This window comes from Pseudomonas sp. HLT2-19-2, from assembly GCF_054898005.1.
The window spans coordinates 3834544-3892214 of sequence record NZ_CM142712.1 but is presented as its reverse complement, the minus strand read 5'-3'; the positions used below and the strand labels follow the sequence as shown (position 1 = coordinate 3892214).

Below are 57671 nucleotides of genomic sequence, written 5' to 3'. Positions count from 1 at the left end.
CAGTTTCTCAACGGGGACGAACCCTGCTGGATTGGTGTGATTGATTTCGCCGTCCGGCAGGTTACAGCTTTTGGCAAACACACAGCCTAGGGGGTGGGCTTTGCGTCTGGCTTGGGTGGGAGGTCTTTGTATTGCGCCCACTGCTGAGCGCTAATATCAACGGGTTCGACGCCGCTGTTGCGATAGCCCTTGGACGGGTTGGGTACGTAGCCACTCAATCCTTGATTCCTTGTTCCGATCCTTGATGAACGGTCGCAGGGTGACAGTCGAGGATCGGCGAAGCAATGGATAGCGCTTTGACTCTATGCGGGCGAACATCCATTCTTTAGCCAGTATCGATGACTCCCACTATCTGACGTGCACGCCCACTTTTAAACATCGCTGGATGTGGTTTGTTTAAACGCCCGCAAGGTTACTTCCTGAAAGCTACAAGACCTTGCGCCGTTGCCTACGGCTACGCCAGAATTCGCCGGCTTGTGCGCCTTGGCCCTGGCCTCTATCGTTTCCCTGCCACTGCCCTTCAGTGGTCGGGTTTAGTAGCCCGTGGTGTTTTCAGTAAGGTGCATGAGTTCTGTCAGGCAGGTAGTTTCCTACCTCTCCTTGATGGTGGCTGTGCGCAGGGCGCTTCGGCGCGCCGGTAATTGCTGATACTCCCCGGTCTACTAACCTGTGCATAGCCGCCACCCTTCTTTTAGTAGAGAAGCATTGGCGGCTCCATTCAGGAGTGTCAGCAAATGATCAAACCTTCACCAAACCCGCCGGACACCGATCCGGTCTCCCCGTACGAATCCGATTCAAACAAACTCAACGAAGCCGCCGAGCGAGCTCTCGATTACCACTTCCCGTCGATTGCCGACATCAAAGCCACCCCGCGAACACGCAGCACCCTGTTTTCCGTGGACGCAGAGGCGACGGCCGAAACCCTGGCGGTGTATCTGGTCGAAATCCTGGCCTCGGTTGATGTGATGGTCCACGAGTTGGTGGACCGCTTGGATGGTGGCTCGCGCTATTCCCTGTTGGGCATTTCCAATAGCGTCATGCTGGCTGAAATCACGGCAAACCGATTGCTGGACCTGATCGAGCCACCTGAATAGGTGCGGTCTGCTGTCGTGATCTGCTCACCGCATCTTTGGGCTTGCCTTTGAAGGGGACGGCTTGGAGTATCGCGTTTTCGTTCGCGTTGGGGTTTATCTCAGCCCTAAACACTAAATAGCGGAGCGTATACTCGACAGCCCCTTTACCCCTCAAGCAAGAGATCCCCATGTCAAACCACGACATCACTTTCCTCCCCGACCCCGATCCGGAATCCATCTCCTCCGACGTCGCCGGTTTTGGCGGCCTGCTGGTCTCCACTCAGATCCCCACCCGCGCCGACGGCAGTCTGGAGTTGGGCGGTATCGTCGAACAGAGCGAATGCACCCTGCAGGCGCTCAAGGTTGCGCTGGAGCACGCCGGCAGTTCCATGGACCGGGTTCTGCATCTGACCATCTACCTCACCGACATGGCTGACCGCGCCGCCTTCAACGAAGTCTACCAGCGCTTCTTCGCCAAGCCCTGGCCGGTTCGCGCCGCCGTTGGCGTGGCCGCCCTGGCGGTCGAAGGCATGCGCGTGGAAGTCACCGCGATGGCGGCCAAGGGCTGAATCTGCGGACTTATCCGGCGGTCCCGCTCGCGTACCAGGCGAATACGTCCGGGTGCACGAAACGCTGGACCGGCAAGTGGCGGCGCAACGGTTGCAGGTACTGGCCGAGGGTGAGCATGTCGACACGGTTTTGTACAGGCGCGGAACAGTCTCCAGGTTATGGTTGAACACATCGGGTGGCTGAGTGGCGGTGATCGCCAGGGCGACGTCCATGCGGCCGCGGTAATCCGGCACAAAGGTTTCCAGCTGCACCCCCGGCGACAGCTTGCGGTTTTCGCGCCCACAGCGAGGTTCATCGGCTCGTCGACATCCAGCGGTTCTGGACGGCCATGGCCCACAACGGGCGCCTCAGGGCGCCCGTTTTTTACTTCGCAGCACGTACAGTCGCTAGCTCATTTCAACACCAGCAAGCGATAAACCCCGCCCTCGCTTTCGATCCCATGGGTGTCATGGGTGAACCCCGGGAAGGATTTGTCGAAGGCTTCCAGCGCCTTGAGATACGCCAGCAAAGGCCCGCCCGCAGGCCCGGCGTTTTCACCCGGCATCAGCAATGGAATGCCCGGTGGATACGGCACGATCCCGGTCGCAACGATCCGCCCGGCGGCTTCTTCCAGTGTGACCCGTTCGATTTCGTTCTTGACCAGTTTTTCGTAGGCTTCCACCGGGCTGAATTCGGCTTGCGGGAGCATGCCGAACGCCTGGGCCATGGTGGCGGTGGTTTTGTGTTTCTTCATGGCGGCGAAGATATCGTCGGCCAGGTCCTTGAGGCCCATGCCGGCGTAGCGCTGCTGGTTGGCGCTTAGAAGGTCGGGCAGGCACAGCTCAAGGTCGACGTTGTCGTCATAGTCACGTTTGAAGTCGAGCAGCGCGTTGACCAGGGTGCCCCATTTGCCTTTGGTGATGCCGATCGAGAACAGGAACAGAATGGTGAAGTCGGTGGTTTTCTCGACGACGATGCCCTGTCGTCCGAGGTACGCCGTAAGCACGCAGGCGGGGATGCCCGAGTCGAGCAGGTTGCCGTCGTCGCCCATGCCGGGGCTCAGCACCGAGACCTTGATCGGGTCGAGCATGCAGTAGCCTTCTTCGATGTCACCGAAACCGTGCCACACCTCGTTGGGGTGAAGCACCCAGCAGTTCGGCTCGGTCTTCAACAGCACCGGATCTACTTCATGGAACGGCACTGACACCGCGCCAACCTGTACCGACGGTGGCTGCCAGCACGTGAAGAACCACTCGTCCTTGCTCAGCATCTCGTTGTGCATGCGCGAGATGACCTGGCGGAAGCTGATGGCTTCTTCGATGGATTCGGTGGTCAGAATCTGGCCGCTGGGCGCTTCCATCATCGCTGAGCTGACGTCGCAGGAGGCCATGATCGCGTAGTTGGGCGAGGTCGAGGCGTGCATCATGAACGACTCGTTGAAACGCCCGTGATGGATCGGGTTACGGCCGTTGCGCACATGAATCATCGATGCCTGGGACAGGGCTGCCAGCAACTTGTGCGTCGATTGCGTGGCGAACACGGTCGGCTTCGAGTCATCGTGATCGTCTGGACTGCCGTGCATGGCGAAGCGCTCGCGATACAACGGGTTGAAACGCGCATAACCGTACCAGGCTTCATCGAAATGCAGACGGTCTACGCTCTGGCCCAGCAGCTCTTCAACGCGGGTGACGTTGTAGGTCAGGCCGTCGTAGGTGGAGTTGGTGATGATGGCGTGGATCGGTGTCGGGTCGATCCCTTCCTTGACCAAGGGGTTGTTGGCGATGGCGGCTTTGACGCCGTCGCTGTTCAGGGTTTGCGGCAGGATCGGGCCGATGATGCCGTAGCGATTGCGGGTCGGCACCAGGTACGTCGGAATGGCCCCGGACAGAGTCATCGCGTGCTCGGCGGATTTGTGGCAATTGCGGTCGCACAGGGCAATCTGATTGCGTGTGACGCTGGCCATGAGGATGACACGGTTGGAGGTTGACGATCCGTTGGTGACGTAATAGGTACGGTGCGCGCCGAAGACCTTGGCGGCGTAGCGCTCGCCCTGGCCGATGGGGCCGCTGTGATCTAGCAGCGAACCGAGTTCGCCGACCGAAATCGACAGGTCGGAACGTAGCAGGTTTTCCCCGAAGAACTCGTAGAACGCCCGGCCCGCTGTGCTCTTGAGAAACGCCGTGCCGCCAGCATGACCGGGGGTGTGCCACGAATATTCATAGGTCCGGGAAAACTTCACCAGCGCCCCGAACATCGGAGGTAGCGCGGCTTGGCGATAGCGTTCGATGGCTGCCAGGATGCGCCCGCTGAGGAAGCGACTGGTGTCCTCGGGCAGCCAGATGAAGTCATCGGCGTGTTGCATGACCACCAGCGGAATGCTCGACGCGGTGCTGCGGTCGCTGATCAAAAAGACCGGCACCCGAGTGTTGCGCTCGCGCAGGCTGACCAGCAGTTTGATGCATTCCTCGTGGCCTTCGCTTTTGTCCATTTCCCAGCTGAGCAGCACGCATTGAATGGCCGGGTCCGAACGCAGGATCGACGTGGCGTCGCTCAAGGTTTCCGACGCCAGTACCCGGACGGCCCGTTCTTCCACATCGTTGACCAACTGATTCAGCGCGCGACCAAAGACGGTGCGTTTGTCCGGCGGGCTGCTGACCAATAGCGTGAGCATCCCGAGCGTATGTCTATGTTCCGTCATGATTGAGCCTCCACTGTGACTGCTTGCAAGTTGTTGACCGGCACCGGTTTGCCCGTGATGTGCTGAGCGCTGACGGTCTGCGTCGGTACGCTGTTATTGAGCGCTTCGAGGCGGATCAGGCGGTTGTTGACGAAGCCGAACAGCGTGTAACCGAAGATGGTCGCCACGCCGCCGAGCATCAGCGCTTGCTCGCCCGAACTGTAGAGCGCCAGGTAGCTATAAAACGCCGCCACCCACGCAATGATGTTGGTGACCAGCGCCTTGCCTGCCGGTACGTTGGACACCTTCTGCATGGTCATCAAGGCGGCCATGGACAGGATGTACGGCACCAGATTGGTCACCACCGCGAGGTTGACGAGGATATCGAACTGTTTGCTCAGGTCCGGGCTGATGGTGAGAAAGCCCAGCGCCGTTTGCGCGGCCAGCAGCACCAACATGCCGACAATCGGCGTTCCGGCCTTGTTTGACTTGGCAAAGATCGACAGGAAGTAACCGGTGTCCGCCGAACTTTTGAACACCTGAGCAATGGTGAACTGCCAACCAAGCAACGAACCGATGCAGGCGAGTACCATCGCGGCCATCACAATGTCGCCGACCAACGGGGTGAACATCTTGGCGAAGACCAGGCCGAAGGGGGCGGTGGAGGCGGCCAGTGCAGGGTTATCGACAATACCGGCGATGACGTTAGTGGAGACGATGTAGATCACCGCCGCGCCGAGGGTGCCGCCAAGTACCGCAATGGGTACGTTTTTCTCCGGATTTTCCACAGCATCGGTGTTGGCGCACGCCGACTCCAGACCCAGGAATGCCCACAAGGTGATCGCCACCGAAGCGCCTGCGGCTTCGAACCAGCCCATGTTGTGCGGGTTCCAGCCGGCGGCGTAGACACTGCTGTCGAACCAGTACCAGCCAATGGTGGACACCAGCACCACTGGGGCAATTACACCCCAAACCGTGATCGCACCGATCCGGCCGGTAACCCGTGCGCCGCCGAAGTTGGCGAACGTGGTGATCCACAACAGAGCGATGGTCGCCAGACCCACTTGCAGTGAATCAAGCTTGATGTGGAACAGTTCCTGGATATAGCCGACCGCCGTAATACTGATCGCCACATTGGCAATCAACAGCGAGAGCCCATAGGTGTAGTTCGTGATGTAGTTGCCCGCCTTGCCGAAGGTGTACTCGGCATAGCCGCCCATGCCTCCGGTCTTTCGGCTAAGCATCCCGCAGCGCGCAAAGGCATAGGCCAGCGCCAGGGACCCAGTGGCTGTGATCAGCCAGGAAAGAATGGAAATACCGCCGACTTCGGCGAGTTTTGTGGGTAGCAGCACAATGCCTGAGCCCAACATGTTAACGGCTGTCAACATCGTCAGCTGGCCCACCGTCATTTTCTTTGCGACTGACATTCCGTTGCCTCACTGAATGCATTGAGAAGAGTTAGCTATAGCAAAGGATTGAAGTGCCGCAAGAAATGTCCGCAAGGCACTGAGAAAAAATGGCTATAGCTCACTTAAGGCATTTTGCTGGCCCCGAAGTTTAAAACTTTTGACCAAAATCAATTTATTTTCAGTTGGTTGGGATCGAATGCAAATGCGGAATGTGATGGTTGCGCTGATTTCGTTAGGCCTGGCGAGCGTTGCCGCCTCTGTCCAGGCCAAAGAACTGGCATCGAATGATCGTTACCACTGCAGCTGGGGCGCAGGTACCGCGGCGAGAGCCCAGGAACTCAAACTGTCCGGGGTTTCACTATATGCAGCACGGCAGAAGTTACATACCTACAAGTTCAGCAAGCCGTGGATGCACATGATGGCGATGGGCATTACCGAACAGACCTATGACAGTCATTCGCGGATGAAGCCCGCAGCCCTGCGCGAGAGTTTTTATGAGGAATGCGTCCGGTATAAGTTGGCGCGCAAATGATGAGGTGCGGCCCGCTACCATCACCCGGACACGGCTCCTGCGCTGTGCCGGGCTGGGTAAATACATCAGACCTTCCCTAAGGGGAAAGAAGTAACCGAAAACTATCGAGTTCTTCTCAGGTTTTTTGCCTTTAACCTCCTAAACATATCCATTACCGGCCGCAGGAGAGGCGTCCTGTCAAAGATGGAGAGTTCGTGCAGGTCCGTCCGTGAGGGCCTTTGATAGCCAAAATTCCAGGTGAAATAGTAAGCCACAATCTCTTTATTTTTGTGAATAAGCGTATTGAGAGCAGCGTCATAATGCATCGGACCTCCGTCAGGATGTCCCGGCGGCCGCTCCAGAATCTGTAATAAAAAATCCCTCAATTTCCCAATGCTTTTCCCGTTTACAGCATAGAAATGGGACAAATGTATGGGGCGGTCGACTACTTTCCAATCGGGCAAATTTGAATTTCCTTCAAACGGATGCCCAAAATAGACGATGTCCCACTCCATACCTTCCAGAGACTCGATGGCCTGTCTCCCATATTCAGAAATGCGTCTGGAAAACTGTATGTCGTCCTCCATGATCAAGATATTTTTCAACTTCAGGCGCATTGCCTCTTCCAGCACCCCCAGATGACTCAAAAAGCAGCCCCTGGCCCCGACGCTCGGGAAGCCATTTCCCTCACTGGGCGTAACAGCCTCAAAAAAGCCTATTTTTTCATCATCAATGTGAAAGCCGTAGCGAGCGAATTCTTCTACTGTTTCTATACGGCGATCCTTTCTTGACGAGATATTGATGATTCTTGCTCCATCAAAATAGTCGATCACATTCATCTGTCAGGTCCTCAGAGCAGACAATCAGGGCGGTTGGATTGGGGCGCTCGCAGAATTTGGAAAAAATCGTACGGTAAGCACTGCCGACAGGCGGCAATCCCTTACGTCTTCTGGGTGTGTCCGATTGAAGTACATCTCATCAACCAGGCGTCAGGTGCTTCACTCGCGCAGCGTCAGAGCAGGGCCACTTTCTGCATTTCCTGGCGGCTCGGCGTCAATTTCCATGACCTCAACCTGACAGGCTGAATGCTTAGCGATTTCGTCCGATTTCTCTATAGACCCCGGATCGCAGTATAGGCAGCATTTGCGGATGAAGTTTTGGTCGCGTAAATCGGCCTGCGACCCTACGGCGGGGTGCAGAGCGAAGTTTTCAAGGTCTCCTATACTGGTTCGTTCCGAGAGTTTCCTACCCTTCACAACGAGGAGAACGCACATGACCATTCGTATTGGCGACGAAGCACCGGATTTTACCGCCGAAACCACCGAAGGCACGCTCCATTTCCACGAATGGATCGGCGACAAGTGGGCCATCCTGTTCTCGCATCCGAAGGACTTCACCCCTGTCTGCACCACTGAACTCGGTTACATGGCCGGGCTCAAGCCGGAGTTCGACAAACGCAACACCAAGATTGTCGGCCTCAGCGTCGACCCCGTCGGTAACCATCAGACCTGGGCCAAAGACATCGAAGAGACACAGGGTCATGCGGTCAACTACCCCATGATTGGTGACGAGAACCTGGTGGTGGCCAAGCTCTACGACATGATTCACCCGAATGCCAGTGGGGGCGCTCGTACTGCCGTGGACAACGCCACGGTGCGGTCGGTGTTTATTGTCGGCCCGGACAAGAAGATCAAGGCGATGCTGGTCTACCCGATGAGTGCCGGGCGCAACTTCGATGAAGTGTTACGGCTGCTCGACGCTATTCAGCTAAACGCCAAGCACACTGTCGCTACCCCGGTGAACTGGCGTCCGGGTCAGGACGTGATCATCCCTACGTCGGTCTCCGACGAGGACGCAACGAAGAAGTACCCGGACGGCTTCAAGACGGTGAAACCTTATTTGCGCACGGTGGCGCAACCGAAGTAACGGCCCGGACTGCGACATGCCGGGAACTCGCACCAAAAACGCTCACCCTCCGGGTACTTTTCAGAACGTTGCCGACAGTGCTTCGTCGCCCGGTAAAGGGCGCTGCGCCGGGTCGGAGGCGAGCGTCCTGTTGCGGGCTAATGCCCAAGCGAGATGCTATTTCGTACTAATAGATTCTCATGACTGACGCGCTTGTCGTGTCGTTATTCTGACGCCATCCTCCGTAAAATTAAATTTCGATTTATTATGGTGACGAGCTGTTGACGTAATGGCGATGTGCACATACGCTCATTTTAGCCGATAAAGATTCCTTCATCCGACAGAAGAATAACCCCCTACGCAAGGAGGCGGTGTTATGCGCCCAACACTTGTCATTAAATTCGTGTTGTTTTCTGTGATCCTCAATGGTGCGGCCGTTGCTAGTGTTCAGGCGACCAGTTTGCCCAATGAAATTAGTCGCATAAGTACCGCTTGCGAAGGGGTAGGCTCTCAACTTGGCAAGGCTCTCGAAGAGCACCCGAGTGGCGCGCCGTTAACGGTTGGAAGTGGCCTGCGGTTGGCTTCTTCGATCGCCGCTATCTTGGATGAGGTCCAGCCCAACAGCATGATGGATGCTGGCTCGGGGGCAGGTAACACTGTCAATACTTTTTCGGGCGACGGTTTAATGGCAGCGGTTACCAGTGATCCGTTAGTGGGGCTGGATGTTCAAGATAAAGAGTTGGTTGGGGGAGCTGATTCTTACATCAATCAACCGAATGCCGTACCGCTTCAGGCAGCAGCATGGTTATTTTCTTCCGCGTTGTTTGGTTTTATTGTGGTCGCCAACCGGCGGAAGATATAGGGGGGGTGCGGATGTTTGCCTTTCTTGTAATGATGCTTAGTTGGTAATTATTGAGGCCGGTTAGTTGTGCTGGCATCGGCAGCGATAATAGGTTCGCAGCTGTTTCAGCTGAGTCAGCTCTAACTGGCATAATGCAGTTAATTTTGGCGCGGTAAGCATAGGGGGCGATTTGTTTTATCCAGGCTATTGTTAAATAACGCTTTTCTGCTGTAAGGGGTGCCCTGCTGGTCGCGGGTGAGTTGCGTTGGCGGAATTGGCCGCCCAGACGCTCCAGGTGATTGTTGTTTAGTCGTTTCTTTGGGGTGAAATTAGGATAGAGTGATTTGGCTCGGTTTTTTGTTCTAAACTCCTTGCATGGCTACTTAGGCGGAGGGATTCCGATGTTCCGTTCATTGATACCTGTGCTCTGCACACTGGCCGTTTGGCCCAGCCTTTCCAGTGCCGTCGAAAACGACGCGGTTTACCGGCTGAGTCCGGGTGATAATCTTTCTGTTTCCGTTTGGGGCGAAGACAAGCTCAAACAGGATGTGCGCGTACTTCCCGATGGCAGCATTACCTTCCCGCTGGCAGGGCAAGTCGATGTTAAAGGGCTTGATACCACCGCTGTCGCGGAGAAAATCGCTGCCAAGCTTGAGAAATTTATACCTGATCCGCAAGTGAGCGTTGTCGTTACAGGCACCGAAGGTAATCTCGTCTACGTTCAGGGTAAAGTGGCGAAACCCGGCACCGTACATATGCCAGGTCAAACGTCAGTGCTGCAGGTATTAAGCATGGCGGGCGGGCTCGACAAATTCGCCGACACGGATGACATCAAGGTCGTGCGACTCAATGGGACTAAACAGGAGATCCTGCACGTCAACTACAGCAAGTTGATGTCAGGGGATGACATGTCCACCAATTTTCTACTTAAGGCCGGCGATACGCTGGTCGTGCCGTAGCCTTGCGCGAGGCACTAGGGATTATCTTGCTTGGATTTCGAACGACCGGGGTTGCTACGGCAATCCTGGCTTTGTCGTATTCGCACATGGCCTATGCTGCCACCTGGAAATCAGCAATAGCGGTACCTTCGACGGTCGAGTACGACAGCAACCCGACGCTTCTTACCAATGGCGAGAAGGGCGTGACGCGTACCATCATCGCTCCCGATTACAGCCTCGTGGGTACTTCCGGCCAGGATGAATTCCAGTTCGGTCTCGGCGTGAATGTCGTGCGTTCGTCCGATACCTCCATCGTTTCGGACCGGGAAGACCCCAGGTTGAAGTTAGGGTGGCAGCGCGAGACGGAAACGGGTGCTTTTGGACTCACAGCGAGATATGAAGAAAGCTCTACGCTTTCATCTACGGTTCAGGAAACCGGCGTCGTTGCCCCCGATGGCACGCAAAAGCGGACTTCCCTGGCCGGCAACTGGCGTACTGCTCTCAGTGAACGCAGCACTCTGCTTAACGAGATTGAATACAGTCATGTCACTTACGACATTGACTCGCTGACCAACTATGACGAGCTGTCGAACCGCTTGAGCTATACCTATGCATGGAGTGAACGTGTGGAACTATTCACGCGTTTTGGAGCGAGGCGTTATGAGCCCGATGAAGGATCCGGGGTGGCTTCCTCAAACAGCTACACCCCCGATATTGGCATGAACTACCAAATCTCCGAGCGGCTCAGGGGCTCGGTATACGTGGGCGCCAATCAAGTCTCCGGCACGGACAGCGGTCCCAGTGGCCAGGGCGGTTTTACCTTGTACTATACCGGTGATCGTGTTGATACCAGCATCGACGCCGGTCGTACCACTCTCGCCAGCGGGGACGGTGGTTTCGTCGAGGTTGATAGCCTGAGGGGAACATGGAGCTATTCCATCGACGAGACCCGACGCACCGGTTTCGATGCCTCCTGGCAAGACGCCAAAGGCCAGACAGCTAATACCCTGCGAAATTACAGTGCCTGGTTTAGCCAAGAACTCTCGCCTTTTTGGATTGCGCGCCTATCCTACACATACAAACAACGCCAGCAAGATGGCTTGCCGGATGCCTCTGCAAACGTCGTCGGGTTAACGGTGACTTATAGTTATCCCGGTCTCTGAAATTCAGGTGTGTGAGAAATATGGCCTCTGAATACGAAATGTCGGTCAACGACTACATTGCTATCATCAAGCACCATGCGCTGCTGTTGATCCTGAGTTTCGTGGTCATACTCGGCGTTTGCATAGCGGTCGCGATATCTCTCCCGCCTACCTATGAGTCATCCGGCACGATTCTGGTGGAGTCTCAGCAGATTTCGCCCGACCTGGTGGCGGCCAACAACAATACCTTTGCCGATGAGCGCATCGAAGTCATTCGTCAGCGCGTGATGACTCGTGAGCATCTGGAAGGAATCATCGACAAATACGATCTTTTTGCTTCGCAAAGCCGGCAACTGAGCGTTACCGAGAAGATCGATGAAATGCGCAATGCGATTACAGTCTCCCTGGTCAGTGCTGTCATTAAGGGGCGCGGAGAGGTGACGATTGCTTTCCGTCTTGGCTTTGAGCATAGGCAGCCAGAGATTGCGAATAAAGTTGCCAACGAGCTGGTAACGCTGTTTCTGGATGAAAACATCAAGCAGCGCACCGAACGCGCCAGTGAAACCACAGAGTTTCTGACGCAGGAGGCGGACAAGCTCAGGGTGGAACTGGAAGCCCTGGAGAACCGGTTGGCGGACTTCAAGCAGGCACACAGCAACGCGCTGCCCGAGCATCAGGAGCTGCGCATGAATATGTTGTCGCGCGCCGAAACCGAGCTTAAAGAGGTCGACCGTGACTACAAAACTGCCCGTGAGGAGTTGCGCTTCAATGAGTTGGAGCTTTCCGCCGCGAATGCCGGGCTAGCGACCAAGCCTGGAGCGCCCGGTGCGGCAGTTGATAAACCACAGGATCTGGGTAGCCTCAAAGCGGAGCACACCAGGTTGCTGTTGCTGTATACGGAAGCCCACCCCGACGTGCGTGCCGTCAAACGCAAAATTGCTGCACTTCGGGCTGGCAAAGGTGTTGGTGCTGGTGGTGCAGCGGCTTCGGTCAGTCTGGACGTTGAAAAGGCCCAGGCGCGGATCTTCGCAGCAGAAGCACGTATCAAGTCGCTGGCCGATCAAAAGCAGCAAATGCTCAGAAAAATAGCCGACTACGAGGCGCAAATTCTTGAGACGCCACAAATCGAGCGTGGCTTGGTCACGGTGATGCGTGACCATGATAACGCTCGTAAAAAATATGAGGAGATTCGCACCAAGGAAATGAGTGCGAAAATTTCCGAAAGCCTGGAGCAGGAAAACAAAGCCGAGCGTTTTGTTGTTTTGGAGTTACCGCTGGTTCCCGAAAAGCCGGTACGGCCGAACCGCAAAAAAGTGATTGCCATGGGTTTCGTGGTTGCCCCAGTGGGTGCTGGCGCACTGGTGATGCTCCTCGAGATGATGAGTCAGCGTGTGCGCGGTGCCCAGGCCTTGGCCAGCGTGCTGGGTAGACGCGTATTGGTTTCCATTCCCTACATTCACACCAAGGCTGAACTGGCACGTCGCAGGAAGTGGCGAACGCAATTGATCGTCTGTGGAGTCTTGATAATCGCGATCGTTCTGGTGCTCCTGCACTTCCTCTACATGCCTCTGGATCTTCTGATGTTTAAAGCTCTGGGCCGGTTTGCATAAGGAATATAGCCATGGAAATAATCAAGCCCGATACCGAAAAAGCCGAGCAACAGACCTCGTCAAAAGCCATGACACCGACCGCGCAGTCCACAGGTCTGAATGCGCTCAGTTATGTGCAAACCAAGGTTGTACCCTTGCGGCCAGAGCACCTTGAGCGCAACCGCATTGTGGCTTACAACAAAAATTCGAATATGGGCGGGGCTTTCGATCTGCTGCGTACACAAGTTCTAAAAATCATGGAAGAAAATGGCTGGCGCACGCTCGCCATCACCTCGCCGACTCCGGAGGCAGGCAAGACGGTGTTGGCTATAAACCTGGCAATGAGTATCGCGCATCACACGACCAAGACGGCGTTGCTGGTGGACTTCGACTTGCGTCGTCCGAAGGTGGGTGAGTATCTGGGTCTGCCGATGCATAAATCGCTTAATGAATTGTTGGCAGATGAAGCTGACCTGCAAGATGTACTGGTCAATCCGACCTTGCCGCGCTTTGTGGTGCTGCCGACGCGTGAGCCGATTCCTCTTTCTACCGAGGTGCTGTCATCGCCCGCCGTGAGCCATTTGATTGCTGATCTGCGCGAGCGCTACAACTCTCGCATCGTGATTTTCGACTTGCCGCCGTTGTTGAGTTCGGATGATGTGATTAACGTCCTGCCCAAGTTCGACTGCGTTTTGCTCGTGGTCGCTAATGGATTGAACAGCAAGAAAGAGATCGAGGAAAGCCTGCATCATCTTGGGACAGCCAATCTGATTGGCACGGTGTTAAACAAAGCCGAACCCGAAAACCGCTCTTACTACTAGAGCATTACCCTCAAGAGATCGGCGCTATTGGCAAGCGCCGACTTTCATTGCCAAGGGTACTTCTGCTCCCAGCTCCAGGCGTGCGCCACTATCTGTTCAAGTGAGCCAAATTGCGGTTGCCAGCCAAGTAATGTGTTGGCCCTGCGGGGATCGGCCACAAGGCGTGGTGGATCGCCAGCGCGGCGTGGCGCTTCGCTGACAGAGATATCCCGGCCAGTCACGTTGCGCGCGGTATCTATCACTTGCTGTACTGAGAACCCTTGACCGTTACCGAGGTTAAACGCCGTGCTTGCACCTCCGGCCAGTAGATAGTCCACGGCAAGTGCGTGAGCTGCAACGAGATCGACAACGTGGACGTAGTCGCGAATGCAAGTGCCGTCAGGCGTGTCGTAATCACGGCCATAGACGGTGATGGTTGCGCGGCGTCCGGAGGCTGCTTGCAGGATCAGGGGCAGCAGGTGGGTTTCCGGTTCATGGCGTTCACCTAACTGTCCTTCTGGGTCCGCTCCGGCGGCGTTGAAGTAGCGCAGGCAGACTGATTTCAGTCCATATGCGCGGTCGAAATCTTCAAGCATCTGCTCCACCATCCACTTGCTGCGTCCATAAGGGTTGATCGCGGCCTTGGGATGCTCCTCGTCGATTGGTACATACACCGGGTCACCATAGACGGCGGCGGTTGAGGAAAAAATGAAGTTTCTTACTCCTGCACGAACCATGGCCTGTAGCAGGGTCAGGGTGGCGGCCAAATTGTTTTGGTAATACTTGGCAGGTTCAGTCACGGATTCGCCCACCTGTATAAAGGAGGCGAAATGGAACACGGCATCAAAGTGCTGTGCGGCCAACAATACGTCCAGGGCTTGCGCGTCGGCTATGTCTAGTTCGACCAGTTTTCCGCCCGCCAAGGCGCTGCGATGGCCTGTGGAAAAATTGTCTGCCACCACCACGTCGTGACCTGCACGCAGTAGCTGTTTAACCATGTGCGAGCCTATATAACCCGCGCCACCCACCACCAAATATTTCATCCTGATCTCCGATTTCCTGGACACTATTGCTGTGCAAGCACAGATTGCAACGTCAGTGCGATCCGCCTGACCATTAATAGCCGAGACTCGCTACGTTTGGAACGCCAAAGGAGAGAATATTTTGAACAAGATACAGCGAGCGCGCCAATTGGAGCTACCCTTGAGGAAGCATATGGGTATCCTGCGAGAATAACTATCAAATGAAAAACTCCACCAAAATTATGGATTACTCATTGAAAATATTCAAAGCGGAATGGCCAAATTTAGTATTGTGGTCATATCTGCTATCACCGTTGACTGTTAGAACGCTAACAAACTATCAATACTCTAAAATTGATTTGTTAGTCTTTTACACCCTTGGCATGTCGGTGTTATGGCTTTTGGCAATTAGATTTATTTCATCCAATCAATTCAAGGTTCACATCCTTTTACTGCCGTTCTATTTGGTAGCAACTATTGATCTCTTTTTGGTTTTAAATTTTGATTCGAGATTAACAGCTGCCTATATGTTTATTGGCTTGACAAACCATCAGGAGGCAAGCGAGTTTCTACCGACCTACTGGCGGTCCATCAGTATCGTTTTGGTGATTTTCATATTTTGCTATGGGGCTGGATTAATAGGCCTGCATAAGCGCGAATTATATAAAAACAAAGGTATTTTTGTTCTGGTTGTTAGCGCCTTGCTAGTGGGGTATGGGGCGTATTTTTATAAAACCGTCAAGCTTAATTCTTTCGGGAAATCTGCAGTCATGGATCTCCTTGCAAAAGATCAAAGCACGCCAATAGGCTATTTATCGCAAATTGGCCTGACTGCAGACTTGTATTTGGGGACGGAGAAACTTATCAAGCGCCGTCGAGAATCTAATGTAGAAATAACCAGCATGTCGAATCAATCAAATATAGAAACCATTGTTTTTGTGATCGGTGAGTCATCACGGCCGCACAACTGGTCCCTCTACGGTTATAACAAGGAAACAACCCCGAATCTCGGTAAGCAGGCGGGGATTTTCAAGTTTAATAATATCTGCACGACAGCCCCATATACCTCGTTCGCGGTTCCTTCAATGCTGAGCCTTGAGCCTATATCGGATTGGGACGCCATTGCGTCAACCAAATCATTGGTGAGTATATATCGCGCAGCCGGGTACATGACCTATTGGTTGTCTGTACAGGAGGTTGATAGCTTCGGCGGAATAATTCCACAAATAGCAGCAGAGGCACAATACCGTCAATATTTTGAGAGAAGCTATGATGGAGCATTGATTTCAGAATATAAAAAAATACTAAAGAAAAGCGATACAGAAAAGAAAGCCATATTTATTCATGTCAAGGGTAGTCATTTCGAGTATTCACGCCGGTATCCAGAACATTTCGATAAATTCAAGCCGTCAACAAACAGCTTCAAAGACAAGATCACCGCGGAATATGATAATAGTATTTTGTATACGGACTGGCTATTGAGCACAATTATTGATCAGTTGAAGTCAAGCAAAAAACCATCTGTCTTGTTTTATTCGTCGGATCATGGTGAAAACATGATGGATGACAGTCGAGGGCTCTTGGGTCATGGAATTGGCAATAAATATGACCTCCCGGTTTCGGCATTTATCTGGGCATCCAATAATGTTTCAAGCCAGCAATCGCTCAAGCTTTTAAAGCTGAGGGAAAGAGAAAGTCAGAAAATCAGCATATCATCCTTGCCACATACTCTTTTAAATATCACAGGGGTTTTCACGAGTAAGTATAAAAGTTCGGATGATTTATTAAGTGATGATTTTGTATCGTCGAAATGTCCACATCTGCTCGGCGCAGGCTATGTTCCATCGTTCGATTTTGACACCTATTAAGCTACCCTCGAGCTGGTTATTGGCTCGCCGGCGTGCGTGATGATGCTGTATTGGCAGGGGTCGGCTGCGCGTCGCCTAAGGTTGTGCTTGCGTGACGCCTTTTTTCAAAAACAACCAATTCGACGCCTGCAAGCCGTCGAACTTGATTGTATAGCGGCCATCAAGGTAGGTCGCGGGCAGCTTCTTCAGTTGTCCCAGAATGCCGTGGGTGAACAGGGTCAAGCCTTGCGGCGCCTGGATGGTTAGCGTGCCCTCGAGGGGCTCAACGTAAAAAGGTATTTTTTTGTCGTCTTGGGGGATGGCACGGGCGCCTAACGAAATCAGTAAATCCTGCGATCGGCCCACAGGCGCGTCGTCCAGACTCTGCACTACCACACTGGCGTTGGCGGTCTTCACTTGAACCTGAATGTTGCCAATGCTGATCGACTCACCGCCGATCCAGCCGGTAGCGGCCTGGGTACGCGGTGTATTGATGGTGTAGATGCCCTGTTTCCAGTTGCGCTTTAGCTCACCCGTGTCTGTCGTGGACTCGCTGGCATTGGCGTCCAGCAGCGACTGGTCAGGGTCATGAAATTCCTGTGTATTGCTTGGGATAACGCTCTGTTGCAACCAAGGCAATTCCGGCGTCTGTGGCATCGCGATTTCCAGCTTGCCTTTCTCCATGGCTGTGCGCAGTAGAGCAGAGTTGGCCGGTGTGATCATTTGGTTGAACAGGGTGCTTGGCGTCGGCGCGAAGACGTAGGTCGTTGTTGCTTCGCGAACGTCTGCACGGCGATAAAGCAAGGCGGCGGCGGGCAGAGTGGCCAGCATTGCAGGGTCGTTATAGGCGTGCCAGTTGTCGGCACTCATCCCTTCGCCCCCCAGTGGCTCCTGGCTGTAGGCATATTGCATCAGTGCATCCCAGCCTTGGTGGCGGGCGGTGCCGGCGATATAGAGTGGCAGCGAGTGACGGTCTGGTGTCGGGAAGGGCTCATTGTTCCACTCGGTGACGGTCAAGGGTTTGCCGGTGACCTGGCCGGCGGCAATCCAATTCACTATGCCGTCGCTGTAGAGCGGGTTTTTCTCTATCTGTCCCGAGCCCCCGTAGCTATGGACGTCGATTACGTCGCCGGCGGTAAGGGCCGGCAGGGAGTTCAGGCTATCGCCGCCCCAGCTACTGGTCGTGGCGATGGGGACCTTCACGCCTATTCCACGCAGGTGTTGAATCATGTCGACGTTGAAACGTCGCTCCAGATCGTTAAGGAACAGCTTGGAGGGGCCTGGCACCCAGGCGCGCCAGGTCTGGTCTGCCGATAGATTGTGCTGCTTGGCAAAGGCCTCGGCCTCGGCCATGTAGATTTTGTTGTGCTTTGGTACGTTCTTGTCTGGCAATAGGGCGTTGCCAAAGTGGCGGGTGACGTCGTTTTCGTTGGTAATCAGTACGGCGGCGATCGCCGGGTCGTCTTTGTAGGCGAGACCGGTATAGCTGTTTACATGGGTCATGTAGGCTTCGGTAGTGCGCTTCATGGCTTTCTGAATGGTGAGATTCACATAGGAATAGCCCTTGAGATAGGCAAAATTTTGCTCTTCTTTTGGCAATTCATCGAAGCCATAAATGTTGTCGTTTTCAGTAAAGACTCGCTGGACGTGCATATCAAGCCACACATAAATGCCTTCGTCTTTCAGGCACTTGATCCACCAGTCGATTTTTTTCAGCGATTCCGGGCTCAGTTGCTGGGTGTTACGCGTGACCCTGCCGTCGCCAAAGATGTTCGGGAAGACCCATGGCGAGTCATGGTGGTGCAGTCGTACGAGATTGAAGCCTAGTGCCGACAGGCGTTTGGCCTGCAGCTTGATTGCATCGTCTGGCGTGAGGAACAGCGTGTAGGCCGAAAGGTTGGTGCCCCAGAAACGCGCCGCAGTGTTGTCCGCAAATAGCAATTGCTCGCCGGAGGCTTTGATGAAGCCGCGCTTGCCTGCAGGTTTTTCCTGAGCGTTGAGAAAGGACAGGTCGACCGGCGAGGTTTTCCAGTCGAGCTTGTCAGTCGGCCAGCTCTTTGGGTCCGACAGCCCGAAACGCTCGGTATTGGTTGGGCCGACGGCCACATCGCCAGAAACGCTCAAGGTGGCTGTGAAATCCTGGCGGCCAGGTTTGATCGTGTTCTTGTAGAAAAAAGCACGCACCTCGGATTTATCGCCCGGTTCAAAGTACACACTCGCCAGCGCGGGCTCGAAGCGCATTTCGATGCGTCGCCCTTGTGCATTGCCCCAGGACCAGCCGCGGTTGTCGGGCAGCAAAGTGGGCTCGCCCATTTCTCCAGCGAAAAGGGCGGGGTCGAACGTGAAGACGATGCCGCCACCTGACACGCCCCACTTCATGCTGTGTGCATCCAGGGTAAAGTTCCAGGTCAACTTATGCTCGTCTTGCTTCTGAATCTGTGCAGTCAAGTCGAAATCCAGCGCTTTGTTTTTGCCTGCAAGGGAGTATCGATAAGGGGTGTTTACCTTGAATTCGGTCTGCAAATACGTCCAGTCCCAGTTCCTCCCAAAGAACGAGAATGTCGTAGCAACTACCGGACTGCCACCACGCACTAGCATTGGCAGGCCATTGCGCTCATCCACACTGACGACCCATTCCGACGCCCAGGTCCTGAACGGCCAAACAACAAGGCACAGGAGAACCAGGAGCTGCATAGGAGTGCGGCGAAACAGAGTGGTCATTGGCATTACCTGAGTTGAAGGTTGGCACTCGCAGTGACTGCAGTTGAGGTGTGCTTGAGCCTGCGCGCCATCTGAGCATAGGCAACTCCCAGCCCAGCCACCGACCAATACACCACGGGGATCACCGAGATGCTGCTGACGGTCACGATGGTCACCAGGATCCCGGCCAATGTCGCCAGAAGTGCACGCCCGAGTCGGCGTGCCTCATCGTCTTTGTTGGGGAACGAACGCATCCCCTTGCGGATGCCCTGCAGAACGCTGACGAAAAAAACCACGAAAAGCGTCAAACCAATCAAACCGAACGACAGCGCTACGCCGATATAGGTGTTCACGATATCGATGATCCCCTGGCCCTGAGTCAAGGACTGCATTTCCGGTGTGCTGCGGTAATCGAAAGAACCCAGCCAAGGGTTGCGCTGGATAACGATCACGGCGTTATCAATCAAGCGCTGCCGGTAGGTGATGTTCTCTACTTCCACCGTGCCGATGAACGGTAGCAGATCAAGCACTTTTTGCCCGCCCGGCACAATGGCCAGCAGGGGAAGGGCGAGCACCCCGGCGGCCGCCAGCAGCATCAGGCGTTTGACCGCTTTACGGCCGGTGCCGATGAACACGACGATCATGGCGGCTGCACCGACCCAGGGTCCACGCGACAGCGGCACGTACAGACCACCGGCGAGCAACAGCGCGCCGAGGCTGCGCTGCAATTTGCTACGTACATCCTCCTGCAAGTACAGGTAAAAGCCGATGGCCACGCTGATGACGAAGCCCAGCGCAATGGCCTGGCCGGTAGTGGCGCTGGCGCGTAATGAGCCACCACGGCTCAAGTAGCCGGGATCCCATGGCATGCCCATGGCGTTGACCACCGCGCTGTACAGCTGCCAGTGCTTGGAATATTCGAAGAGACCTATAAGCGACAGCACCATGGCGGCGAGTACAAAACCGAACAGAGCGTCCTTGAAGTCGCTGAGGCTCTTTAGCGCCCGACTGGCAACGTAGTAAGGCAAAAAAACTTCGATGAACAGGTAGAGCGTTTGGCGCAACGTGTCGGTGACCGAGGTGTCACGCAGGTAAAGCAGGCTCGTCAGCACGATGTTGGCGGCTAACAGCTTGTCAGGCCAGGTGCGCCCGAAAGGGACCGTGTCTGCTCGCCTGCGCAGAGCGAAAAAAGCCGGAAGCAACACACACAGTGCCAGTAGACGAACATGGTTCAGGGCAAAAAAATAGTTGATGAGGCCGAAGCCAGGAATCTCCACTGGGGACGGCGGGATGAGAAACAGCAGTAGGAAAAATAGCGCCACGGGATTGCGTTCGCTTTTTCGTGCGAAGGTCAAAACGATCGCGGCAATGCCCGCGTACACCCAGAAACTGTGCGAAACAAAGGCCAGTAGCGTCAATACGAACCACAGATTGCGCCGACGAGTGAAATTACGGTCGGGAATCAGGTCTGCTGCTGGTCGACGTGCCATGGCAAAAACGACGCCAGCAAGGACCAGAATGACGATTAACGCGCGAAAGTGCTCAGGCATGGATGATTGGACTTATTGATTGATGAGCGACGGCTAGTGGAATGGCAAAACGCGACTATAGTACCTTTTGAGCCATTGAGTCCGGGGTTGATGTTATGTCGTTAGTTGATTTATCGCCAACGTTGAGCCTTCGTAAGCGAGCGATCTCTGCTGGGGCATGGAATCTGGGGGCGCTGGTTACTTCTCAAGCCATTCGCTTGGGTGGCAACCTGATAATGGCCCGTCTGCTGATGCCGGAGATGTTCGGCATCATGATGATCGCCATCACCGTTTCGCTGATTCTGCACTTGCTTTCCGACGTCGGCTTGCGCCAGAACATTATTCAGAGCCCGCGTGGCGACGATCCGGTGTTTCTCAACACCATCTGGACCGTGCAGATCGTGCGCGGCTTTATCCTTTTTGCTTCGACACTTCTCCTCGCGGCCCTCGCCTGGTTTGCACAGACCCACAATCTGTGGGCGGTCAATTCCACCTACGCCGCACCCGAGTTGCCGCTGGTGTTGGCCGTGACCAGTTTCTCGGCAATCATCACTGGTTTTCAGTCGACGAAAATCGACCTGGCAGTGCGCGCTTTCCAGCAAAAGAAAGTGGTACTCGCCGAGTTTGCGTCCCAGCTCACCGGGCTGTTGGTGATGCTGGGCATCGGTTACTTCACCAGGTCCATCTGGTCACTGGTGGCTGCGGGTCTGGTCTCAGCGATGGTCAGCACTCTGCTGGGGCATTTCTGGTTCGAGGGCCCACCTAACCGTCTGCAGTGGGAACGTTCTGCGCTCAAGGAATTAGTCGGCTTCGGCCGTTGGATACTGTTGTCGTCGGCAGTGGGCGTATTGGCCATGTACGGTGATCGTATCTGGTTCGGCGGCAGCATGACGACCAGCGAACTGGGCGTTTACTCCATTGCCGTGCTGATTCTGGGAGCTGTTCAGCTTGGGTTGCAAAAGATATTCGGGGCCGTGGCCTTGCCGGCCTTCAGTGAGGCCTCAAGAACTAATGACCCCGTACGGCTCCAGGCTTTGTACTACCGCTTGAAATTGATGATCGATCTTGCCTGTCTGTTTTTATGTGGACTGTTCTTGACTGGCAGTCCACTGCTCATCAGCGTTTTGTACGATGAGCGTTACGCCCAGGCCGGGAACATGATGGCCATTCTTTCACTCTCTTTTTTCACAATGCGCTACATGCTGGCGCATCAGGTCTGGATTGCCTTGGGGCACACAAAATACCAGGCCATGGATAACATTATTCGCGTGGTCTCGTTGTGGGTGCTGCTGCCTCTGCTGCTGGCGATTGGCGGGGTCGAATATGCGATTTGGGGCGCTGCCCTGTATACGTTTCCTACGCTTATCCTGGTTTTTTATGTCAATTGTCGTCTGGGGCTGTTCAATCTCAAGCGTGAACTGGTAGTGCTGCCAATGCTGGCGGTGGGGGCTTTGTGTGGGGAGTTGTTGACGAGTATTGCTAACTGGCTTTGATTTGATCGGCACAGCGTCGCCATTGGGGTGTTGATGGCGGTCGCCAAAAAAATGTGACCTTGATGTGCAATTGAAGTTTCCAGCGTAATCTCGATGTCGTGGAGCTTTGAATCATGAGAGAAACTGATTGGAATACCTCTGTGATCGGGCGCAGAGGCTTCCTCCAGGCATTTGTCCTGTTCAGCCTTGGGGGGCTTATGTTCGGCTTTTCCAAAGCTGTTGCCCGGCCCTCTGCTGCTAAATCCGAGTTTGTTGTAATCAACGGGTGGGTGCTGCCTGCCCAGCATTTTCGGCAAACACAAGCATGATCAAAGACTACCAATCGCAGAAAGAACTTCGCGACCACTATGACGTATGCATCATCGGTGGGGGCCCAGCCGGCATTACGCTGGCCTTGCGTTTAGCCGGTAATGGTCGGCGTGTGGTGCTTGTCGAGGGCGGTGGGCACGAGTACTCACCGGCCTCGCAGAACCTCTACAAGGTCTCCTCGTCAGGCCTCGCGGTCTACGCTGAGGAAACACGCCTGCGTTTTCTTGGCGGGACTTCCAATCACTGGGCCGGGCGATGCCGTCCATTTGAACAGTCGGACTTCACCGTAGGCCCTCCGGTGCACGTGCCCGGTTGGCCCATCGCGTTTGCCGAGATCGAGCGCAATCTGTCGGCGGCCATGGAAATTGTAGATCTTGCGCCGCACTCCGGATTCAAGGCTATCAATGCGACTTTGGACGGCACCGACTTTGACGCTGATCGTTTCTTGCTAAGCCCGCCGACGCGGTTTGCACAGAAATATGCCAAGGCACTTAATGAGACCGAAGGGCTGGATGTCTTCATCAATTGCAATTGCGTCGATCTTGAGTTCGACAACAAGACCGGCCGCATAGCAACGATAGTCGTCTCGGACTACGAGTTGCATCGAGAGCGAGTCACGGCAAAACAATTCATTCTGGCGACAGGCGCGATCGAGAATGCCAGGCACCTGCTCAACAGTGAGTCCCTGGTAGCTGGCGGTATCGTAAGCAAGGATGGTTTCGTCGGTAGATGCTTCATGGAGCACCTGAACGTCGAAATGGGAACCTTCATCCTGAAAGACGGGCAGGGTACAGATGCTCGACAGTACTTCACGACCGATGCATTCGTGATGGAGCACGGGTCGGGTAAAGGGAATGTGACGGCCTCGCTTGTAGCTGAAGTGAAAACCTATGGGCGAATGGCTGCCATCAAGAGCTTTTTCGAGAACCTCGTCTGCGAAGTGGGTGCGGGGCACAAGGTTGAATTTATTGCCAAGTTCGATTGCCCTGGGGATGGGGTGCTCGGCACGCTGATCGAGCAGTTTCCCAACCCCAATAGCCGTATTTCATTGCTCGACGAGCGAGATGCGTTAGGGATGAGAAAGGTAAACGTTCATTGGGAACTAAGCCCCGAAGACAGAAATACCGTCAAGTCCATCGGGCTCGAAGTGGCGAAGTGTTTTGCTGACACAGGGCTGGGCTTTGTCAAGTTGGAAGAGTGCGTGTATGACGTCGATTTGCCACTGAAGGTCAATCCCCATGCTCATCATATGGGAACCACACGGATGGCGATTTCGCCTGAGTTTGGCGTGGTCGACGAGAACTGCAAAGTGTTCGGTGTCGAGAATCTCTTCGTAGCGGGCAGCAGTGTTTTCGCTACAGGCGGTGCCTGTAACCCCACGATGCCTCTTTTGCAGCTGGCGCTAAGGCTGGCGGATTATCTTAACCATCAAATGGGGCCCGCGGTGGGCAGGTATTCCTGAGTGGGAGGATTTGTGGATTTTTTGAGTGTTGAATTTCAGGGAGGCGTCTACGCTTAGGGTAGTGGTAATCAAGAATCAGGGTGTATCTAACCTTGGCACAGATGTATATCGCTGAATTATTGAGGCTGACAGGATGATTGGTCTACTAAAGCGCACGATTGCTCATATTGCCAAAACAACGGGGCGTGGAACCTCACTCTATAAAAGATTCTGTAAACCGGACGGGTATGAATGGGCTAAACACCTGGCTCGATGGGGATCTCTGCACTCCGTCGGTAAAAACGTATGGATCAATCTTGGGTGCAACATAACTGACCCTACACTAGTGCGACTCGGAAATAATATAGCTTTATCTGATTGCACACTGTTTGGCCACGATGGCATAGTCGGCTTGCTCGATGTGCGCTTTGGTACAAAACTTGACTCTGTCGGCCCTATCGACATACGTGATAATTGTTTTATCGGTTATGGCGCTATCATCATGCCCCGTGTGACTATTGGTCCGGATTCAATTGTTGCAGCCGGTGCAGTAGTGGTGAAAGATGTTCCGCCTGGGGTAGTGGTTGGGGGTAATCCAGCCAAGGTTATTTGTACACTGGAAGATCTGTTGGCGAAAGTCGAAGAGCGTTGCGCCACTTACCCGTGGATTGACCTTATCAGGCAACGCAGCGGACTATTCGATCCGGAATTTGAACCAAAACTTAAAGCAATGAGAGTGCAACATTTTTTTGGCGAGCAGCCCAATGGTTAATGCGCCCCTTGATGTGTTGGTAGTCAATTACAATACAGCGGCTCTGTTGCAACCGATGTTTAATGCGTTACGCCAGTCTAATAGTGTGGGTCGCACACGCTATTTGGTGGTAGACAATGCCTCTGCCGATAATTCGCTGGAGTGTCTGGCAACTATTTGTCCAGAAGCGTTGCAACTGGCCAATGAAAATAATGTTGGCTTTGGGCGTGCCAACAATCAATTGGTTGAACACCTGCAGGGCAAGTATGCGTTGCTCCTCAATACCGATGCCTTCGTTGCTGCGGATACGCTGAGCAAGACACTCGACTACATGGAGGCTCATCCTGATTGTGGTGTCCTGGGCGTTCGGTTGGTTGGACGAGAGGGAGATTTGCAAGCCTCTTGCCGCTATTTTCCGACGCCGTTGAATGTCTTCCTCTCGCGCACAGGGCTTGAGCGCTTTTTCCCTGGGGTGAAGAGGGTCGACGACATGGCTTGGGATCATGCTTCGGTGCGTGAGTGCGACTGGGTGCCCGGGTGCTATTACCTGATCCGCCGTGAAGTCATCGACCAGGTTGGCTTGTTCGATCCGCGCTACTTCCTTTATTTCGAGGAGGTAGATCACTGCAAGCGCGTCAAACAGGCGGGCTGGAAGGTGGTTTACTTCCCGCATACCACGGTGGTGCATATCGGCGGTGAAAGTGCCAAGTCTGTTGACAAACTCAATGCGATTTGTCACCAGCTACCCACATTACAAATCGAAAGTGAGCTTTTGTACTTCCGCAAGCACCACGGTCTAGTGGGTTTGGCCGCACATATGGTGTTGGTGAGTCTGGGTGATCTGATTTTGGCGCTCAAGGCGATAGTGAAAGGCCACGACTGGGCTGGCATAGGGGCGTGTTGGCAGCATGCTCGTGTGACCTGGGCGTTGCTGCGTGATACCAAATTCGCTAGCCAACCCACACGGTAGAGCAATTTATGTTCGAAAACATACGTGCTGACTTGCGTGCCTACGCGGGAGATTGGGGGGCTCAGGGGTTTTGGGTGATGGTGGTTTATCGTTTTGGGCGCTGGCGCTACGGTGTGCGCCCAGCGCTGTTGCGTAAATTGCTCTCCTTTATATACAAAGTGCTCTTCAAACTGGTGCAGATCGTCACGGGTATCGAGCTGCCGTGTGAGGTTGTGATCGGGCGTAACTTCGTCATCGATCATTTCGGCGGAATCGTGATCAGTGGCTATGCGCAGTTTGGCGATGATTGCCGTATTCGCAATGGCGTCGTCGTGGGCCTTAAGAATGTGAATGAGCCGATTGCCCCGGTGATGGGTAACAATGTTGATATCGGTTCAGGGGCCAAGGTGCTGGGCAATATCCGCATTGGTAACAATGTCGTGATTGGTGCCAATGCTGTGGTGCTGACCGATGTGCCAGACGACTCGGTGGCAGTGGGTGTGCCTGCGACTATCAAGAAAAGGAAGTACGCAGAAGCGAGGGAATGCACATGAACCACCGGATGGATTACTTCAATTGCGTCGCTGAGTGAACGCCATGGCTACGGGTATGGGTGTCGTTGTTATCGGTCGCAATGAAGGCCCACGTCTGGAACGTTGCCTGGCTTCCCTGGTCGGTGCGGCGCAGAAGGTCGTTTATGTCGACTCTGGATCAACGGATGGTTCAGTGCAGATTGCCTTGGCGCTTGGGGTCGCCGTGGTCGAGTTGGATATGACGATTCCCTTTACGGCTGCGCGCGCGCGCAATGAAGGATTCGCCTGTGTGCAACGCTTATTGCCAGCGATGCGTTATGTGCAGTTTGTCGATGGTGATTGCGAGGTTGTCGGTGGCTGGCTGCCCCAGGCACAGGCCTTTCTTGATACACATCCTGACGTCGCGGTGGTCTGTGGACGGCGCCGCGAACGTTTTCCACAGCACTCGGTTTACAACTTACTGTGTGATCTCGAATGGGATACGCCGGTAGGTGAGGCCAGGGCATGTGGTGGCGATGCGATGATGCGGGCTGACGCCTTCGCTGAAGCGTCCGGGTTTCGACCGGATCTCATTGCCGGGGAAGAGCCTGAATTGTGTATACGTCTGCGTGGGAATGGATGGAAGGTCTGGCGTCTGGGTGAGGAAATGACTTTGCACGATGCCACCATGACCCGGTTCGGCCAATGGTGGCAGCGTACCCTGCGCGGTGGTTACGCCTATGCCGAGGGCGCATTTTTGCATGGGGCGGCACCGGAGCAGCATTGGTTACGTGAGTCGCGCCGCGCCTGGTTCTGGGGATTGGGTGTCCCTCTGGCGACTGTTATCGCGAGTTTGATGTTGGGGTGGTTTGGGCTGCTTCTGCTGCTGGTCTATCCATTGCAGGTCGTGCGCTTGGCCCGCAGGGGCGATAGATCCACGCGCGAAAACTGGCTGCGGGCTTTCTTTCTTGTGCTGGGGAAATTTCCCGAGTTGCTCGGGCAAGTCAAGTTTCTTTTGAACAGATTCGGCGCCGGCAAGACGGCGTTGATCGAATACAAGTGAGACTGCGATGAATAATTGGGTGATATTAAAAAGCGTATTGTTTTTACATGCAGGGTATTCGTTAAGAGCGTTGAATAATAAGTTTAAAATGATGATTTTAATTGTAAAGAACTGGTCTGAACTAAAATTGTTTTTCTGGCGCATGTCGAACGCTCTGGGGAAGTCCGGTGTTGAGAAGTTGGGCGGGGATTGTGTGGGTGTTGTTCATTGGCCATACATCAGTAGAAGCTGGAGTTCTCAGAATAAACTTAGCGTATTAGCCTCGCATTACGAAGTCGTCACCAAAAGCTGCCCGCAGCTGTTGCTGTTGGGGCGAAATGACAGTTTGATGTTGAGTGATTTGTCGGCGTTCGCTGCGGGTTGTTCCTTGGTTCTGGATCGTCCGGTATGGTTTATGCGTGAAGGGGAGCTGGTGCTGAACCTGTTTCAGGGCGATTTGCGTATTGCATCAATAGCATTCACCTTGTGTCGCACCGACACTGAGTTGTGTATTTTTATCGGTGCAGTTCAAGGAATACACAAAGGCGTGGAGAGTGATCGGTCCTTGAGTATTTATAGGGACCTGACAAAAGATTTTGAAGGTCTTCGGCCAAGAAGTTTTCTGATTGAAGTGATTAAATATATTGCAATCAATATTGGTGTTGGGAGGATTTATGCGGTAGGGGATGGGTATCGTCATCATCGGCATCCGTACTTCGGCGCTGAAAAAGCTAAAGAGCTTGCGGCCAATTATGACTTGATCTGGCTGGAGCATGGAGCGACTCCGTCAGAGCGCGAAGATTTTTTTGAGATTCCCATGGTCCTGTCCAAAAAGGCGCTTGAAAGTATTCCTTCAAAAAAACGCGCGATGTACCGCAGACGTTACGAACTTCTAGATGATACTTTTAAAAAGATAGACAGCGTGTTGATAGGCAGTTATAGCAGCCACCGTGTTGCGAGTTGATGTTCCTGGTACCTGTACTGCTGTGGGATTACCTGCAGTAATAATCCACCGCAACGACAACTAAATCTGGTTCCTATGCGTATCGCTTATTTCATCAATCAATACCCCAAGGTCAGCCATAGCTTCATTCGTCGCGAGATTTTGGCGTTAGAGCGTCAGGGCTTTGTGGTGCAGCGCATTGCTTTGCGTGGCTGGGATGCCGAGTTGGTGGATGCCGAGGACGTGTCCGAACGCAGTAAAACGTGTTATGTGCTGCAGGGCGGAGTCAAAGGCTTGTTAGTGCCTGCGCTGCAGGTGCTGCGCGCCCAGCCGCGACGCTTTTTTTCGGCGCTGTGGCTGGCGCTACGCATGGGCCGGCGTGCCGATCGCCCCTGGCCGTACCATTTGGTCTATTTGTTTGAGGCATGTCGCGTGCTGTCTTGGTTGCAGGCGTTCGGCGCCGAGCATGTGCACGCGCATTTCGGCACTAACTCAACCGAGGTGGTGATGCTGGCCAATGCACTCGGCGGGCCAGCGTACAGCTTTACCGTGCACGGCCCGGAAGAGTTCGACAAACCACAGTTCATTCATTTGGGCGAGAAAGTCCGGCGCGCGGCTTTTGTCGCGGCGATCAGTTCTTATGGGCGCAGCCAGCTATATCGCTGGGTAGCTCATGCGCATTGGCCAAGGGTAAAGGTGGTGCACTGTGGGCTGGAGCGGGCGTTTCACGATGTGCCGGCCGTTGCCGTGCCATCCGCGCCACGGTTGGTTTGCGTAGGTCGTTTGTGTGAGCAGAAGGGCCAACTGTTGTTGCTTGAGGCCGCCCGCATCCTGGCAGCGCAAAACGTGGAGTTCGAGATAGTACTGGCCGGCGATGGGGAAATGCGTGCGCAAATCGAAGCCCTGATTGCACGGCATGGCTTGCAGGCGCGGGTGCGAATTACCGGCTGGATCAGCAGCGAACAGGTGCGGGCGGAAATTCTTGCGGCGCGGGCCTTGGTGTTGCCGAGCTTCGCCGAGGGCTTGCCGGTGGTCATCATGGAAGCCATGGCGTTGCGCCGACCCGTACTGACGAGTTATGTGGCGGGCATTCCCGAGTTAGTGCGTCAGGGTGAGAACGGTTGGTTGTTTCCCGCTGGAGCGGTGGATGAGTTGGCGGCGGCGCTGGCGGACTGCCTCGCGCAACCTATCGAGGTGTTGCAGCGGATGGGCGAGGCGGCTTATCAGAGAGTGCTGGAGCGCCACGACATCGATACCGAAGCGGCCAAATTGGCTAATTTGTTTAAGGCGCAAGCATGATCACGTTATTTGGTTGGCTGTTCAGCTCACTGCTGATACTCATCGTCCTGCCGGTGTTGGTGCTGTTTGTGCAGGTGCTGATGGCCTGTCTGCCTGCACGGTCGCGCTCGTCGGCGCAAGGATCGCGACCGCGGGTGGCGGTGTTGATACCGGCAAACAATGAATCCTCGATCATAGTCGCGACGTTAAATAGCATTCGGCCGCAGTTGCTTTTGGGTGATCGCCTATTGGTGGTGGCGGATAACTGTTCTGATGACACGGCCGCGCGGGCCCGCACGGCGGGCGCCGAGGTGGTGGAGCGAAGCAATGATCAGCAGCGTGGCAAGGGTTATGCGCTGGACTGTGGGGTGCGTCATTTGGCGAGCGATGCGCCGGACGTCATGATTATTATCGATGCGGATTGCCAGGTGGCTGAGGGTTCTATTGAGCGTTTGGCAATCTGTTGCATCGACTCAGGGCGGCCAGCGCAAGCCCTTAATTTGATGCTTGCTCCAGCAGGTTCGGGGCTAAAAGTGCGGCTTGCCGAGTTTGCCTGGTGTGTGAAGAATCGGGTACGGCCGCAGGGTTGGACGCGGCTTGGATTGCCCTGTCAGTTAATGGGTACGGGAATGGCTTTCGTCTGGCGGGATCTGACTTTGATCAATTTAGCCAGTGGCCACATCGTTGAAGATTTGAAGATGGGCCTGGATTTCTGTCGAAGCGGCAAGCCGCCTTTGTTTTGCCCTGATGCTCTGGTGACCAGCTATTTTCCGCGTAGCGATGAAGGCTTAACTGCCCAGCGTACGCGCTGGGAACATGGTCATCTGGGGGTCATTCTTGGTGATGCGCCAAAGCTGGTAGTGGAGTCGATTACCCGGCGTAACTGGAGCCTGCTGGCTATGACGGTGGATTTATGGGTTCCTCCGTTGGCGTTACTGACTTTGGTATTGGGGGCGTTCTATACCCTGTCATGGCTAGTATTTATGTTCGGTGGAGCTTTGGCGCCAGCATTGATAGCTTCTGTCGGGCTGGCAATATTGAGCGTGACTATCTTGTTGGCATGGAGCCAATTTGGTCGCGGAATCATCTCTTTTTCGGCTTTGTTGTATGCGCCGTTCTACGCGTTGAAGAAAATCCCCCTGTACATAGGCTTTGTGCTTAAGCGCCAAGTTGAATGGGTGCGTTCGAAGCGAGATGACACTTAATGCACGCTTTGGCTTGGCGGCACAACTGGCAAACGATTATCCAGAAACTCAGGGTGGTCAGTGATGTGGGTGATGAACAACGATTGATTGATGCTTTATCCAAGGCTGAGTCGACGACGGTGCTTGGATTCGTCAATGCCCATGCCATGAACTTGGTGGCGGGCAACACCGAATACTGTGAAACGCTGTCGGCTGCTGACGTGTTATTACGGGATGGCTCCGGCATGGCCATCCTCTTTCGCCGATTCGGCTTAGAGCCGGGGCTGAATATGAATGGCACAGATTTCATCCCCAAATTACTGGCAGCGTTCAAGGGCCGGCGCGTGGCTTTCTGGGGGACCGAAGAGCCCTTTCTCGCCAATGCGGTGCAGCGTAGCGAATCGATATTTGCGGTAAATATCGTCTCTGCTCACCATGGTTTTGCTGAGGTGGATGCCTACATAAACCTTGCCCGGCAGTTGCAGCCAGAATTGGTGGTGCTGGGGATGGGCATGCCCAAGCAAGAAGCTGTTGCTGCCAGGTTAGCCGCCAGCGGCGTGCCATGTCTGGTCGTGTGCGGAGGGGCGATTCTGGATTTTCTCGGCGGCAAGGTGACTCGTGCTCCGCAATGGGTGCGTCGTCTCGGTTGTGAGTGGGTGTTCAGGCTAATAGGTGAACCAAAGCGACTATTCAGTCGCTATGTGGTGGGTAATCCGATGTTCTTGTTGCGCACATTGATCTACAGGGATTCCTGACGTTACAGGTATTTGACGCCTGGCTGTAAACTCAAATGGCCCTTCCTTGAATTGTGCTGATAACCACATGACAAAATACATAACAGCATTCATGCGTAAGTTAATATCTCCTTCAATTCGCTTTGAGCTAAGGAAAGCTACCGCCTGGCTGCGAGATATACGTGGGAGGGCATGTTTTTGGCGCTGGGAAGTTGCCAGGTTCAAACTGCGAGAAGACAGCACCCATGACATTCTCTATGTGGGCAGGAAAACACAGCGGGAATTTGTGAAGGTTCTACTGGGCGCTGAATCTCAAGCGGTTGATAGCCCGTTGAAGTTGGATAACTCAGACCGGACGGTGTGGGTCAGTGAAATGCCGACCTTGGGAGCATTGTATGTGCCTCAATATCTGAGTGCTGTCGTGCCGCTGAGCAGGTCAATTGAGGATATTACCGCCAGATACAATACCGAGTTACGTCGAAATCTGCGCAAGAATCGGCTGCGCTATCGTATGTGTCAGTACCGATGCAAAACTGACCCACCCTACCGGTTGAAAACTGACCCACTTGGGCAAAATGCAGCTTTTGCGAGCTGCCCATGCTGTCCCAGGAGCAACACGTGGAAATCAGTGTTCTTATTCGTCAGGGTTTGTCTATTCGGGCCATCGCCCGGCAGATGGGCTGCTCTCGCAATACCATTCGACGCCACCTCAAATTACAGGCCCAGCGCCAGCCCGTCGTCTATGGCCCGCGCGCGCAGCGCGTGGGCAAGCTTGTGCCTTTCGAGGCCTATCTGCGCCAGCGCGTAGAAGCCGCTCGACCACATTGGATTCCCGCCATCGTGCTGTTGAGGGAAATCCGCGAACAGGGTTACGAAGGCGGATACTCAATCCTCACCAGCTTTCTGCTGACCTTGAAATCCAAGGCAAACGAAGCCGTCGTGCGCTTTGAAACAGAGCCCGGCGAACAGATGCAGGTGGACTTCACCGTCATTCGGCGTGGCCGCGATCCGTTGTTGGCATTCGTTGCAACGTTGGGCTGGAGCCGTGCGACCTACGTCGTTTTCTCCCGTCGCGAAGACTCCGCAGCTTGGTGTTCCGGTATCGAAAAGGCGCTGCGTTTCTTCGGCGGTACGCCGCGAAAGCTACTCTTCGACAACGCCAAAACCATAATCCAGGAACGCGATGTTTATGGCCCCGGTCAGCACCGCTGGAATCCCGCGCTATTGAATTTGGCAGAGCGCTACGGCTTCACACCGAAAGTCTGCCGGCCGTATCGGGCGCAGACCAAGGGTAAGGTCGAGCGCTTCAACCACTACCTGAAAAACAGCTTCGCAGTGCCACTGGCCGCGTCACTAAACCAGGTCAACTTGCTGTTGGACGTTGAAGTCGCGAACAGCAAGATCGGCCCTTGGTTGATGGAGGTCGCCAACGCCCGAACACATGCGACGACGGGCGAAATACCGCAACACCGACTGGATACCGAAGTGCACCACTTGTTGCCCCTGCCCCAGATCCAAGGGGTTGCGAGCAGCATGATTTCGGTCGCCCAACCCATGCCGGTGGAAAGCTTGCAGCATCCGCTCTCGGTCTATCAGGCACTGCTTGAGGTACGTCCATGAACCTTCAACATCTGCGCATCGAGTCTCTTTGCCAACAGTTCAAGCTGGACACTTTTGCGACGGACTGGCCGGCACTGGCCCAGCAAGCGGCCGAAAAAGAAACGAGCTATGCCGACTTCCTGGAACAGCTTCTGCTGAGCGAGGATCGCGCTCGAAACGAGCGGCGGCGGCAAGCGCTGCTGCAACAGTCCGGGCTGCCGGCGGTAAAAACGGTTGAACAATACGACTTCAAATTCGCCAGCGGCGCGCCGCAAAGCCAGATCCTGGAACTGGCCGGGCTGGCCTTCATCGAGCGTAAGGAAAACGTCGTGCTGCTGGGGCCTTCGGGCGTTGGCAAAACACACTTGGCCAGCGCTCTGGCTTATCGGGCGATCATGGCAGGCATTTCGACCCGATTCATCTCCGCCGCCGACCTGACTTTGCAACTCGTCGCCGCGCACCATCAAGGGCGCCTGGCTCAGTATTTCAGTCGCGTTGTTCAACGCTCGAAACTGCTGGTGATTGATGAGATCGGCTATTTGCCGTTCGGCCGTGACGAAGCCAACTTGTTCTTCAACGTGATCGCCAAACGGTACGAACATGGCAGCTTGGTGCTGACCAGCAACTTGCCGTTCAGCCAGTGGGCAACGACCTTCGCGGACGACTCGACACTGACCGCTGCGCTGCTGGATCGGCTTCTGCACCATGCGCATATCGTCCAGGTCAGCGGACAGAGTTATCGACTCAAGGACAAGCTGAAATCAGGTCAGGTGGTGCCGAGAGAAACGGCCTCGCCACAGAAATAAACAGACCTCAAACACCGCCGGGGTGGGTCAGTTTTACTTCGGTAGGGTGGGTCAGTTTTCAACCGGTGTTGACACGTATGAAGCAGGCCTTGAACGATGACGAAATTGAGATCGCAGATCGGGAAATGCTTAAGCCCTATGCCAGCGCAAGGCATGGAGCAGCCGCCGCTCAAATTGAATCGCATGAGGTTCAAAGGGTGGCAAAAAATGTCGGGCGGCTCGATCTAGTTCTGTTGGAGGATGAAATTGTTGCATGCCATCTTGGGTGCGTAATTACCCGGGCAGGAAAACGCTACTGGAGCACGGTCCGCTTCGGCTATCCCAATGTTGTGTTTTCAGATGCTAAGAAGTTACGTGAGATTAACTCGATTACCACGTTCATGGCGCTTGAGTGGGCGATAGAAAATGGTTTTGACTATTATGATATCGGAACTTGCCTGGCACGCCCGGACGACGGACTTCTCGAGTGGAAAAGACGGCGTGGCGGTGATGTAGATACGCTGGGTAACCACGGCTATTTATTTGTTCGACTGCCCAACGTGGGCGCAGCCCAGTTTCTTTGGGAAACGCCTCTATTTGCTGTCGAAGGCAAAAAGCTGACACTTCATCTTGGGTTGCCGGACGGACCGAGTGATGAAGAAGTTGCGGGTCGATATCGTGAAATGGGTTTTGGTGGACTATTCAAAATATATCTTCATTGTTCCAGAAAGCCTGGAGAGGTGCTTCTCGACACCTTGCGCAGCCGCTACACGCATCTGACGTTACCCCCTGTCCTGGAAACTATTGTATCCACCTGAGTAGGTTGCTGATGTAGAGAAGTGCGGTTTTTTGATTGTATAACCTATCCAATGGCTTGCGATTAAGGCGTTCCGGTGACTACGGCACTGTCTATGCTAGGTGGTTCGCTGTTGGTGTTACAACCCCCTCTTTCCGTCATGACAGCTTCATGGGTAATGTCGGGCTAGTAAGCATGCTTGCCGGAGAAGGCAAACACAGTCCGTACAAGAATGACGAAATCGAGCCACAGCGACCAGTTGTTAATGTATTCGATGTCCGAGTCAACCCGCCGGATCATCTGCTCTATATCCCTCGTTTCACCTCGATGTCCACGTACCTGAGCCAAGCCTGTGATGCCCGGTTTAATGTTGTGACGCGCAAAGTAGCCCGAGACGTCGGGCGAGTACTGTACATCGTGTTGAATAGCGTGCGGGCGAGGTCCCACCAGAGACATTTCTCCCATCAAAACGTTGAACAACTGCGGCAGCTCATCAAGGCTGGTTCGCCGAATAAAGGCTCCCACCCTGGTCAAGCGCGGATCATTCTTTTGTGCCTGCTTGACGATGCCGTCTGACGGCTGATGGACGACCATGCTTCTGAATTTCCAGATACGGAAAACTTCTCCACTCCACCCCATACGCTGCTGACGAAAGAACACGGGGCCGGGGTTATCGATCTTAATCGCAATGGCAACAACCGCCAGCACGGGTGCCGCAAAAAGCAAGATGAGAAAAGCCAGGACTTTGTCCTCAAGGTTCTTCAGAAACAGACGCATCCCCATCAGCGGAGTTTCAGACAAGGTCAGCACGGGAATGCCGGCAATTTCGCGAACACTGTGGTTGATCAGGCGCAACGAGAAGATGTCAGGCACCCAGTTAACAGAGATGTGTTTATCGAACAGCCTTAAATAAACATCCTGGATAACCTCTGAGCCACCCAGAGGCGTCACAAAATAGACGGTACGAATGGCGTGTTTGATGACTAACTCATCAAGGTCGGAGATATCGCCCAGAATCGACAGACGTTGTGTGCCCTCCAACACTTCCTTTCCCCGATCATCGTTTGCGCCAATCAACACACATCCGACGATGCGTTCACCGAGCCAGGGATTATTGCTGATTTTCTTGTGAAGATAGCTGGCCAGTTCACCCGAGCCAATAATAAGAGCGTTTTCCAACTGCGTCGAATGCGCCAAAAACTTCTTCTGCATTTCGCGTGTCGCCAGGTGCAAAACCAACTGAGCAAAATATCCAATAACAAATAACTCCCCAACCAACAATCGCGAGTACTGTTCGCTTTGTTTGGTTAGAAAGGCCATGGCAACGAGAAAACCAAATGTTGCAGTCCATGCCTTTAAAAGCTTGAAGGCTTTGACGGTAAATACAACGTTGCTGCGGTAAATAGCATAGTGGTCGTACACGACGGCCAACGCCCCAAGCAGCAGCAGGAGCAGGATCACGTAGTCCTGCGTTATGAAGCCGATATGATAGTTGATCAAAAACCACGCGACACCGGTTACCGCAACGCAATCGAGACCGGCCTGGACGACGATACTGGTACTGCTTCTTCGCTGGAGTACTGAACGGGTACTGTTGGGCTCAAAAATCATTTTCAGACCTCATTTGCTTTCCCTCGCGCTCAATGATGACGAGAATCAGTTCAAATTGCCCACGCTTGATAGCGTTAGCGTCACCGGTAAGCTACTCATACTTTTTATAAGCCCCTTCACCATCGAAATTAGCAGACTTGGGAGAATATGGTGACGTGCTATGACTTTAGCACCACTGCGCAATCAATCACTCAATCGAAACGGTTTCAGTCAACCTTTTGCGCAACGTCGAGCTGATGGGGCTACCGGGATTGTTCGGAGAGAGGCTGGACGCGCTGCGCGTGTAGTGCTCACCGAATAGCCACTGCCGGTGGGCGTGCGGTCATTGAGGCTTATACCGAGCTGAAATCGGTGTGCATTGAGCACTGACTCCATCGCGGTAAAACGAGACGGCGCCCGCAATGGGCGCCGTCAGCGTTTGGGTCGATCAGACGCGTTCGAACAACACGGCGATGCCTTGGCCGCCGCCGATGCACATCGTCGCCAAGGCATAGCGACCCTGAACACGGTGCAGTTCATGAATGGCTTTGGTGGCAATGATCGCGCCGGTCGCGCCGACCGGGTGGCCCAGCGAAATCCCCGAACCGTTCGGATTGACCTTCTCCGGATCGAAGCCCAGTTCCTGCGCCACGGCACACGCCTGAGCGGCGAAAGCCTCGTTCGACTCGATCACATCCAGATCGGCGACCGTCAGACCCGCGCGTTTGAGTACCAGCCGGGTGGCCGGAATCGGACCCAGCCCCATCAGTTCAGGCTCGACACCGGCATGGGCATAACCAACCAGTCGGGCGATGGGCTTGAGGCCTTGCTCGCGAACCATCTGACCTGTGGCCATGATCAGTGCGCCGGCACCATCATTCAGTCCCGACGCGTTGCCGGCGGTGACGCTGCCGTCTTTTTTGAATGCAGGTTTCATCTTGCCCAATTGCTCGGCACTGACATCTGCCCGGACATGCTCGTCCGTCGCAAACGTTACAGTACCTTTGCGAGACGCCACTTCGATCGGCACGATCTGCTCGATGAACCGGCCTTCGGCAATTGCCCGGGCAGCCCGTTGTTGGCTGACCTGCGCCAGTTCATCCTGGGCCTGGCGAGTGATGCCATAGCGTTCGGCGATATTTTCCGCGGTGATACCCATATGGAAACCGGCAAACGGATCGTGCAGAGCACCGAGCATGTAGTCGATGGCTTGCATATCACCCATCCGTGCGCCCCAGCGCGCCTGCGGCAACAGATACGCGCCGCGGCTCATGGACTCGACGCCACCGGCCAATGCAGCACCTGCATCACCCAACATCAAACTTTGCGCGGCGCTGACAATCGCCTGCAAGCCAGAGCCGCAGAGGCGGTTGACGTTGAAGGCCGGCGTCTCTTTCGGCAGGCCGGCATTCATCGCCACCACGCGCGAGATGTAGGCGTCACGTGCTTCCGTCGGGATCACATGGCCCATCACCGCGTGACCGATGTGTTCAGGGGCCAACCCTGATCGTTCAATGGCGGCGCGGCAAACGTCAGTCGCCAATTGAATCGGCGGTACATCTTTGAGCGAACCGCCAAAGCTGCCGATGGCCGAGCGGACGGCGCTGATAACAAAAATGTCTGATGGATTCATGCGGGTTCCCCTGGAACAGTCCTGGATTCGATTGTGTTTCAGTACGTTTATTGTAGGGCGAGTCTAGAGTCGGCAACGTTATTGGCCTATGCCAAAACTGCTCAAGGGGGGTGGTGTTTTTTGCCATTTCAGATGAAGTAGATTTTAGATCCACCTGAACAGGTCGAAAGCGCAGAAAAGGAATGCCGCCGGGGACGCTCCGCGTCCCGCGAAGCGCTCGAACAGCCTGGGCAGATATTCGGCGGGGATGGTCTGGCCGTGGTTGTGCACCTGCAGGTGGATGCCGTCGGCCGAGGGAGTGGCGCGGATGAACAGCGCGGAGTGGGGCGCCCCGTATTTGATGGCGTTGGCGCCAGTGTAGCCCGATCACTGTGAGTACAGGCGTCTGATCAATTATCACCAAGGCAACCCATGCCCTGGACCTGGTAATCCAGCACGTGCTTGCGACCCTGATGGTCGAGGTAAATGAGCTGCGCGGGGACGATGCCGCATTCTTGCGAGATGGTATTGCTGGACAGGTCTTTGGCGATATCCACATGGACGAAGAAACCGACCTTGTCGTGGATGACAGGTTCGGTGGTCTGGGTATCGGCAAACACCGAACTCGTGGCGAGGAGAGCGGCAAAACCGAGAATTAACTTTTTCATGATGATTCCCTCTATTCAGGGGCGGGTTGGCTGCCGATGGGGTGTCTGGCAGTGAATTCAGGTTAACCAGTCGCCGGACAGCCGACCCACAGTTCAATGTCAATTTTGTAATGGAAAGGCGCCGGCGTTACGGTTGGCGACCGGCGGCTTCGAGGCTTGCTTCAGGCTGATGAAACCGTCGTGTTCCTCGGTGCCGGAGCGCACGGGCATGGTCGGGTATTTGGCCGACAGCGCGACGAAGTCTTCGTCAGCGTCCGGTGCCCGGGCTGTGACGTAAACCAATGAGCTGAGGGTGCTGGCTACGCTGACAACTCAATGACAAGTTTGTAACGGAAGGTTCGCCTGTCTCCCTCCCTCAACGACCGTACGTCGGAATCGAGGAACGGCCATTCATGTATTAACTTCCAAAAGACGTCACCGCCTGGGAATTTGACTATGAATGATGATCGCAAACAGGAAGCCCTGGACGCCTGGTACCAGCTCCTGAAAGAGCCCCAGATCCGGATGGATTGTGAAGAGCAGTACGACGAACTGCTGAAAGCCGCCGATGAGATGGAGCGCACCGGACTCATCAACGGAGCTGAATGGCGCAAGCTGGTTAAAGAGGCGAGCGCTGCGTTCGCCAATGCGACAGAAGGGTTAGGGCGCGGAACATAGTGCTCAAACCGTCTAGCGCCAGCCTCACACGACCACTCAGCGATGCGGAGTTCAAGTCGATCGGCGCCGTTGAGCCTTGGGGCGTGCTGTCCACCCGGCCACTGGGTGCCACGGTGCGACTGACCCCGGAGCGCCGGGTGATGATCCGCAACACTGCGGAATACCGTTCTCGGGATCTATCCAACAGTGAGCTTCTGCACCGACGCAAACACCATGTGCTCGGCTTGCATCGACGCTTCCCGTTCTTGAGCGAGCAGGACATCAATACACCTGGACCGGACACTTGAGCGCTTCGCAAACCGGGCAACCGTATTTTGCCAAGGTCGACGATGGTGTGTTGCGGTAGCCGGCTGCAATGAGTCGGTCAGGGCCAAAACAGAAATCTAGAAAACCCGGCGATCAAAAAGCAATAAAAACTCATCAAACACACGGTGATTAACATGCGCGTCAATAACATTTCCCTGATGGTCGTGCTGGCAACATTCTCGGGAGCCACCTACGCCGACGAAGTCGTCAATATTTCAAACTGGAACGGCCCGCTGCCATTGCACGGTTGACTACACGTCTATGGACCAAGTTGAAATCCGATACCTGATGACAGAGGGTGCGCTGGGTGGCTGATTTCAGCCGACAACCACCCGCCACGACGGAAGTTTCCAGAACAGTGAAACCAGCGCGACCAATGCCAATCCCAAGTCTTGCGGCTCGAAAATGGCACGGGTCCAGACAGGCTGATACAGCGCGGCCAACAGCAGGCCGACCACCGCTGCATTCACGCCGGCCAGTGCGGCCCGTGTGCGCAAACTGCGGCGCCGTTCCCAAAAAGGCAAGGCACCCGATCCACAGAAAGGCCGGCGAGAAGATCGCCAGCAAGCAAATCATGCCGCCGATCCAGCTCGACGGGGCGAGGTTCATCGACGCGCCGAGGAACGCGGCGAACGTGAACAAGGGGCCGGGTACGGCCTAGCGAATTCGTTGAATGCCGTCTCTCTAACCATGGCCTACGCTTATCCGCAGGCCAATGTTCATTGAGCAGGGTTTTCTCCCTGATCAACGTTCACCCGGCACCTATAAAAACAATGTCATCGGGAGACAACTTATGTCCGTTTTGTTCCGTCGATTCAGCCGCTGCATCGCTACGGCCATTACCGCTGCCGCGCTCGCGACACCGGCCTTTGCGCTGGACACCGTCAAGTTCATGGCCCCAGGTTCTGTGGGTGGCGGTTATGACCAGACCGCCAGGGTCCTGGGCAAAGCCTTGATCGAGGCCAACACGGCCAAATCCACTACCTTCGAGAACAAGGGCGGAGCAGGGGGGACGTTGGGGTTGGCGCAGTTCGCCAACAGCACCAAGGGCGATCCTGATGCGCTGCTCGTTGTCGGCGCGATCATGGTCGCTGCCATTGAACAGAACAAGCCGCAAATTACCTTGAAGGACGTGACGCCGATTGCCCGGCTTTTTACCGAATACAACGTGATTGCCGTCCGCAAGGAGTCTGAGTTCAAAACCTTGGAGGACTTGCTGAAAGCCTTCAAAGACAAGCCGACCAGTATCTCTTGGGGTGGTGGCTCCAAGGGATCGATCGATCACATCGGCATTGCCGAGTTGGCCGCGAAAATGGATATTCCGGTCAACAAGGTGAATTACGTCGCCTTCGCGGGTGGGGGTGAAGTCGTTGCTCAGGCCTTGGGCGGGCAGATCAAGGTGATCACCGGTGGTTATGCCGAGTTGGGCCAATACATCAGAAACGGCCAGTTCCGTGTACTCGCCATCGGCGCGCCGGAACGCATTGACGGCATCGATGCTCCGACCCTCAAGGAGAAAGGCTACGACGTGACCATCGGTAATTGGCGTGGTGTTTACGGTGCCGCAAATCTCACGCCTGAGCAGCGCAAAGCAGTGACCGACGCGGTCGTGGCCGCTGCCAACAGCAAAGTCTGGAAAGACAATATCGACACCAACAAATGGTCACCCAACATCCTGACCGGCGATGATTTCGGCAAATTCGTCGACGAAGAGCACGTGCGGCTGCGTGCGATGCTGGTCGAAGTCGGGCTGATTGCGAAATGACCCAGCCTCGCGCAATAGTGCCGACACAACTGGCGATCGGCGCCGCAGTGATAGCCATCAGCGCAATGTTGGCGTTCGGCGCGTTTCGGTTTCCTCCCGAAATGGGCTTCGTCATCCTGGGGGCCGACGTCTATCCGTACGCCGTCGCGGTTTTCCTGGGGGGCGTCGGTCTGTTGCTGTGTTATCAGGCAGTCACCGGTGGTTTGCGCGAGTTGGCAGACCACAGCGACGAATCTGCCAAAGCGCTGCCCGGCGGCAAACTCGGCGCGGCCTGGGTGACTGCGGGGCTTGTGGGGGTGGCCGTGCTGATTAACCTCATCGGGTTCGTCTTGGCGGCCGCGCTGCTGTTTGCCTGTTCGGCGCGGGGGTTTGGCAGTCGCCGTCCGGTGCGCGACCTCGCCATCGGCATTGCCTTGACCCTACCGATTTACTGGCTGTTCAACGCCGGGCTAGGGGTTTCCCTGCCGCCCCTTGTCAACGCCTGGATCTGACCCGGGCCGAAGGAGGTAAACAAGGTGGAAACTCTCGCGAACCTGGCCATTGGTTTTTCCGCTGCGCTGACACCGATCAATTTGATGTGGGGCTTTATCGGCTGTTTGCTCGGCACCGCCATTGGTGTCTTGCCGGGTATTGGACCGGCGCTGACCGTTGCGTTGCTGCTGCCGATTACCGCCAAGGTCGATCCTACGGGAGCCTTGATCATGTTCGCCGGTATCTATTACGGCGCGCAGTTTGGCGGCTCCACCACCTCGATCCTGCTCAATACGCCCGGTGAATCGTCCTCCATGGTCACGGCCCTGGAAGGCAATCTCATGGCCCGCAACGGTCGGGCAGGACCGGCCTTGGCAACGGCCGCGATAGGCTCATTTGTGGCCGGCACCATCGCGACGGTGTTTCTGACCCTGTTTGCCCCCATTGTCGCCACGCTGGCGCTCAAGTTTGGTCCAGCAGAGTACTTCGCGATCCTGGTGCTGTCCTTCACGACAGTGTCTGCGGTACTCGGCGCTTCAATGCTGCGCGGTTTCGCCTCACTAGGAATTGGACTGACCATCGGCTTGATCGGCCTGGATTCGACCTCGGGCATTGCCCGCTACACCTTGGGGGTGCCGGAGTTGGTTGATGGCATCGAAGTCGTGCTCGTGGCGGTCGGATTATTTGCAGTGGGCGAGGCCTTGTACAGCCTGCTTTATCAAAAGGAAGAATCTTCCGGCCAGCACCGCTTGACCTCGTTGTGGATGACGCGCTCTGACTGGAAACGATCGGTTCCCGCCTGGCTACGGGGCACGCTGATCGGTTTTCCATTCGGCTCGATTCCGGCCGGTGGCGCTGAAATTCCGACGTTCCTGTCCTATTCGGCGGAACGCAAACTGAGCAAATACCCGAAAGAGTTTGCTGGCAGCAAGGGCGAGGGCGCGATTGAGGGGGTCGCCGGTCCCGAGGCGGCCAACAACGCGAGCGCGACGGGTTCTTTGGTACCGCTGCTGACGCTCGGCATACCGACGTCCGCCACTGCGGCGATTCTGTTGGCCGCGTTCCAGAACTACAACCTGCAACCGGGGCCGATGCTTTTCCAGACGTCGGGGGAGTTGGTTTGGACCCTGGTGGCCTCGCTGTATATCGGCAACGTGATCCTGTTAGTGTTGAACCTCCCGTTGGTGGGCCTTTGGGTCAAGCTCCTGCAGATTCCCCGGCCGTATCTGAACGCCGGCATTCTGGTGTTTGCCACCATCGGCGTGTACGGCATGCGCCATTCTTCCTTCGATCTGTTGCTGATGCTGGCGATTGGTTGGGGCGGCGTGCTGATGCGCCGTTTCGATTTTCCCGTCGCGCCCGTGATCGTCGGCATGCTGCTCGGGCCCATGGCTGAGAAGCAGTTGCGCAACGCCTTGTCCATCAGTGAGGGAGACTGGCTGGTGTTTTTGACGCAACCCATTGCAGCCTCGTTCCTCGCGCTAACGCTGCTGGTGCTGGTGGTCCCGCATCTGCTTCACGCCCGCGGTATCAAGTTGCATGAGGACGATTGAGCGGCTTGCAGCAATTGCCAGCACAGCCTGCCGGGAAGGCAGGCCGCATGGAGTGCTTCGGTTAAACCAGATTGATCGTGACGTCGATGTTGCCACGGGTCGCTTTGGAGTACGGGCACCTCTGGTGGGCGGCGCCATCCACCACCGCCCCGTGCGACAGCAGGGTCCAGGCCCGGAATGCTTACATTGAGGCGCGCCTGCAGGAAGAAGGCGTCTTCGGTCTTGCCCAGGTCCACTTCGGCATCGACGGCGACGTCGGTCGGCAGGGTCACCTTTAATGCGGCGACCACACGATATTTTACTGCGCCGCACAGGCAACTTCCTTGGTGAATTCCATCCATGTTCATCGTTTCTCAGGTGTCGGTCGCGTCACTGTAGCGGTCTGCCGAGTTGAGTGAAACCCAAGTGTTCGGCCTTTCGTCACGCGGCTTTAATGTATCGTCAGCCCCTGGGATTTGATGCACCACACGGAGATAGCATGACGTTAACCGCTGACACGTTGATTGAGATCGCGATGGCCAATCCGGTAAACGCCGAGATTGCCCGGCGCTTGCCTTCACTCGGCCTGAGCCAATGCCTGTTGACGGCGGGCTGCCTTTTTCAGGCAGTCTGGAATCATCAAGCCGGGCTTCCCGCCGCGTGGGGTATCAAGGATTACGACGTTTTCTACTTTGATGAAGACGTGTCGTGGGAGGCCGAGAACGAAGTCATCATTGCAGCCCGGAAGCTCTTTCACGACCTCGACGTGAACATCGAAATCAAGAACCAGGCAAGGGTTCACCTTTGGTACGGTCAGCGATTTGGCAGGGCTTATCCCAAGCTTCACTCGGCAAAGGCTGGCATTGATCGGTATTTGATCGCGGGGACGTGTGTAGGTGTGGATGTGGAAACGGGCGAGGTGTATGCGCCTTACGGGTTGAGCGACATCGAAGAAGGGCTTTTACGTATCAATCCGGTCAACCATCAGCCCGACCTGTTCGAGCAGAAGGCCAGGAGTTATCAGGCTCGCTGGCCTTTTCTACGATTGGCTGCAGTTTGAATCGGCAGACATGACCGCCACGCACCATGCACTCCGTGTGATCGAGTTGCCTGGCAGGTGTCACCTTCGTTACGCAGGAATCAGAACTTGAACGCTTGTCGACCTACCAGCAACCAGTGGCCTTTCTGTTTTTGCCAAATCTGGAAGTTCTCGATTTCTGTTGGAACCACTTCGGTGCCCTTGAGCGCTTGTGCCGAGAAGTGATGGCGGACCAACGCCACGTCACCCGACACGGTGATGGTCTGGTTCTGCATCTCTAGCGTTTTGAAGGCGCTTCGCATGCAGCCGAGGAAAAAACGAACTTGTGTTGAGGGCTTATCTCGAAGTTAGAGGTCGGAACGGTGCTCCGAAAAATGAAGGTGAAAACTCTTGGCTGGGGCGAATCTGGACTCGTTGTTTTACATCGGTTGTGCGGGCTGGAATCTGCCTCGTAAGTATTGGCCGATGTTTCCTGCCCACGGCACGCATTTGCAGCGGTACGCGTCGCACCTGACGGCGGTAGAAATCAACAGCTCGTTTTATCGCCCGCATCGGCCGCAAACGTATTTACGCTGGGCGAAGTCGGTACCGGAGCCGTTTCGTTTTTCGGTCAAGGTGCCCAAGCTCATCACTCATGTTCAGCGATTGCAGGGGTGTGAGCGGCTGCTGGACGAGTTTCTTTCCCAGTGCACGGCGCTTGGCGATTCGTTGGGTTGTCTTCTGGTTCAGTTGCCGCCGTCACTGGTTTACGACGAAGGCATCGCCACCGACTTTTTCCTGGCGTTGCGGGAGCGTTATGCTGGGGTTTTGGCCCTTGAGCCTCGGCATGAAACCTGGCTGAACGCAGACGCTTTATTGATCGAGCAGCGTGTTGGGCGGGTCGCGGCGGATCCGTCGCCGATTTCAACGGGTTGGACACCGGGCGGCTGGCCTGGAATCCAATACTGGCGGCTGCATGGCTCGCCGCGTATTTATCACAGTGACTATGAGCCGGATCGATTGCAGGCGTTGGCGCAGCAAGTGCAAAACTCGGTGCGGAAGGGGATCACCACCTGGTGCATCTTCGATAACACCGCCAGCGGTTTTGCACTGGGCAATGCTCTGACGTTGCAGGCCTACATCCACGAATCAGGTATTGCTTAAGGCTCCTGGTTGCTCATAAAAAACCTAAAGAACACATCCAAAGCAAAGTCTTCATATTGCTGGTGTCGTCAGTGCGTCTCGCCATTACAATGCAACGCGTGGTAACTCATCATTTATAGGGATATTGGCAAGTGGATGACAACAGAAGGCCTATCAAGACGCGCTCTGCGGGCTGGGCAAAACGCATCACCGACATTCTGGTGAAAAGAGACATTTCCCCCAATCAGATATCCGTCGCCAGCATCGCCTTCGCGCTCGCCGGCGTCGTGGCGCTCAATATTGATAACGGTGTCATTGGGTCGATGTGCTGCGCGGTCGGCATTCAGTTGCGCCTGCTGTGCAACCTCTTCGACGGAATGGTGGCGATAGAGGGCGGCAAGAAGTCCGACATCGGCAGTCTCTACAACGAATTCCCTGACCGGATTGCCGACAGCCTGCTGATCGTTGGGCTGGGGTATGCCATTGGGCAATCTGACCTAGGCTGGTTTGCTGCCCTGGCCGCCGCACTGACGGCGTATGTCAGGGTGTTCGGCGGCTCGTTGGGTCTCAAGCAGACCTTCATGGGCCCTATGGCCAAGCAACATCGAATGGCCGTGATGACCGCAGGACTGCTGGTGAATGCCGTCGAAGCAAGCGTTTATGGCACTCACTACGTACTGTTGATCGCGCTGGCTGTCATCGCCATTGGATCAGTCGCAACCTGCGTCACGCGAACGCTGGCGATCGCCAGGCAGATGAAAGGGGCCGACCATGTGGATCAGTAATGCGCTGATTTCTGTTCTTCGACTCCTTATCGGCGTCACGGCCAGGTGGGAGAGCCCACCGGATCTCACGCGTCAGCGAATCTATTTCGCCAATCACACCAGTCACATGGACACCTTGGCAATCATTGCTGCCTTGCCGCCCGAAGCTCGGTTAAATGTGAAGCCGATTGCCGCAGCCGATTACTGGGGAAAGAACAGATTTCTGTCGTACATCTCCCAGAAAGGGCTCAATGCCGTGCTGATTGACCGTAAACCGGCGCCCGGTAAAAACGCGCTGGAGCCCATTTTTGATGTGGTGCAGGCTGGCCATTCGATCATCTTCTTTCCAGAAGGCACACGCTCATCCGAGGCACTGCCCGGGGAATTCAAATCAGGTCTTTACCGGTTGAGCGAGACCTTTCCCGATGTCGACCTGGTGCCGATCTACCTGGAAAACCTTCATCGCTCCATGCCCAAAGGCAAACACGTCCCTCTGCCGATCATCTGCACAATCCGCATCGGCAACCCGATGGAAAGGATTGCTGGCGAGGACAAACAGGCGTTCCTGGAGCGCGCGCGTGACGCCATTGTGGGGCTGTCGAAATGAGTCTTGAAGCTAAGTTTTTGTGGTTCTTTTTTGGATTGGCCTGCTTGCTGGCGATTGCTTCGCTCGCCGGTCGACTGCTGGCCATGCGCGCCAAAACAGAAGGCGCTGTCTCGACCATCGAAAACCTCAATCAGCGAGTGAATGCCTGGTGGGGGATGGTCATCATCTTCTTCGTTTCCTACCTGCTTGGCGGCAATGCAACGGTCGTCCTGTTCGGTTTCATTTCACTGTTCGCGCTCAGGGAGTTCATCACCCTGACGCCGACCAGGCTCGGTGACCATAACGCCCTGTTTACGGCGTTTTTCATCCTGATCCCGCTGCAATACATACTGATCGGTACTCACTGGTATTCGATGTTCACGCTCCTGATTCCGGTGTATTCATTCCTGCTGCTACCGGCGATTGCGGTGCTGAGCCAGGACACTGACGCCTTTCTGGAAAGGACGGCAAAGATCCAGTGGGGCGTGATGATCTGCATTTACTGCATCAGCCATGCGCCAGCGCTGTTGCTGTTGGATCTGGAAGGATTCACGGGGCAAAACGCGCTTCTGCTGTTCTACCTGGTGTTCGTCGTTCAGTTGAGTGACGTTTTGCAGTACGTGTTTGGGAAGCTCTTCGGCAAGCACAAGGTCGCGCCGCTGGTGAGTCCGTCAAAAACGGTGGAGGGGCTGGTGGGTGGAGGTCTGTCTGCAACGCTGATTGGCGGGTGCATGTTCTGGATGACCCCCTTCAGCTTCTGGCAATCACTGATGATGTCGTTCGTCATCGTGGTGATGGGTTTCCTGGGTGGGTTGGTCATGTCGGCGATCAAACGCAGTTTGAGCGCCAAGGACTGGGGGACCATGATCAAAGGCCACGGCGGCATGCTCGACCGGATGGACTCGATTTGCTTCGCCGCGCCAATCTTCTTTCACCTCACGCGATACTTCTTCTCTGCTGCTTGATCTGGGCGCAATCAAAACCGGCAAGGCATACCGCATGTCGTAAAGACATGCGCGTATGGATATTCGCTTAAATAACCGCTCGCGCCAGCCGATAGCCTCTTCAGCAAACCAATCCGCAGTTGGCATTACGCAACTGACAAACGTGCCAAGAGAGGATCCATAGAGTGTCCATAAAATTACGTTTGATTCTGCTGATTGGCACCGGCCTGCTCACCGCGTTGATCATGAGCCTGGTCAGTTATCTGGGAAACACCCAGATGGCTGCAGCGGTGAATGACAACGAGGTCAGTATGACCGCGCTGCGTAATCACCTCGAAGCCGACATGATGCACGACGCGTTACGCGCCGACGTGCTGTCCGCGATGGTGGTGGGCTTGGGCAAAAGCACCAGCAGCAAAGCCGAGGTGCGCAGTTCCATCGAGGAACATGCGGCGCACTTTCGTAACATGCTCGGTGAAAACCTCAAACTGCCGGTCAACGACACCATTAGAGCGGGCCTGAACAAGATCAAGCCAAGCCTCGACAACTACATCAGCGCAGCCGAACGGATTGTCGGGTTGGCGCTGGAAAATCCGGAGGTTGCTCAAAAAGATCTGGGCACCTTCAATACTGTGTTCAGCCAGCTGGAAGACCAGATGGCCGCCCTCAGTGAACTGATCGAAACCAACACCCAACAGACCAGCGCCGGCACTCAAAAAGTCATCAGCAACGCCAACTTCACCCTTGGCAGCGTACTCATCGCCAGCCTGTTACTGCTGCTCGCCCAAGGCCGCTGGGTGATTCTGAGCATCATGGGGCCATTGCAGACCGCCAGCCGCATCGCCAACAGCATCGCCCATGGCAACCTGAGCGAACCGATTGTCGAGCCCACTCAGCAGGACGAAGCCAGCGCCCTGATTCGCAGCCTTGCGACCATGCAGCGCGACCTGCGCGGCATGATCGAAGTCGTGCGCAGCAACGCCCACGGCGTCAGTGGCATGAGTGAGCAATTGAGCAGTGGCTGTCACGAAGTGGCCGGTAGCAGCCAGCAGCAAAGCGTAGCGGCCAGCACCATGGCCGCTGCAGCCAGCGAAATGACCGCGAGCATCGAGGAAATCACCCGGCATGCCGAGCGGGCGCTGAACATGGCCAATCAGGCCGAGGCACTGGCCAAGGATGGCGGTCGGGTGATCCATCAGGTGGTCAACGACATGGACGGTATTGCGCGTTCGGCGCAGCAATCGGCCCAGGTGATCCGCACGCTGGACAAGGAGTCCGAGGGGATTTTCAGCATCATCCAGGTGATCAAGGGCATCGCCGATCAAACCAACCTGCTGGCGCTCAACGCTGCGATCGAAGCCGCTCGCGCCGGTGAGCAAGGGCGTGGTTTTGCCGTGGTGGCCGACGAAGTACGGAGCCTGGCGGGACGCACCAGCGCCTCCACCCAGGAAATTGCCACGATGGTTTCACGCATCCAGCAAAGCACCCGCGAGGCGGTGACCAGCATGGAGGCGGGCGTGGCGCAGGTCGACAAAGGCATGGCCGTGACCGCCGACGTCGAGCGCTCCATCCGCGAAATCCTCGACGCTACGCTGAACACCACTCAGCTAGTCAATGACATCACCCGCACAATTGGTGAGCAGAGCTTGGCCAGCAACGAAATCGCCCATCAGGTGGAGATGATTGCCGGCATGTCCGAAGGCAACAGCAAGGTCATTGGCCGGACCGCCACCACCACCGACGAACTTTCCACCCTGGCGGGCAAACTCTCGCAGTCGGTGGATCGGTTTCGGCTTTGAGGCGTTAGAGGTATTTATCCGTGACGGCGCCTTCCGAGGCGCTGGACACGGTCTTCGCGTACTTGGCCAACACCCCGCGTTTGTACTTGGATTCCGGGCGCACCCAGCGGGTTTTGCGCTCGGCCAGTTCGGTGTCGGAGACATCGACCGTAATCTGCCGGGTTTCGGCGTCGATGGTGATCTTATCGCCGTCTTCAATCAGCGCGATCGGCCCGCCATCAAAGGCTTCGGGCGTGATATGCCCCACCACAAACCCATGTGAACCGCCGGAGAAGCGGCCGTCGGTGATGAGCGCAACGTCCTTGCCCAACCCCTTGCCCATGACCGCCGACGTTGGCGAAAGCATTTCGCGCATGCCAGGCCCTCCCTTGGGGCCTTCGTAGCGGATCACGATCACATCGCCGGCCTTGACTTCGCCATTGAGAATGCCGGCCAGCGCACCTTCCTCGCCGTGATACACACGAGCCGTGCCTTCAAAGCGCAGGCCTTCCTTGCCGGTGATCTTGGCCACCGCGCCGGTGGGCGAGAGGTTGCCGCGCAGCACCACCAAGTGCGAGTCCTTTTTGATCGGCTGGTCGAAGGGCAGGATCACGTCCTGACCCTCGGGGTAATCGGGCACGTTTTCCAGGTTTTCGGCCAGCGTTTTGCCGGTGACCGTCAGCGCATCGCCATGCAGCATGCCGGCGGCGAGCATGCGCTTCATCAGCGGCTGGATGCCGCCGATGGCAACCAGTTCGCTCATCATGTATTTGCCGCTGGGGCGCAGGTCGGCCACCACCGGGGAAACCTTGCCCAGCTCGACGAAATCATCCAGCGTCAGCTCGACATCCACGGCATGCGCCATGGCCAGCAGATGCAGCACGGCATTGGTCGAACCGGCGAGGGCGATCACTACCCGGATCGCATTTTCAAAAGCCTTGCGGGTCATAATGTCGCGCGGTTTGAGGTCCAGCTTCAGCAGCTCCATCACTTGCTGGCCAGCGCGGAAACTGTCCGAAGCCTTGTCGCTGCCGACGGCATCCTGCGAGCTGGAACCGGGCAGGCTCATGCCCAACGCCTCAATGGCGGACGCCATGGTGTTGGCTGTGTACATGCCGCCGCAGGAACCGGGGCCGGGAATCGCCACTTCCTCGATGTGCTTGACCTGAATTTCGCTGATATCACCCCGCGCGTGCTGACCCACGGCCTCGAACACGGAGATGATATCGGTGTGGCCGGCGCCCGGCCGGATGGTGCCGCCATAGACGAAGATGGAAGGGCGATTCAGCCGCGCCATACCGATCAGGCAGCCCGGCATGTTCTTGTCACAACCGCCTACGGTCACCAGACCGTCAAAGCCTTCGCAGCCGGCGACGACTTCAATGGAATCGGCGATCACTTCACGCGACACCAGCGAGTACTTCATGCCTTCCGTGCCGTTGGCGATGCCGTCGGAAATGGTGATGGTGTTGAAAATGACGCCCTTGGCGCCGGCAGCATTCGCGCCTTGTTCGGCTTCAATGGCCAGCTTGTCGATGTGCATGTTGCAGGGCGTGACCATCGCCCATGTGGAGGCGATGCCGATCTGCGGTTTTTTGAAGTCTTCGTCCGTGAAACCCACGGCTCGCAGCATCGCGCGGCCGGGCGCGCGTTCCACGCCGTCGACCACTTGGGAGGAATATTTGCGCAAATCGTCTTTGTCGCTCATGACTGCTCCTCACCGGCTCGTCGAGAAAATCAGGATTAGTATAGTGGACCCGGCGGCCGTGCCCGGGCTATCAAGTCGGGAACAGACGCGCGGGTTTGTCCGGTCGTGATATTCTTCGCCTCAACTTGCTTTGACCTATTCAGTTTGCGCGTCCTTGAGACGCGCCAACAGAATCACTGTCGCTCAAGTAGCTGAAGCCAATAATGATAAAAAGTCAGTTCAGTAGGGACATATAAACTGAGGTCGATGGAGACACGTCGGCCTTGTGTGCCCACCCTCCAATCGTCATGTGCGAGAACCCACGACATCCTGCCTGAATGCCGTAAACAAGGGGCTCGTAAGTGAAGATGGAAGGGCGGATGGCGTTTTATCATAGGTGCTACACATGTTTAAAAAAATGAACACGGCCCTGCTGGGGCTGGCTTTGTCGATGGGGATCACGTCCGTTCACGCGGAAGAGGCAAAGAAAGTCGATGTGCTGCTGATCGGCGGCGGCATCATGAGCGCGACCCTGGGTGTTTGGCTCAATGAGCTGGAACCCGGCACTTCGATGGAAATGATCGAGCGCCTCGACGGCGTCGCCCTGGAAAGCTCCAATGGCTGGAACAACGCCGGTACCGGTCACTCCGCGCTGGCCGAGCTGAACTACACCCCGGAAGACGACAAGGGCAACGTTCAGATCCCGAAAGCCGTTGAAATCAACGAAGCCTTCCAGATCTCCCGTCAGTTCTGGGCCTGGCAAGTTCAGCAAGGCGTGCTGAAAAACCCGCGTTCGTTCATCAACTCCACGCCGCACATGAGCTTTGTGTGGGGCGATGACAACATCAAGTTCCTGAAAAAGCGTTACGAAGCCCTGCAAGCGAGCCCGCTGTTCGCCGGCATGCAGTACTCCGAAGACCCGGCTGTGATCAAAAAGTGGGTTCCGCTGATGATGGAAGGGCGTGACCCGAGCCAGAAAATCGCGGCCACCTGGAGCCCGATCGGCACCGACGTCAACTTTGGCGAGATCACCCGCCAGTTCGTTGCGCACCTGCAAACCACGCCAAAATTCGACTTGAAACTGTCCAGCGAAGTGCAGGACATCACCAAGAACGACGACGGCAGCTGGCGCGTCAGCTACAAAAACCTGAAAGACGGCAGCAAATCCGAAACCGACGCCAAGTTCGTGTTCATCGGCGCGGGCGGCGGTGCACTGCACCTGCTGCAGAAGTCGGGCATTCCTGAAGCCAAGGAATACGCTGGCTTTCCGGTAGGCGGCTCGTTCCTCGTCACCGAAAACCCGACACTCGCCGAACAACACCTGGCCAAGGCCTACGGCAAAGCCTCCGTTGGCGCTCCGCCAATGTCGGTTCCGCACCTGGACACCCGTGTTCTGGACGGCAAGCGCGTCATTCTGTTTGGCCCATTCGCGACCTTCAGCACCAAGTTCCTCAAAGAAGGCTCGTACCTGGACCTGCTGATCACCACCACCACGCACAACGTGTGGCCAATGACCAAAGTCGGCATCAAGGAATACCCGCTGGTCGAGTACCTTGCTGGCCAACTGATGCTGTCTGACGAGGACCGCCTCAACGCGCTGAAAGAATACTTCCCAAACGCCAAGGCTGAAGACTGGCGCTTGTGGCAAGCCGGCCAGCGCGTGCAGATCATCAAGCGTGATGAAGCTGCCGGTGGCGTGCTGAAGTTGGGTACTGAAATCGTTGCTTCCGCAGACGGCACCATTGCTGGTTTGCTGGGCGCATCGCCGGGCGCTTCGACTGCTGCACCGATCATGCTGACCGTGCTGCAGAAAGTGTTCAAGGACAAGGTTGCATCGCCTGCCTGGCAGGAAAAGCTGCATCAGATCGTGCCGAGTTATGGCACTCAGCTCAATGGCAGTCCTGAGAAGGTTGCACAGGAGTGGGCTTACACCGCCAAGGTGTTGCAGCTGACTCCGCCGCCGGTGATGGGTCAGGCGGTGGCCCCGGCTGCTGCTCCGGCGGAAGCGCCTAAGGCGCCGAAGGCTAATGCTGCTCGTGATATGGCTCTGTAACTAGAGGCGTAATCGAAAGCCCACTGAACCGCGTAGCGGTCAGTGGGCTTTTTTGTGTCTGGTATTCAGCACTTGTTGGCCGCACAAATCTCAAGACTGACACCGTTCCTGTGGCGAGGAAGCTTGCTCCCGCTGGGCTGCGGAGCAGACCTGAACACGTCAGATTCACTCATCGCCGTACGTCAAATTCAGGCTTTCTATCCATTCATCTGTAGCTTCGAATCTTGCGTAATACTTCTGTTTTTCTAAATCACTCAATCGAGAGAAGAAGGGAAGGAAGTAGTTGTCATTGTAGTAACCCTGAGCGCCTTGCATATCACCTCCCCACCAGGAAGGGTTGTACCCCTCGAATGCGGTCCATGGTGGAGGCGTGGCGAATTTCTCGCCCAGAATAACACTCATAAAATCAATACTGTTCGTAACCATTCGAACAGTTGTTGAGTTAAATTCTCTCGTGGAGGAAAAAAATACTAACTGCTCATTTCTTTCATCATTTACATATTGCTTTGCAGGTAAATCATTGAACATTTTTTCAGATGTGTACTTAAAATTTGACTCAACGAGAGTCAAAAAAATATGAGTGTCTTTGTTGTCAATTAAAAATGAAGAATAAAAGGCTGGGATGCCCAGTCCTTCTAAAGACGCTACTGTTGGATACTCGGGTATCCGACTGAATATGCTTGTTGAAGAGGCAGTAAAAATGGATTTGAGTTCTGAAAGGGTATATCCGGCAATTTGCTCATCTGGCTCTTGCTTCATGAAGGATTTGAAACGACTAAAAAAACTCATCACCAGGCCTCAGTCTTGTACGTAATCAGTAAGCCAGGTAGCACCAATGTAACCCGCCGTACCGAAGATAATTCCGCCGACAGCAGCGCTAACAATTGCTCCGGGGCCCGTTTCAATACCGACAGCGGCACCTACCGCCAGACCAATCCGTCCTCCCGCGATTGCGGCGCCCCAACCTCCAGCCTGCTTGACTACTTCGACAGAGATCGGTTTGACGCTATTTTGCTTGATTGACTCATCTGTAGCCAATTTCAAGTCATAAGCGGTAAATCCAATGGCAAAAACCCTTGCCACTCTAGCGCCGTTAATCAACATGGTTGTGGCTTTATAGGATCCTGGGGTAAAGACTGCTTTAGCCGGTACTTTTTCAGCGTGAACCAATACCTCCTTATCTATGTTTTTTACCCATTCTGCAATTTGTTCGATTTGAGCTATTTTCTTAGGGGCGACTTTTTTATATTCCTCGAGGGATTTCAATATCTCTCCGGTGGTAACAAGTTTTGCGCCGGCAGCTTTTGCTTTTTCTATATCAATGTAAACAGTCTTGCCCTCGAATCGCGGCGAACCCTTTGGAAATTCAGAACTGGTAGAGAGATAGCTGGATGGATATTTTCTGCTGCTAAAAACATGCTCAGCTACTGTGGCGTTAGATTTTGGATCAATAGGTAACATGCCAAATTTTTCCGGCCATACCTCGTGTTTTATTTGAAATGCCGGAAGGTTTTTTGCAACAAGATGAGGATTATCTGGCGAAGAGTAGATTTTGCGAACCAGAAAGCCATCTTTACCTATTTCATCAACGACAACGAATAAGTGAATGTTGGCAGGCATTGAATAACCAGGCACATTTCTAACCGACCCGGCCTGTTGATTTGTAGGGACCTTACAAGAGAACTCAGTCATGCATCGCCCCACTTTTCAAGCGCGGCAACGCCCGTGGTGATTTCAAGTATTTCCTGTTTCTTTGTAGTAATTCGTGGTGTATGCCCTGATTCGTCAGAAAAACCAGTGTAAACCCGACCCGCCTCATCTTTGATGTGTTAAGGCACATGGGCAAGAGGCTGGCCGTCGCTTCCGAGAATACGAAACTGCTCATTGAATGGCTGCAACCACAGCGGCATCGGTAAAGGCGGGACGAAATCCGCTGGCGTGTGGGAATTGCCTATGATCACCGTTCCGGAGCCACTCACAACGTTATTACCATGGGCACCGACGCTGCCCACAGTTGCGGCGGGTTTGCCGTAAATCAGAACGGTAGAGGCGACCTCCCCGACAATGGGGCTGCCGCACGCACTTTTGTCGTCTTGTCGAGCAGCAGCCAAACCTTCAAAGAAAACATCGGGGGAGCCTGCGGCGATGGGATTAACCCCATGGCCGGGAAGCGGACAGCTAGTAGGGTCCGTGACTCGGGCAGCAGGTTTGCCAGCCATTTTGAACATCCTTGTAAAATGTGGAGTGGAGGATTGTTACACAAAGAATCTGCTGACAACCATGGCTATCCTTTTTAGCTCATTCGCGACCTTCAGCACCAAGTTCCTGAAAGAAGGCTCGTACCTGGACCTGCTGGCCACCACCACCACCACGCACAACGTGTGGCCAATGACCAAAGTCGGCATCAAGGAATACCCGCTGGTCGAGTACCTTGCTGGCCAACTGATGCTGTCTGACGAGGACCGCCTCAACGCGCTGAAAGAATACTTCCCAAACGCCAAGGCTGAAGACTGGCGCTTGTGGCAAGCCGGCCAGCGCGTGCAGATCATCAAGCGTGATGAAGCTGCCGGTGGCGTGCTGAAGTTGGGTACTGAAATCGTTGCTTCCGCAGACGGCACCATTGCTGGTTTGCTGGGCGCATCGCCGGGCGCTTCGACTGCTGCACCGATCATGCTGACCGTGCTGCAGAAAGTGTTCAAGGACAAGGTTGCATCGCCTGCCTGGCAGGAAAAGCTGCATCAGATCGTGCCGAGTTATGGCACTCAGCTCAATGGCAGTCCTGAGAAGGTTGCACAGGAGTGGGCTTACACCGCCAAGGTGTTGCAGCTGACTCCGCCGCCGGTGATGGGTCAGGCGGTGGCCCCGGCTGCTGCTCCGGCTGTAGCGCCTAAGGCGCCGAAGGCTAATGCTGCTCGTGATATGGCTCTGTAACTAGAGGCGTAATCGAAAGCCCACTGAACCGCGTAGCGGTCAGTGGGCTTTTTTGTGTCTGGTATTCAGCACTTGTTGGCCGCACAAATCTCAAGACTGACACCGTTCCTGTGGCGAGGAAGCTTGCTCCCGCTGGGCTGCGGAGCAGACCTGAACACGTCAGATTCACTCATCGCCGTACGTCAAATTCAGGCTTTCTATCCATTCATCTGTAGCTTCGAATCTTGCGTAATACTTCTGTTTTTCTAAATCACTCAATCGAGAGAAGAAGGGAAGGAAGTAGTTGTCATTGTAGTAACCCTGAGCGCCTTGCATATCACCTCCCCACCAGGAAGGGTTGTACCCCTCGAATGCGGTCCATGGTGGAGGCGTGGCGAATTTCTCGCCCAGAATAACACTCATAAAATCAATACTGTTTGTAACCATTCAGAAACGCAGAAGAGGGAGTCAGCAAGTAGAGCCCGGAAATGACTTCCCGGGTTTCATGCTGAGTTTGTGAACGTCAGTTGGTGACCAACAGTTCCGGGCCGAGGTAGTCGTTGATGTGGTCGATATCGTCGTCGCCCAGACTGCCCACCGAAGAGGCCAGGCGCAGGCGCGACATCAAGTAGCGCAGCTTGGCCTCGAACAGATCGTGGCGCGCAACGAAGAGCAGCTCTTCGGCATTGAGGACATCCGAGTTGGTGCTGGTGCCTCCTTCTTTGAAGCCTTTGCGTGTCGAAGTCAGCGAGCGTTCGTTGGACTCCACTGCCCTCTCCAGCGCTTGAATACGTGTGGCGCCGCTCTGTACACCGTGATACTCACGGGTGGTGCCGGAGATGACTTCCTGGCGCGTGGCGTCGAGTTCGTCCAGGGCCTTATAGCTATTGGCACTCGCCTGGCGTGTCAACGCGCTGGTGCCACCGCCGTTGTACAACGGGAAGTTTACTTCCAGCCCGATTGAGCCGTAGCGGTTGCGTTGATTGAGCTCGGAGATTGATTGGCTATCGCCCGCGGTGTAGCCGGCAACGAAATCCAGTGTCGGCCAGTGGCCGGCCCTGGCGCGCTTTACTTCTTCTTCGGCGAGGTCGCTGCTATGACGGCGCGCATGGATCAGCGGGCTGTCGCTCTGGGCTTTGACCAACCAGTCCTGCAGGTTGCTCGGTAGCAGCGGTGGCGTATTGAAACTCGGACGCAAGGTGGTCAGGGATTCGGGGGTTTCTCCGATGTGCTCCTCAAGCTTGCGGCGCGCATTGACCAGGTTGTCCTGCGCTTCGATCAGCTCAACCGCGGCGAGGTCGCGGCGAGCGACCGACTCGTCGATGTCGGTGACGGTGCCGGCCCCCAGCTCCATGCGCCGTTTCGCCGAGGCGAGTTGCTCATCGAAGGCGCTCAGCTTGGACTTGGCGAGGACGATGGTTTCGCTGGCCAAAAGCACGTCGAAATAGCTTTCGGCGAGGCGCACCGCGGCGTCCTGACTCTTGGCATCGAACACCGCGACGCTGTAGTCGGCACGCTGTTTACCTTGGCGGTACTCGGCCATTTTCTGTTTGTTGAACAGCGGCTGGCGCAAGCGCACGTTAGCGCCCTTGGAGTCGTAGTTGAGATCCCTTTCGACGCCGCTCTGGCGCTGGGTGCCATTGACCTTGTTGTCGTAGGCCGAGGCACTGATCTGCGGTAGCAGGCCGGCCTGGCCGATGGCGCGGTTTTCCAGGCCGGCCTCTTTTTCATGCACCGCCGCGCGGTAGACGGGGCCCTGGTACTGCAACAGATCCCAGGCTTGTTTGAGGTCCATGGCGCTGGCCGGGAGGGACAGCGCTAGCAGGCAGAAAATCAGGC

Annotated in this window: 48 protein-coding genes and 13 pseudogenes (2 of these 61 only partly in view); 39 read left to right on the top strand and 22 right to left on the bottom strand. The window is 55.4% G+C overall.

Going from position 1 to position 57671, the window contains the following annotated elements:
• Positions 1-218, bottom strand: a pseudogene (locus ACYZTU_RS18065) (S-type pyocin domain-containing protein); its annotated part reaches 129 nt to the left of the window's first position; the annotation flags it as partial.
• 516 nt (positions 219-734) lie between these two features.
• Between ACYZTU_RS18065 and ACYZTU_RS18060 the strand changes: the two are divergent.
• Together ACYZTU_RS18060 and ACYZTU_RS18055 are read left to right on the top strand one after the other, a co-directional pair.
• Positions 735-1094, top strand: coding sequence for a DUF6124 family protein (locus ACYZTU_RS18060; protein ID WP_461964576.1), 360 nt, complete (start codon positions 735-737; stop codon positions 1092-1094).
• Between the two features lie 167 nt (positions 1095-1261).
• Entirely contained in the window at positions 1262-1642 is a 381-nt protein-coding gene (locus tag ACYZTU_RS18055; RefSeq protein WP_461964575.1) for a RidA family protein, read from the top strand.
• 28 nt (positions 1643-1670) lie between these two features.
• Here the strand turns inward: ACYZTU_RS18055 and ACYZTU_RS18050 are convergent.
• The 3 genes and pseudogenes from ACYZTU_RS18050 to potE all read right to left on the bottom strand — a co-directional run.
• A pseudogene (locus ACYZTU_RS18050) lies at positions 1671-1980 on the bottom strand (lipoyl synthase); the annotation flags it as partial.
• 54 nt (positions 1981-2034) lie between these two features.
• Positions 2035-4320 (bottom strand): Orn/Lys/Arg family decarboxylase, encoded by a 2286-nt coding sequence (locus ACYZTU_RS18045; RefSeq protein WP_461964574.1) that lies wholly within the window; start codon positions 4318-4320, stop codon positions 2035-2037.
• The gene (gene potE, locus ACYZTU_RS18040) at positions 4317-5726 is read right to left on the bottom strand and encodes a putrescine-ornithine antiporter (RefSeq protein WP_461964573.1); all 1410 of its coding nucleotides are present in this window, start codon (positions 5724-5726) and stop codon (positions 4317-4319) included. The genes ACYZTU_RS18045 and potE overlap by 4 nt, the downstream gene beginning before the upstream one ends.
• A gap of 184 nt (positions 5727-5910) precedes the next feature.
• On the opposite strand from potE, the gene ACYZTU_RS18035 reads away from it, so the two are divergent.
• Positions 5911-6240, top strand: a complete 330-nt coding sequence (locus ACYZTU_RS18035) for a hypothetical protein (RefSeq protein WP_461971092.1) — start codon at positions 5911-5913, stop codon at positions 6238-6240.
• Between the two features lie 101 nt (positions 6241-6341).
• On the opposite strand, the gene ACYZTU_RS18030 is transcribed toward ACYZTU_RS18035, so the two are convergent.
• On the bottom strand, positions 6342-7058 hold the full coding sequence (locus ACYZTU_RS18030) for a glycosyltransferase family 25 protein (RefSeq protein WP_461964572.1): 717 nt from the start codon (positions 7056-7058) through the stop codon (positions 6342-6344).
• A gap of 433 nt (positions 7059-7491) precedes the next feature.
• Here ACYZTU_RS18030 and ACYZTU_RS18025 point away from each other — a divergent pair, with 433 nt between their 5' ends.
• From ACYZTU_RS18025 to ACYZTU_RS18000, 6 genes are all read left to right on the top strand, one after another.
• Entirely contained in the window at positions 7492-8145 is a 654-nt protein-coding gene (locus ACYZTU_RS18025; protein WP_461964571.1) for a peroxiredoxin, read from the top strand.
• A gap of 355 nt (positions 8146-8500) precedes the next feature.
• Positions 8501-8986: a hypothetical protein gene (locus ACYZTU_RS18020; protein WP_461964570.1), complete on the top strand. Its 486-nt coding sequence runs from the start codon at positions 8501-8503 to the stop codon at positions 8984-8986.
• Between the two features lie 380 nt (positions 8987-9366).
• Entirely contained in the window at positions 9367-9924 is a 558-nt protein-coding gene (locus ACYZTU_RS18015) for a polysaccharide biosynthesis/export family protein (RefSeq protein ID WP_461964569.1), read from the top strand.
• Positions 9925-10010: 86 nt separating this feature from the next.
• Positions 10011-11066 carry a hypothetical protein gene (locus ACYZTU_RS18010; protein ID WP_461964568.1) on the top strand — a complete coding sequence of 352 codons (1056 nt, stop codon included), beginning with the start codon at positions 10011-10013 and terminating at the stop codon, positions 11064-11066.
• A gap of 20 nt (positions 11067-11086) precedes the next feature.
• Positions 11087-12655: a GumC family protein gene (locus tag ACYZTU_RS18005; protein ID WP_461964567.1), complete on the top strand. Its 1569-nt coding sequence runs from the start codon at positions 11087-11089 to the stop codon at positions 12653-12655.
• A 68-nt stretch (positions 12656-12723) separates the two neighbouring features.
• Complete coding sequence (locus ACYZTU_RS18000; protein ID WP_461971090.1) at positions 12724-13455, top strand: CpsD/CapB family tyrosine-protein kinase; 732 nt, start codon at positions 12724-12726, stop codon at positions 13453-13455.
• A gap of 44 nt (positions 13456-13499) precedes the next feature.
• On the opposite strand, the gene galE is transcribed toward ACYZTU_RS18000, so the two are convergent.
• Positions 13500-14477, bottom strand: coding sequence for a UDP-glucose 4-epimerase GalE (galE, locus tag ACYZTU_RS17995; protein WP_461964566.1), 978 nt, complete (start codon positions 14475-14477; stop codon positions 13500-13502).
• Positions 14478-14677: 200 nt separating this feature from the next.
• On the opposite strand from galE, the gene ACYZTU_RS17990 reads away from it, so the two are divergent.
• Positions 14678-16324, top strand: coding sequence for a phosphoethanolamine transferase (locus ACYZTU_RS17990; protein ID WP_461964565.1), 1647 nt, complete (start codon positions 14678-14680; stop codon positions 16322-16324).
• A gap of 75 nt (positions 16325-16399) precedes the next feature.
• Here the strand turns inward: ACYZTU_RS17990 and ACYZTU_RS17985 are convergent, their stop codons facing one another.
• Positions 16400-19024 (bottom strand): glycosyl hydrolase family 5, encoded by a 2625-nt coding sequence (locus tag ACYZTU_RS17985; protein ID WP_461964564.1) that lies wholly within the window; start codon positions 19022-19024, stop codon positions 16400-16402.
• 5 nt (positions 19025-19029) lie between these two features.
• Positions 19030-20553: an O-antigen ligase family protein gene (locus tag ACYZTU_RS17980; protein ID WP_461964563.1), complete on the bottom strand. Its 1524-nt coding sequence runs from the start codon at positions 20551-20553 to the stop codon at positions 19030-19032.
• A 95-nt stretch (positions 20554-20648) separates the two neighbouring features.
• Between ACYZTU_RS17980 and ACYZTU_RS17975 the strand changes: the two genes are divergently transcribed.
• The 15 genes and pseudogenes from ACYZTU_RS17975 to ACYZTU_RS17905 form a co-directional block, all read left to right on the top strand.
• Entirely contained in the window at positions 20649-22025 is a 1377-nt protein-coding gene (locus tag ACYZTU_RS17975; RefSeq protein WP_461964562.1) for an oligosaccharide flippase family protein, read from the top strand.
• A 113-nt stretch (positions 22026-22138) separates the two neighbouring features.
• The gene (locus ACYZTU_RS17970; RefSeq protein WP_461964561.1) at positions 22139-22333 is read left to right on the top strand and encodes a hypothetical protein; all 195 of its coding nucleotides are present in this window, start codon (positions 22139-22141) and stop codon (positions 22331-22333) included.
• Positions 22330-23796, top strand: coding sequence for an FAD-dependent oxidoreductase (locus tag ACYZTU_RS17965; protein WP_461964560.1), 1467 nt, complete (start codon positions 22330-22332; stop codon positions 23794-23796). Before ACYZTU_RS17970 ends, ACYZTU_RS17965 begins: the two co-directional genes overlap by 4 nt.
• A 133-nt stretch (positions 23797-23929) precedes the next feature.
• Positions 23930-24547: an acyltransferase gene (locus tag ACYZTU_RS17960; RefSeq protein WP_461964559.1), complete on the top strand. Its 618-nt coding sequence runs from the start codon at positions 23930-23932 to the stop codon at positions 24545-24547.
• Positions 24540-25496, top strand: a complete 957-nt coding sequence (locus ACYZTU_RS17955; RefSeq protein ID WP_461964558.1) for a glycosyltransferase family 2 protein — start codon at positions 24540-24542, stop codon at positions 25494-25496. Before ACYZTU_RS17960 ends, ACYZTU_RS17955 begins: the two co-directional genes overlap by 8 nt.
• Before the next feature lie 8 nt (positions 25497-25504).
• Entirely contained in the window at positions 25505-26029 is a 525-nt protein-coding gene (locus ACYZTU_RS17950) for a serine O-acetyltransferase (protein WP_282376037.1), read from the top strand.
• Between the two features lie 43 nt (positions 26030-26072).
• Entirely contained in the window at positions 26073-27050 is a 978-nt protein-coding gene (locus ACYZTU_RS17945) for a glycosyltransferase family A protein (RefSeq protein WP_461964557.1), read from the top strand.
• 7 nt (positions 27051-27057) lie between these two features.
• Positions 27058-27993 carry a DUF535 family protein gene (locus ACYZTU_RS17940; RefSeq protein WP_461964556.1) on the top strand — a complete coding sequence of 312 codons (936 nt, stop codon included), beginning with the start codon at positions 27058-27060 and terminating at the stop codon, positions 27991-27993.
• A 75-nt stretch (positions 27994-28068) separates the two neighbouring features.
• Positions 28069-29271, top strand: a complete 1203-nt coding sequence (locus ACYZTU_RS17935) for a glycosyltransferase (RefSeq protein WP_461964555.1) — start codon at positions 28069-28071, stop codon at positions 29269-29271.
• On the top strand, positions 29268-30455 hold the full coding sequence (locus ACYZTU_RS17930; protein WP_461964554.1) for a glycosyltransferase family 2 protein: 1188 nt from the start codon (positions 29268-29270) through the stop codon (positions 30453-30455). The genes ACYZTU_RS17935 and ACYZTU_RS17930 overlap by 4 nt, the downstream gene beginning before the upstream one ends.
• The gene (locus ACYZTU_RS17925; protein WP_461964553.1) at positions 30455-31189 is read left to right on the top strand and encodes a WecB/TagA/CpsF family glycosyltransferase; all 735 of its coding nucleotides are present in this window, start codon (positions 30455-30457) and stop codon (positions 31187-31189) included. The genes ACYZTU_RS17930 and ACYZTU_RS17925 overlap by 1 nt, the downstream gene beginning before the upstream one ends.
• A 115-nt stretch (positions 31190-31304) precedes the next feature.
• Positions 31305-31688, top strand: a pseudogene (locus ACYZTU_RS17920) (hypothetical protein); the annotation flags it as partial.
• 77 nt (positions 31689-31765) lie between these two features.
• Positions 31766-32788, top strand: a complete 1023-nt coding sequence (istA, locus tag ACYZTU_RS17915) for an IS21 family transposase (RefSeq protein ID WP_461964101.1) — start codon at positions 31766-31768, stop codon at positions 32786-32788.
• Positions 32785-33573, top strand: a complete 789-nt coding sequence (istB, locus tag ACYZTU_RS17910) for an IS21-like element helper ATPase IstB (RefSeq protein ID WP_131061594.1) — start codon at positions 32785-32787, stop codon at positions 33571-33573. The genes istA and istB overlap by 4 nt, the downstream gene beginning before the upstream one ends.
• 74 nt (positions 33574-33647) lie before the next feature.
• Positions 33648-34370, top strand: a pseudogene (locus ACYZTU_RS17905) (hypothetical protein); the annotation flags it as partial.
• Positions 34371-34534: 164 nt separating this feature from the next.
• On the opposite strand, the gene ACYZTU_RS17900 reads toward ACYZTU_RS17905, so the two are convergent.
• The 5 genes and pseudogenes from ACYZTU_RS17900 to ACYZTU_RS17880 all read right to left on the bottom strand — a co-directional run.
• Positions 34535-35959: an undecaprenyl-phosphate glucose phosphotransferase gene (locus tag ACYZTU_RS17900; protein ID WP_461964552.1), complete on the bottom strand. Its 1425-nt coding sequence runs from the start codon at positions 35957-35959 to the stop codon at positions 34535-34537.
• A gap of 427 nt (positions 35960-36386) precedes the next feature.
• Positions 36387-37571: an acetyl-CoA C-acyltransferase family protein gene (locus tag ACYZTU_RS17895; RefSeq protein ID WP_461964551.1), complete on the bottom strand. Its 1185-nt coding sequence runs from the start codon at positions 37569-37571 to the stop codon at positions 36387-36389.
• 210 nt (positions 37572-37781) lie between these two features.
• A pseudogene (locus ACYZTU_RS17890) lies at positions 37782-37922 on the bottom strand (ATP-binding protein); the annotation flags it as partial.
• A 38-nt stretch (positions 37923-37960) separates the two neighbouring features.
• Positions 37961-38218, bottom strand: a complete 258-nt coding sequence (locus tag ACYZTU_RS17885; protein ID WP_461964550.1) for a DUF2790 domain-containing protein — start codon at positions 38216-38218, stop codon at positions 37961-37963.
• 156 nt (positions 38219-38374) lie between these two features.
• Positions 38375-38509: pseudogene (locus ACYZTU_RS17880) on the bottom strand (alpha/beta hydrolase); the annotation flags it as partial.
• 144 nt (positions 38510-38653) lie between these two features.
• Between ACYZTU_RS17880 and ACYZTU_RS17875 the strand changes: the two are divergent.
• Positions 38654-38875, top strand: coding sequence for a hypothetical protein (locus ACYZTU_RS17875; RefSeq protein ID WP_461964549.1), 222 nt, complete (start codon positions 38654-38656; stop codon positions 38873-38875).
• A gap of 14 nt (positions 38876-38889) precedes the next feature.
• A pseudogene (locus ACYZTU_RS17870) lies at positions 38890-39238 on the top strand (FAD-dependent oxidoreductase); the annotation flags it as partial.
• A 260-nt stretch (positions 39239-39498) separates the two neighbouring features.
• Here ACYZTU_RS17870 and ACYZTU_RS17865 read toward each other — a convergent pair.
• A pseudogene (locus ACYZTU_RS17865) lies at positions 39499-39838 on the bottom strand (chromate transporter); the annotation flags it as partial.
• A gap of 136 nt (positions 39839-39974) precedes the next feature.
• Between ACYZTU_RS17865 and ACYZTU_RS17860 the strand changes: the two are divergent.
• From ACYZTU_RS17860 to ACYZTU_RS17850, 3 genes are read left to right on the top strand one after another with little or no spacing between them, the layout of a single operon-like run.
• A complete protein-coding gene (locus ACYZTU_RS17860; protein ID WP_461964548.1) occupies positions 39975-40946 on the top strand; it encodes a tripartite tricarboxylate transporter substrate binding protein in 972 nt (323 codons plus the stop codon).
• Complete coding sequence (locus tag ACYZTU_RS17855; protein ID WP_461964547.1) at positions 40943-41437, top strand: tripartite tricarboxylate transporter TctB family protein; 495 nt, start codon at positions 40943-40945, stop codon at positions 41435-41437. Before ACYZTU_RS17860 ends, ACYZTU_RS17855 begins: the two co-directional genes overlap by 4 nt.
• Positions 41438-41461: 24 nt before the next feature.
• The gene (locus ACYZTU_RS17850) at positions 41462-42970 is read left to right on the top strand and encodes a tripartite tricarboxylate transporter permease (RefSeq protein ID WP_461964546.1); all 1509 of its coding nucleotides are present in this window, start codon (positions 41462-41464) and stop codon (positions 42968-42970) included.
• A gap of 61 nt (positions 42971-43031) precedes the next feature.
• Here ACYZTU_RS17850 and ACYZTU_RS17845 read toward each other — a convergent pair.
• Positions 43032-43254, bottom strand: a pseudogene (locus tag ACYZTU_RS17845) (OsmC family protein); the annotation flags it as partial.
• Between the two features lie 194 nt (positions 43255-43448).
• Here ACYZTU_RS17845 and ACYZTU_RS17840 point away from each other — a divergent pair.
• A complete protein-coding gene (locus ACYZTU_RS17840) occupies positions 43449-44009 on the top strand; it encodes a nucleotidyltransferase family protein (protein ID WP_461971088.1) in 561 nt (186 codons plus the stop codon).
• 80 nt (positions 44010-44089) lie between these two features.
• Here ACYZTU_RS17840 and ACYZTU_RS17835 read toward each other — a convergent pair.
• Positions 44090-44287 (bottom strand): annotated as a pseudogene (locus tag ACYZTU_RS17835) (nuclear transport factor 2 family protein); the annotation flags it as partial.
• Between the two features lie 166 nt (positions 44288-44453).
• On the opposite strand from ACYZTU_RS17835, the gene ACYZTU_RS17830 reads away from it, so the two are divergent.
• From ACYZTU_RS17830 to ACYZTU_RS17805, 6 genes and pseudogenes are all read left to right on the top strand, one after another.
• The gene (locus ACYZTU_RS17830) at positions 44454-45131 is read left to right on the top strand and encodes a DUF72 domain-containing protein (RefSeq protein WP_461971086.1); all 678 of its coding nucleotides are present in this window, start codon (positions 44454-44456) and stop codon (positions 45129-45131) included.
• A 131-nt stretch (positions 45132-45262) separates the two neighbouring features.
• Positions 45263-45895, top strand: coding sequence for a CDP-alcohol phosphatidyltransferase family protein (locus tag ACYZTU_RS17825; RefSeq protein ID WP_461964545.1), 633 nt, complete (start codon positions 45263-45265; stop codon positions 45893-45895).
• Positions 45882-46481, top strand: coding sequence for a lysophospholipid acyltransferase family protein (locus tag ACYZTU_RS17820; protein ID WP_461964544.1), 600 nt, complete (start codon positions 45882-45884; stop codon positions 46479-46481). Before ACYZTU_RS17825 ends, ACYZTU_RS17820 begins: the two co-directional genes overlap by 14 nt.
• Complete coding sequence (locus ACYZTU_RS17815) at positions 46478-47425, top strand: phosphatidate cytidylyltransferase (RefSeq protein WP_461964543.1); 948 nt, start codon at positions 46478-46480, stop codon at positions 47423-47425. Before ACYZTU_RS17820 ends, ACYZTU_RS17815 begins: the two co-directional genes overlap by 4 nt.
• A gap of 164 nt (positions 47426-47589) precedes the next feature.
• Positions 47590-48345 (top strand): annotated as a pseudogene (locus ACYZTU_RS17810) (MCP four helix bundle domain-containing protein); the annotation flags it as partial.
• Entirely contained in the window at positions 48340-49203 is an 864-nt protein-coding gene (locus ACYZTU_RS17805; protein WP_461971084.1) for a methyl-accepting chemotaxis protein, read from the top strand. The pseudogene ACYZTU_RS17810 and the gene ACYZTU_RS17805, both read left to right, overlap by 6 nt.
• Positions 49204-49207: 4 nt before the next feature.
• Here the strand turns inward: ACYZTU_RS17805 and ilvD are convergent, their stop codons facing one another.
• Entirely contained in the window at positions 49208-50890 is a 1683-nt protein-coding gene (gene ilvD / locus ACYZTU_RS17800; protein WP_461964542.1) for a dihydroxy-acid dehydratase, read from the bottom strand.
• Positions 50891-51275: 385 nt separating this feature from the next.
• On the opposite strand from ilvD, the gene mqo reads away from it, so the two are divergent.
• On the top strand, positions 51276-52922 hold the full coding sequence (mqo, locus tag ACYZTU_RS17795) for a malate dehydrogenase (quinone) (protein WP_461964541.1): 1647 nt from the start codon (positions 51276-51278) through the stop codon (positions 52920-52922).
• A gap of 165 nt (positions 52923-53087) precedes the next feature.
• Here mqo and ACYZTU_RS17790 read toward each other — a convergent pair whose 3' ends face one another.
• From ACYZTU_RS17790 to ACYZTU_RS17780, 3 genes and pseudogenes are all read right to left on the bottom strand, one after another.
• Entirely contained in the window at positions 53088-53711 is a 624-nt protein-coding gene (locus tag ACYZTU_RS17790) for a hypothetical protein (RefSeq protein WP_461964540.1), read from the bottom strand.
• A 9-nt stretch (positions 53712-53720) separates the two neighbouring features.
• A complete protein-coding gene (locus ACYZTU_RS17785; RefSeq protein ID WP_461964539.1) occupies positions 53721-54614 on the bottom strand; it encodes a glycine zipper family protein in 894 nt (297 codons plus the stop codon).
• A gap of 140 nt (positions 54615-54754) precedes the next feature.
• Positions 54755-55141: pseudogene (locus ACYZTU_RS17780) on the bottom strand (PAAR domain-containing protein); the annotation flags it as partial.
• 67 nt (positions 55142-55208) lie between these two features.
• Here ACYZTU_RS17780 and ACYZTU_RS17775 point away from each other — a divergent pair.
• A pseudogene (locus ACYZTU_RS17775) lies at positions 55209-55853 on the top strand (malate:quinone oxidoreductase); the annotation flags it as partial.
• A gap of 165 nt (positions 55854-56018) precedes the next feature.
• On the opposite strand, the gene ACYZTU_RS17770 reads toward ACYZTU_RS17775, so the two are convergent.
• Complete coding sequence (locus ACYZTU_RS17770) at positions 56019-56255, bottom strand: hypothetical protein (protein ID WP_461964538.1); 237 nt, start codon at positions 56253-56255, stop codon at positions 56019-56021.
• Between the two features lie 100 nt (positions 56256-56355).
• Positions 56356-57671: the 3' portion of a TolC family outer membrane protein gene (locus ACYZTU_RS17765; protein ID WP_461964537.1), read on the bottom strand. The gene runs 13 nt beyond the window's last position; 1316 of the gene's 1329 nt are visible here — the last part of the coding sequence; the start codon falls outside the window, past its right edge; the stop codon is at positions 56356-56358.

Coding starts and splice junctions, on each gene's coding strand:
- ACYZTU_RS18060 (WP_461964576.1), top strand. CDS start 735: ATGATCAAACCTTCACCAAACCCGCCGGACACCGATCCGGTCTCCCCG.
- ACYZTU_RS18055 (WP_461964575.1), top strand. CDS start 1,262: ATGTCAAACCACGACATCACTTTCCTCCCCGACCCCGATCCGGAATCC.
- ACYZTU_RS18045 (WP_461964574.1), bottom strand. CDS start 4,320: ATGACGGAACATAGACATACGCTCGGGATGCTCACGCTATTGGTCAGC.
- potE (WP_461964573.1), bottom strand. CDS start 5,726: ATGTCAGTCGCAAAGAAAATGACGGTGGGCCAGCTGACGATGTTGACA.
- ACYZTU_RS18035 (WP_461971092.1), top strand. CDS start 5,911: ATGCGGAATGTGATGGTTGCGCTGATTTCGTTAGGCCTGGCGAGCGTT.
- ACYZTU_RS18030 (WP_461964572.1), bottom strand. CDS start 7,058: ATGAATGTGATCGACTATTTTGATGGAGCAAGAATCATCAATATCTCG.
- ACYZTU_RS18025 (WP_461964571.1), top strand. CDS start 7,492: ATGACCATTCGTATTGGCGACGAAGCACCGGATTTTACCGCCGAAACC.
- ACYZTU_RS18020 (WP_461964570.1), top strand. CDS start 8,501: ATGCGCCCAACACTTGTCATTAAATTCGTGTTGTTTTCTGTGATCCTC.
- ACYZTU_RS18015 (WP_461964569.1), top strand. CDS start 9,367: ATGTTCCGTTCATTGATACCTGTGCTCTGCACACTGGCCGTTTGGCCC.
- ACYZTU_RS18010 (WP_461964568.1), top strand. CDS start 10,011: ATGGCCTATGCTGCCACCTGGAAATCAGCAATAGCGGTACCTTCGACG.
- ACYZTU_RS18005 (WP_461964567.1), top strand. CDS start 11,087: ATGGCCTCTGAATACGAAATGTCGGTCAACGACTACATTGCTATCATC.
- ACYZTU_RS18000 (WP_461971090.1), top strand. CDS start 12,724: ATGACACCGACCGCGCAGTCCACAGGTCTGAATGCGCTCAGTTATGTG.
- galE (WP_461964566.1), bottom strand. CDS start 14,477: ATGAAATATTTGGTGGTGGGTGGCGCGGGTTATATAGGCTCGCACATG.
- ACYZTU_RS17990 (WP_461964565.1), top strand. CDS start 14,678: ATGAAAAACTCCACCAAAATTATGGATTACTCATTGAAAATATTCAAA.
- ACYZTU_RS17985 (WP_461964564.1), bottom strand. CDS start 19,024: ATGACCACTCTGTTTCGCCGCACTCCTATGCAGCTCCTGGTTCTCCTG.
- ACYZTU_RS17980 (WP_461964563.1), bottom strand. CDS start 20,553: ATGCCTGAGCACTTTCGCGCGTTAATCGTCATTCTGGTCCTTGCTGGC.
- ACYZTU_RS17975 (WP_461964562.1), top strand. CDS start 20,649: ATGTCGTTAGTTGATTTATCGCCAACGTTGAGCCTTCGTAAGCGAGCG.
- ACYZTU_RS17970 (WP_461964561.1), top strand. CDS start 22,139: ATGAGAGAAACTGATTGGAATACCTCTGTGATCGGGCGCAGAGGCTTC.
- ACYZTU_RS17965 (WP_461964560.1), top strand. CDS start 22,330: ATGATCAAAGACTACCAATCGCAGAAAGAACTTCGCGACCACTATGAC.
- ACYZTU_RS17960 (WP_461964559.1), top strand. CDS start 23,930: ATGATTGGTCTACTAAAGCGCACGATTGCTCATATTGCCAAAACAACG.
- ACYZTU_RS17955 (WP_461964558.1), top strand. CDS start 24,540: ATGGTTAATGCGCCCCTTGATGTGTTGGTAGTCAATTACAATACAGCG.
- ACYZTU_RS17950 (WP_282376037.1), top strand. CDS start 25,505: ATGTTCGAAAACATACGTGCTGACTTGCGTGCCTACGCGGGAGATTGG.
- ACYZTU_RS17945 (WP_461964557.1), top strand. CDS start 26,073: ATGGCTACGGGTATGGGTGTCGTTGTTATCGGTCGCAATGAAGGCCCA.
- ACYZTU_RS17940 (WP_461964556.1), top strand. CDS start 27,058: ATGAATAATTGGGTGATATTAAAAAGCGTATTGTTTTTACATGCAGGG.
- ACYZTU_RS17935 (WP_461964555.1), top strand. CDS start 28,069: ATGCGTATCGCTTATTTCATCAATCAATACCCCAAGGTCAGCCATAGC.
- ACYZTU_RS17930 (WP_461964554.1), top strand. CDS start 29,268: ATGATCACGTTATTTGGTTGGCTGTTCAGCTCACTGCTGATACTCATC.
- ACYZTU_RS17925 (WP_461964553.1), top strand. CDS start 30,455: ATGCACGCTTTGGCTTGGCGGCACAACTGGCAAACGATTATCCAGAAA.
- istA (WP_461964101.1), top strand. CDS start 31,766: ATGCTGTCCCAGGAGCAACACGTGGAAATCAGTGTTCTTATTCGTCAG.
- istB (WP_131061594.1), top strand. CDS start 32,785: ATGAACCTTCAACATCTGCGCATCGAGTCTCTTTGCCAACAGTTCAAG.
- ACYZTU_RS17900 (WP_461964552.1), bottom strand. CDS start 35,959: ATGATTTTTGAGCCCAACAGTACCCGTTCAGTACTCCAGCGAAGAAGC.
- ACYZTU_RS17895 (WP_461964551.1), bottom strand. CDS start 37,571: ATGAATCCATCAGACATTTTTGTTATCAGCGCCGTCCGCTCGGCCATC.
- ACYZTU_RS17885 (WP_461964550.1), bottom strand. CDS start 38,218: ATGAAAAAGTTAATTCTCGGTTTTGCCGCTCTCCTCGCCACGAGTTCG.
- ACYZTU_RS17875 (WP_461964549.1), top strand. CDS start 38,654: ATGAATGATGATCGCAAACAGGAAGCCCTGGACGCCTGGTACCAGCTC.
- ACYZTU_RS17860 (WP_461964548.1), top strand. CDS start 39,975: ATGTCCGTTTTGTTCCGTCGATTCAGCCGCTGCATCGCTACGGCCATT.
- ACYZTU_RS17855 (WP_461964547.1), top strand. CDS start 40,943: ATGACCCAGCCTCGCGCAATAGTGCCGACACAACTGGCGATCGGCGCC.
- ACYZTU_RS17840 (WP_461971088.1), top strand. CDS start 43,449: ATGACGTTAACCGCTGACACGTTGATTGAGATCGCGATGGCCAATCCG.
- ACYZTU_RS17830 (WP_461971086.1), top strand. CDS start 44,454: ATGTTTCCTGCCCACGGCACGCATTTGCAGCGGTACGCGTCGCACCTG.
- ACYZTU_RS17820 (WP_461964544.1), top strand. CDS start 45,882: ATGTGGATCAGTAATGCGCTGATTTCTGTTCTTCGACTCCTTATCGGC.
- ACYZTU_RS17815 (WP_461964543.1), top strand. CDS start 46,478: ATGAGTCTTGAAGCTAAGTTTTTGTGGTTCTTTTTTGGATTGGCCTGC.
- ACYZTU_RS17805 (WP_461971084.1), top strand. CDS start 48,340: ATGCAGCGCGACCTGCGCGGCATGATCGAAGTCGTGCGCAGCAACGCC.
- ilvD (WP_461964542.1), bottom strand. CDS start 50,890: ATGAGCGACAAAGACGATTTGCGCAAATATTCCTCCCAAGTGGTCGAC.
- mqo (WP_461964541.1), top strand. CDS start 51,276: ATGTTTAAAAAAATGAACACGGCCCTGCTGGGGCTGGCTTTGTCGATG.
- ACYZTU_RS17790 (WP_461964540.1), bottom strand. CDS start 53,711: ATGAGTTTTTTTAGTCGTTTCAAATCCTTCATGAAGCAAGAGCCAGAT.
- ACYZTU_RS17785 (WP_461964539.1), bottom strand. CDS start 54,614: ATGACTGAGTTCTCTTGTAAGGTCCCTACAAATCAACAGGCCGGGTCG.
- ACYZTU_RS17770 (WP_461964538.1), bottom strand. CDS start 56,255: ATGAGTGTTATTCTGGGCGAGAAATTCGCCACGCCTCCACCATGGACC.